The 57,671-nt window shown below is 71.0% G+C and carries 48 protein-coding genes (2 of these 48 running past the window's edge); 18 read left to right on the top strand and 30 right to left on the bottom strand.

Annotated elements, in window-relative coordinates; translation table 11 throughout:
- Positions 1 to 2,326 carry the 3' portion of a TM0106 family RecB-like putative nuclease gene (locus CLV68_RS17185; protein ID WP_121391882.1) on the top strand. Its footprint begins 1,046 nt before the window's first position, so only the last 2,326 of its 3,372 coding nucleotides appear in the window; its start codon lies beyond the left edge, outside the window; the stop codon is at positions 2,324 to 2,326.
- Here CLV68_RS17185 and CLV68_RS17180 read toward each other — a convergent pair.
- The 6 genes from CLV68_RS17180 to CLV68_RS17155 all read right to left on the bottom strand — a co-directional run bounded on the left by CLV68_RS17180 (position 2,323) and on the right by CLV68_RS17155 (position 8,363).
- Complete coding sequence (locus CLV68_RS17180) at positions 2,323 to 3,381, bottom strand: DUF4034 domain-containing protein (RefSeq protein ID WP_121391881.1); 1,059 nt, start codon at positions 3,379 to 3,381, stop codon at positions 2,323 to 2,325. The two genes, CLV68_RS17185 and CLV68_RS17180, sit on opposite strands and share 4 nt — an antisense overlap.
- A 17-nt stretch (positions 3,382 to 3,398) precedes the next feature.
- On the bottom strand, positions 3,399 to 4,922 hold the full coding sequence (locus CLV68_RS17175; RefSeq protein ID WP_121391880.1) for a M48 family metallopeptidase: 1,524 nt from the start codon (positions 4,920 to 4,922) through the stop codon (positions 3,399 to 3,401).
- A 102-nt stretch (positions 4,923 to 5,024) separates the two neighbouring features.
- Positions 5,025 to 5,669, bottom strand: a complete 645-nt coding sequence (locus CLV68_RS17170; protein ID WP_147460042.1) for a hypothetical protein — start codon at positions 5,667 to 5,669, stop codon at positions 5,025 to 5,027.
- On the bottom strand, positions 5,666 to 6,334 hold the full coding sequence (locus CLV68_RS17165; protein ID WP_121391878.1) for an ATP-binding protein: 669 nt from the start codon (positions 6,332 to 6,334) through the stop codon (positions 5,666 to 5,668). The genes CLV68_RS17170 and CLV68_RS17165 overlap by 4 nt, the downstream gene beginning before the upstream one ends.
- 20 nt (positions 6,335 to 6,354) lie before the next feature.
- On the bottom strand, positions 6,355 to 7,869 hold the full coding sequence (locus tag CLV68_RS17160) for a WXG100 family type VII secretion target (RefSeq protein WP_121391877.1): 1,515 nt from the start codon (positions 7,867 to 7,869) through the stop codon (positions 6,355 to 6,357).
- Positions 7,866 to 8,363, bottom strand: a complete 498-nt coding sequence (locus tag CLV68_RS17155) for a YbaB/EbfC family nucleoid-associated protein (RefSeq protein ID WP_121391876.1) — start codon at positions 8,361 to 8,363, stop codon at positions 7,866 to 7,868. Before CLV68_RS17155 ends, CLV68_RS17160 begins: the two co-directional genes overlap by 4 nt.
- A 332-nt stretch (positions 8,364 to 8,695) precedes the next feature.
- Between CLV68_RS17155 and CLV68_RS17150 the strand changes: the two genes are divergently transcribed.
- The 4 genes from CLV68_RS17150 to CLV68_RS17135 all read left to right on the top strand — a co-directional run bounded on the left by CLV68_RS17150 (position 8,696) and on the right by CLV68_RS17135 (position 14,121).
- Positions 8,696 to 11,329 (top strand): DEAD/DEAH box helicase, encoded by a 2,634-nt coding sequence (locus CLV68_RS17150; RefSeq protein WP_121392341.1) that lies wholly within the window; start codon positions 8,696 to 8,698, stop codon positions 11,327 to 11,329.
- Positions 11,326 to 12,366 (top strand): SWIM zinc finger family protein, encoded by a 1,041-nt coding sequence (locus CLV68_RS17145; RefSeq protein ID WP_121391875.1) that lies wholly within the window; start codon positions 11,326 to 11,328, stop codon positions 12,364 to 12,366. Before CLV68_RS17150 ends, CLV68_RS17145 begins: the two co-directional genes overlap by 4 nt.
- Positions 12,367 to 12,378: 12 nt before the next feature.
- Entirely contained in the window at positions 12,379 to 13,134 is a 756-nt protein-coding gene (locus CLV68_RS17140; protein WP_121391874.1) for a TetR/AcrR family transcriptional regulator C-terminal domain-containing protein, read from the top strand.
- Positions 13,135 to 13,221: 87 nt separating this feature from the next.
- A complete protein-coding gene (locus tag CLV68_RS17135; protein ID WP_121391873.1) occupies positions 13,222 to 14,121 on the top strand; it encodes a proteasome assembly chaperone family protein in 900 nt (299 codons plus the stop codon).
- A gap of 324 nt (positions 14,122 to 14,445) precedes the next feature.
- Here CLV68_RS17135 and CLV68_RS17130 read toward each other — a convergent pair whose 3' ends face one another.
- The 7 genes from CLV68_RS17130 to CLV68_RS17100 form a co-directional block, all read right to left on the bottom strand.
- A complete protein-coding gene (locus tag CLV68_RS17130; protein WP_246009923.1) occupies positions 14,446 to 15,891 on the bottom strand; it encodes an MFS transporter in 1,446 nt (481 codons plus the stop codon).
- Positions 15,888 to 16,547: an HAD family hydrolase gene (locus CLV68_RS17125; protein ID WP_121391872.1), complete on the bottom strand. Its 660-nt coding sequence runs from the start codon at positions 16,545 to 16,547 to the stop codon at positions 15,888 to 15,890. The genes CLV68_RS17130 and CLV68_RS17125 overlap by 4 nt, the downstream gene beginning before the upstream one ends.
- Positions 16,544 to 18,010 carry an amidase gene (locus CLV68_RS17120; protein ID WP_121391871.1) on the bottom strand — a complete coding sequence of 489 codons (1,467 nt, stop codon included), beginning with the start codon at positions 18,008 to 18,010 and terminating at the stop codon, positions 16,544 to 16,546. Before CLV68_RS17120 ends, CLV68_RS17125 begins: the two co-directional genes overlap by 4 nt.
- 173 nt (positions 18,011 to 18,183) lie before the next feature.
- Positions 18,184 to 19,446, bottom strand: a complete 1,263-nt coding sequence (locus tag CLV68_RS17115) for an ATP-grasp domain-containing protein (protein ID WP_121391870.1) — start codon at positions 19,444 to 19,446, stop codon at positions 18,184 to 18,186.
- Positions 19,431 to 19,796 carry a Rieske 2Fe-2S domain-containing protein gene (locus tag CLV68_RS17110; RefSeq protein WP_121391869.1) on the bottom strand — a complete coding sequence of 122 codons (366 nt, stop codon included), beginning with the start codon at positions 19,794 to 19,796 and terminating at the stop codon, positions 19,431 to 19,433. Before CLV68_RS17110 ends, CLV68_RS17115 begins: the two co-directional genes overlap by 16 nt.
- Positions 19,784 to 21,205, bottom strand: a complete 1,422-nt coding sequence (locus CLV68_RS17105) for an iron-containing redox enzyme family protein (RefSeq protein WP_121391868.1) — start codon at positions 21,203 to 21,205, stop codon at positions 19,784 to 19,786. The genes CLV68_RS17110 and CLV68_RS17105 overlap by 13 nt, the downstream gene beginning before the upstream one ends.
- A 37-nt stretch (positions 21,206 to 21,242) precedes the next feature.
- On the bottom strand, positions 21,243 to 22,295 hold the full coding sequence (locus CLV68_RS17100; protein WP_170224418.1) for a class I SAM-dependent methyltransferase: 1,053 nt from the start codon (positions 22,293 to 22,295) through the stop codon (positions 21,243 to 21,245).
- A gap of 430 nt (positions 22,296 to 22,725) precedes the next feature.
- Here CLV68_RS17100 and CLV68_RS17095 point away from each other — a divergent pair, with 430 nt between their 5' ends.
- Both CLV68_RS17095 and CLV68_RS17090 read left to right on the top strand, forming a co-directional pair.
- Positions 22,726 to 23,964 (top strand): MFS transporter, encoded by a 1,239-nt coding sequence (locus CLV68_RS17095; RefSeq protein WP_121391866.1) that lies wholly within the window; start codon positions 22,726 to 22,728, stop codon positions 23,962 to 23,964.
- A gap of 242 nt (positions 23,965 to 24,206) precedes the next feature.
- A complete protein-coding gene (locus CLV68_RS17090) occupies positions 24,207 to 24,947 on the top strand; it encodes a galactose-binding domain-containing protein (protein ID WP_121391865.1) in 741 nt (246 codons plus the stop codon).
- Positions 24,948 to 24,983: 36 nt separating this feature from the next.
- Here CLV68_RS17090 and CLV68_RS33995 read toward each other — a convergent pair whose 3' ends face one another.
- The 5 genes from CLV68_RS33995 to CLV68_RS17070 form a co-directional block, all read right to left on the bottom strand.
- A complete protein-coding gene (locus tag CLV68_RS33995) occupies positions 24,984 to 26,144 on the bottom strand; it encodes a hypothetical protein (RefSeq protein ID WP_170224417.1) in 1,161 nt (386 codons plus the stop codon).
- Positions 26,141 to 26,959 carry a hypothetical protein gene (locus tag CLV68_RS17085; RefSeq protein WP_147460041.1) on the bottom strand — a complete coding sequence of 273 codons (819 nt, stop codon included), beginning with the start codon at positions 26,957 to 26,959 and terminating at the stop codon, positions 26,141 to 26,143. Before CLV68_RS17085 ends, CLV68_RS33995 begins: the two co-directional genes overlap by 4 nt.
- 198 nt (positions 26,960 to 27,157) lie before the next feature.
- Positions 27,158 to 28,327: a winged helix DNA-binding domain-containing protein gene (locus CLV68_RS17080; protein ID WP_121392339.1), complete on the bottom strand. Its 1,170-nt coding sequence runs from the start codon at positions 28,325 to 28,327 to the stop codon at positions 27,158 to 27,160.
- A gap of 88 nt (positions 28,328 to 28,415) precedes the next feature.
- Positions 28,416 to 29,471: a hypothetical protein gene (locus CLV68_RS17075; protein ID WP_121391863.1), complete on the bottom strand. Its 1,056-nt coding sequence runs from the start codon at positions 29,469 to 29,471 to the stop codon at positions 28,416 to 28,418.
- Complete coding sequence (locus tag CLV68_RS17070) at positions 29,468 to 30,364, bottom strand: hypothetical protein (protein WP_147460040.1); 897 nt, start codon at positions 30,362 to 30,364, stop codon at positions 29,468 to 29,470. The genes CLV68_RS17075 and CLV68_RS17070 overlap by 4 nt, the downstream gene beginning before the upstream one ends.
- Before the next feature lie 58 nt (positions 30,365 to 30,422).
- On the opposite strand from CLV68_RS17070, the gene CLV68_RS17065 reads away from it, so the two are divergent.
- The gene (locus CLV68_RS17065) at positions 30,423 to 30,764 is read left to right on the top strand and encodes a hypothetical protein (RefSeq protein WP_147460039.1); all 342 of its coding nucleotides are present in this window, start codon (positions 30,423 to 30,425) and stop codon (positions 30,762 to 30,764) included.
- 26 nt (positions 30,765 to 30,790) lie between these two features.
- On the opposite strand, the gene CLV68_RS17060 is transcribed toward CLV68_RS17065, so the two are convergent.
- Positions 30,791 to 32,155: a lamin tail domain-containing protein gene (locus CLV68_RS17060; protein WP_121391860.1), complete on the bottom strand. Its 1,365-nt coding sequence runs from the start codon at positions 32,153 to 32,155 to the stop codon at positions 30,791 to 30,793.
- A gap of 155 nt (positions 32,156 to 32,310) precedes the next feature.
- Positions 32,311 to 32,616, bottom strand: coding sequence for a hypothetical protein (locus CLV68_RS33395; RefSeq protein WP_147460038.1), 306 nt, complete (start codon positions 32,614 to 32,616; stop codon positions 32,311 to 32,313).
- Between the two features lie 184 nt (positions 32,617 to 32,800).
- Here CLV68_RS33395 and CLV68_RS17055 point away from each other — a divergent pair, with 184 nt between their 5' ends.
- Both CLV68_RS17055 and CLV68_RS17050 read left to right on the top strand, forming a co-directional pair.
- Positions 32,801 to 33,319 (top strand): hypothetical protein, encoded by a 519-nt coding sequence (locus CLV68_RS17055; protein ID WP_121391859.1) that lies wholly within the window; start codon positions 32,801 to 32,803, stop codon positions 33,317 to 33,319.
- Positions 33,316 to 35,664 (top strand): M48 family metalloprotease, encoded by a 2,349-nt coding sequence (locus CLV68_RS17050; protein ID WP_147460037.1) that lies wholly within the window; start codon positions 33,316 to 33,318, stop codon positions 35,662 to 35,664. The genes CLV68_RS17055 and CLV68_RS17050 overlap by 4 nt, the downstream gene beginning before the upstream one ends.
- On the opposite strand, the gene CLV68_RS17045 is transcribed toward CLV68_RS17050, so the two are convergent.
- Entirely contained in the window at positions 35,665 to 36,135 is a 471-nt protein-coding gene (locus CLV68_RS17045; RefSeq protein ID WP_121391857.1) for a hypothetical protein, read from the bottom strand.
- A 337-nt stretch (positions 36,136 to 36,472) separates the two neighbouring features.
- Between CLV68_RS17045 and CLV68_RS17040 the strand changes: the two genes are divergently transcribed.
- Positions 36,473 to 39,793: a signal peptidase I gene (locus CLV68_RS17040; RefSeq protein WP_170224416.1), complete on the top strand. Its 3,321-nt coding sequence runs from the start codon at positions 36,473 to 36,475 to the stop codon at positions 39,791 to 39,793.
- Positions 39,794 to 39,809: 16 nt separating this feature from the next.
- On the opposite strand, the gene CLV68_RS17035 is transcribed toward CLV68_RS17040, so the two are convergent.
- Positions 39,810 to 40,634: a DUF6338 family protein gene (locus CLV68_RS17035; protein ID WP_121391855.1), complete on the bottom strand. Its 825-nt coding sequence runs from the start codon at positions 40,632 to 40,634 to the stop codon at positions 39,810 to 39,812.
- A gap of 6 nt (positions 40,635 to 40,640) precedes the next feature.
- Positions 40,641 to 40,799 (bottom strand): hypothetical protein, encoded by a 159-nt coding sequence (locus CLV68_RS33990; protein WP_170224415.1) that lies wholly within the window; start codon positions 40,797 to 40,799, stop codon positions 40,641 to 40,643.
- A 157-nt stretch (positions 40,800 to 40,956) separates the two neighbouring features.
- On the opposite strand from CLV68_RS33990, the gene CLV68_RS17030 reads away from it, so the two are divergent.
- Entirely contained in the window at positions 40,957 to 44,616 is a 3,660-nt protein-coding gene (locus CLV68_RS17030) for a caspase, EACC1-associated type (RefSeq protein ID WP_170224414.1), read from the top strand.
- Positions 44,617 to 44,686: 70 nt separating this feature from the next.
- Here the strand turns inward: CLV68_RS17030 and CLV68_RS17025 are convergent, their stop codons facing one another.
- Complete coding sequence (locus tag CLV68_RS17025) at positions 44,687 to 44,935, bottom strand: hypothetical protein (RefSeq protein ID WP_147460035.1); 249 nt, start codon at positions 44,933 to 44,935, stop codon at positions 44,687 to 44,689.
- Between the two features lie 382 nt (positions 44,936 to 45,317).
- Entirely contained in the window at positions 45,318 to 47,027 is a 1,710-nt protein-coding gene (locus CLV68_RS35680) for a choice-of-anchor P family protein (RefSeq protein ID WP_147460034.1), read from the bottom strand.
- 214 nt (positions 47,028 to 47,241) lie between these two features.
- Here CLV68_RS35680 and CLV68_RS17015 point away from each other — a divergent pair, with 214 nt between their 5' ends.
- Positions 47,242 to 48,795, top strand: a complete 1,554-nt coding sequence (locus tag CLV68_RS17015; protein ID WP_121391851.1) for a hypothetical protein — start codon at positions 47,242 to 47,244, stop codon at positions 48,793 to 48,795.
- Between the two features lie 153 nt (positions 48,796 to 48,948).
- On the opposite strand, the gene CLV68_RS17010 is transcribed toward CLV68_RS17015, so the two are convergent.
- A complete protein-coding gene (locus tag CLV68_RS17010; RefSeq protein WP_121391850.1) occupies positions 48,949 to 49,533 on the bottom strand; it encodes a TetR/AcrR family transcriptional regulator in 585 nt (194 codons plus the stop codon).
- Positions 49,534 to 49,624: 91 nt separating this feature from the next.
- Here CLV68_RS17010 and CLV68_RS17005 point away from each other — a divergent pair, with 91 nt between their 5' ends.
- Positions 49,625 to 49,993: an ester cyclase gene (locus CLV68_RS17005; protein ID WP_121391849.1), complete on the top strand. Its 369-nt coding sequence runs from the start codon at positions 49,625 to 49,627 to the stop codon at positions 49,991 to 49,993.
- A 69-nt stretch (positions 49,994 to 50,062) separates the two neighbouring features.
- Here CLV68_RS17005 and CLV68_RS17000 read toward each other — a convergent pair whose 3' ends face one another.
- The 4 genes from CLV68_RS17000 to CLV68_RS16985 form a co-directional block, all read right to left on the bottom strand.
- The gene (locus CLV68_RS17000) at positions 50,063 to 51,403 is read right to left on the bottom strand and encodes an FAD-dependent oxidoreductase (protein ID WP_121392338.1); all 1,341 of its coding nucleotides are present in this window, start codon (positions 51,401 to 51,403) and stop codon (positions 50,063 to 50,065) included.
- 116 nt (positions 51,404 to 51,519) lie between these two features.
- Positions 51,520 to 51,834 (bottom strand): class I SAM-dependent methyltransferase, encoded by a 315-nt coding sequence (locus CLV68_RS16995; RefSeq protein WP_246009922.1) that lies wholly within the window; start codon positions 51,832 to 51,834, stop codon positions 51,520 to 51,522.
- Between the two features lie 28 nt (positions 51,835 to 51,862).
- Positions 51,863 to 52,684, bottom strand: coding sequence for a YncE family protein (locus CLV68_RS16990; RefSeq protein ID WP_121391847.1), 822 nt, complete (start codon positions 52,682 to 52,684; stop codon positions 51,863 to 51,865).
- 11 nt (positions 52,685 to 52,695) lie between these two features.
- Positions 52,696 to 53,670 carry an ADP-ribosylglycohydrolase family protein gene (locus CLV68_RS16985; protein ID WP_121391846.1) on the bottom strand — a complete coding sequence of 325 codons (975 nt, stop codon included), beginning with the start codon at positions 53,668 to 53,670 and terminating at the stop codon, positions 52,696 to 52,698.
- 212 nt (positions 53,671 to 53,882) lie between these two features.
- On the opposite strand from CLV68_RS16985, the gene CLV68_RS16980 reads away from it, so the two are divergent.
- The 4 genes from CLV68_RS16980 to CLV68_RS16965 all read left to right on the top strand — a co-directional run.
- Positions 53,883 to 55,121 (top strand): ABC transporter substrate-binding protein, encoded by a 1,239-nt coding sequence (locus CLV68_RS16980; protein WP_121391845.1) that lies wholly within the window; start codon positions 53,883 to 53,885, stop codon positions 55,119 to 55,121.
- Positions 55,118 to 56,008 (top strand): carbohydrate ABC transporter permease, encoded by an 891-nt coding sequence (locus CLV68_RS16975; protein ID WP_121391844.1) that lies wholly within the window; start codon positions 55,118 to 55,120, stop codon positions 56,006 to 56,008. The genes CLV68_RS16980 and CLV68_RS16975 overlap by 4 nt, the downstream gene beginning before the upstream one ends.
- Entirely contained in the window at positions 56,005 to 56,763 is a 759-nt protein-coding gene (locus CLV68_RS16970) for a carbohydrate ABC transporter permease (RefSeq protein ID WP_121391843.1), read from the top strand. Before CLV68_RS16975 ends, CLV68_RS16970 begins: the two co-directional genes overlap by 4 nt.
- A 135-nt stretch (positions 56,764 to 56,898) precedes the next feature.
- Positions 56,899 to 57,671 carry the 5' portion of a fibronectin type III domain-containing protein gene (locus CLV68_RS16965; protein WP_147460033.1) on the top strand. 568 nt of this gene lie beyond the right edge of the window, so 773 of the gene's 1,341 nt are visible here — the first part of the coding sequence; it begins with the start codon at positions 56,899 to 56,901; its stop codon lies beyond the right edge, outside the window.

Raw genomic sequence — 57,671 nt, 5'->3', positions numbered from 1 at the left:
CGCCACCGGCAGGCTCGCCGAGCACCCGGACGCGCACATCTACCACTACGCGCCGTACGAGTCGTCCGCGCTCAAGCGGTTGGCCGCCCTGCACGGCACCCGTGAGGACGCCGTCGACACGTTGCTGCGCCGGGGCTCGCTGATCGACCTCTATGCGGTGGTACGCAAGGCGTTGCGCGTCTCACAGCGCTCGTACTCCATCAAGGCGCTCGAACCGCTCTACATGCCCGACGCCCGCGAGGGCGAGGTCAAGACGGCGGTGTCGAGCATCGAGGCGTACGAGGACTACCTGACGCTCACCACCGCGGGCGAGGTCGAGCGCGCGGCGGAGGTGTTGCAGGGCATCGCGGACTACAACGAGTACGACTGCGTCTCCACCCAGCGGCTGTTCGAGTTCCTGCACGAGATCCGGGCCAGGGAAGGCATCGAGTCCGTCGTCGAGGTGTACGAGTCCGAATTGGACGCCGGCCTGCGCGACGTCGAGGACGACGAACGCGCCAGGAAGGCCAGGGAACTGGCCGACCTCGTCGACACGCTGATCGAGGGACTCCCCGACGACCCGGCCGAGTTCACCCCCGACGAGCGGGCCAGGGCGCTGCTGGCCGCCTCGGTCGGCTACTACCGGCGCGAGTCCAACCCCGCGTGGTGGGAGTACTTCCGCCAACTCGCCGCACCGGTGCACGACCTGGAATCCGACTCGACCTGCACCGTGCCGGTCCGGGTGGAGACGGGGGAGTGGGAGCCGCCGAAACGGCGCAACGGCAGGCACAAGCGCGTGCTGCGCGTCGGGTGCGACCAGGACCAGCCGCACCCGTTCGGTGTCGGCGACCAGGTCCGGCTGCGGTACGGCGCCGAGAGCCACGACGGGAAGATCACCGAGGCGACGGCCGACCGCCTCGTCATCGACGAGAGCCGGGGCGCGGACAAGATCGGCCCGGGATCGCTGCAGGCCGTGCTGCCGGGCGAACCGGTGCGGCCCGCGCCCAAGGACGAGGCGGTCGTCGACCTCGCCAGGCAGGTGGCCGACACCCTCCCGGCGCTCCCCGGGCACCCCGGCATCGACCTGTTGCGCCGCACCCCACCCCGGTTGCGCACCGGTGCGACCCTGCCCGCACCGGGCGCGGACCTGGTGCACACGGTCATCGAGACCGTCGACGCGCTGGATGGATCGACCCTCGCGGTGCAAGGACCGCCCGGCGCGGGTAAGACGTACCTCGCGGGCAGGCTCATCGCGCACCTGGTCCGCTCCGGTCGCACCGTTGGCGTCACCTCGACCAGCCACAAGGCGGTGGAGAACGTGCTCACCGCCGCCCTGTCCGCCGCGCCGGACCTCCCGGTCGCCAAACGGCCACGGGGGACCGCCCCGGCTCCGGACGCCGCCTGGGAACAGCCGAAGAACTTCGCCGCGTTGGCCGGGTGGCGCCGTGAGCACGACACCGGCCACCTGGTCGGCGGCACCGCCTGGAACTTCGCCAACAAAGCGCTGCGCGAGGAGCCGTTCGACGTGCTGGTTGTCGACGAGGCAGGCCAGTTCGCGCTGGCCGACGCGCTCGCGGTGTCCACCTGCGCCCGCAACCTCGTGCTGCTCGGCGACCCCCGGCAGCTGCCGCAGGTGGTCCAGGGCACCCACCCGGCCGGTGCCGAGGCGTCCGCGCTGGGGCACCTGCTCGACACCGCCGACATCATCCCGCCCGACCTGGGGTTCTTCCTCGACCAGACCCGCCGCATGCACCCCGCCGTGTGCGCGCCGGTGTCGCGGCTGTCCTACGCGGGCAGGCTGCACGCGCACCCGAGCGCCGCCGAGCGGTCCATCGAGGGCGTCCCCGCCGGGCTGCACCTGGTCGAGGTCCAGCACCAGGGCAACACGACGCGGTCAACCGAGGAAGCCGCCGCCATCGTCGACATCGTCACCACCCTGCACGGCCGCGCTTTCCGCGACGGCGAGGACGCGCGCCCGATCACCGACCGCGACATCCTGGTCGTCGCCCCGTACAACCTGCAGGCCAGGGTGGTCACCCGAGCACTGGCCGCTGCGGGCCACGGCGACGTCCGGGTCGGCACGGTCGACCGCTTCCAGGGCCAGGAAGCCCCGGTCGTCATCGCCACCATGACCTCGTCCTCGGCCGCCGACCTGCCCCGCGGCCTCGACTTCCTGCTCTCCCGCAACCGCCTCAACGTCGCCCTGTCCCGCGCCCAGACCCTGGCCGTCCTGGTCTGCTCCCCGCACCTGGTCACCGCCGACATCCGCACCACCGTCCAGATGCGCCTCGTCTCCGGCATGATCGGCCTCCTCGACGACGCCACCCCCTGGCAGGGCGCGCGTTAGGGGCGGCGGGCGTTGGCGCAGGCAGTGGTCCTGGTCTGGAGGAACAGGAAGACGGGTGACTCGCTGAAGGACCACGGTTGGCCGTCCGCGCGGGTGCCTAGGGCCCGGAACTGGACGACGGCCTCGTCGTGGCGGTCGTTGGCCATGAGGGCGCTGATCGCCCAGCCGCGGTCGTCGCGGGTGTCGGGGGTGTCGTCGTCGGTGGGCAGGCGGGTCAGCAGGGTGTCCAGGGCGGCGACCACGTCCTGGTCGCGCCAGCGGTCGTCGTCGTGTTCGAAGGCGGCCTGGAGCGGGAGCACGGCCAGGGTGGGCGAGGTGGCGGCGGCGGTGGCGGCGAACTCGGTCATCAGGTCGTCCGAGCCGCGCCACTTGCGGCACCAGTACTGCAGGGCCTGCACGTGGGCGTGGCGGTGCAGCGGGTCCCTGGCGAGAAGTTCGGACCACAGCGCGAGGAACTCGTCGTGCTCGTAGCTCAGGCCGCGGGCGAGGTTGATGTGCGTCCACCACGGCGTCGGGTCATCGGGGGCCACCTCCGCCGCCGTGATGGCGGCCTGCCTGGCTTCCAGGAGCACGCGGCGGAACCCGACGAACTGCTCCCGGGTGGTGTCCACGCCCCGCTGCGCGCCCCGCACCTGCCAGGCGACGATGATCAGCATCCGCGCCAGCACCACCGCGTGCCCCGGGTCCTGCGGCCGCGCCGCGCGCCACGCCGAGAGCCAGGTGTCGTCGGCCGCGGCGGCGTCGCCGAGCGCCCGCACCACGTCGGCCCTGGCCGCCCAATCACCCCAGGTCGAGGCCAGCAGTTCGGCGGCGGGCAGCCACAAGCCCCCCGCGGCCGCGGCCACCGCGTTGGCCAGCGCCTGGTCGCGGTAGACCGTGTCCGCGCTGACCTCGTCGTTGGCGGGCAGGCCCCACCTGGCCATGTTGACCTTGGGCAGCATCAGCGTGGCGACCACGTCGGCAGGCAGGTCGTCGACGCGGACGCCGCGCCTGCGTGCCTCGCGCGACGCCCGGCGCAGCAGCAGGAAGGTCTTGGGGTTCAGCAGCGAGGCCACGTCGGGTCCGATCGGTGTCAGGCGTTGATCAGCGCGGGGATCGGCTGGAAGTCGAGGTCCACACCCGCGCGGACGAGCACGGCGCGCAGGTCGGTGCTGTCGCGGTCGTCGGCGAGGGCGGCGGCGAGCAGGTCGGGTAGGTCGTTGAGTCCGGTGTCGGTGAGCCGCAGGGTCGCGTTCCCGGTCCAGTCGACGTCCCAGCGGCCGTGCCCGGCGGCGACGAGCGCCAGGTTGACCAGCAGACCCAGCGCGTCGCCCACCGATGTCCTGGCCCGCTCGCGGCGCGCGCGGGGACCGCCGGTCTGCTCGTCCTCGTCGACCGGGGCGAGGTAGAGCAGCTTGCCCGCGTCGAGTGCGTCGAGCACGGCGCGCAGGGTCGGCTGCCCGCCCCGGACCCGGCCGGCGGCCTGGGCGAGCGGCCTCGTCGCCGCGATCATGTGCTGCTGGATGACCAGGTGCCCGTAGTTGGTCCAGTCCACCCGCTTGCGCTCGTCCACGCCGTTCATGGCCAGCAGCAGCGCCCGGTCGAGCAGTGGGACCGGGTCGTCGACCAGGGCGAGCGCGGGCCGGTCCGGCCAGTCCGCCGGGGTGGGCGCGGCGATCGCCTCGATGGCCGCGACCCTGCTCAGCGTCGGCGGGTGCGAGTCGTACGGGTCGGCGTCGCCGCCGGGCGGGTCCTGCGCCCGCAGGTCCGCCAGCACGGGCGCCAACTCCGGGGTCGCGCGCAGCTCGGTGAACCGGTCGAAGATCGACCGGGGCAGGTAGCCGACGGCCCAGCCGGTGGTGATGTGGCGCTTGAGGAACCAGGTCCAGCTGAAGTCGACCACGTGCAGCTCGCGCAGCGCGCTCGCCGCGGCAGCGGAACCCGCGATCCTGGCCGACACCGCGTCCGCGGCCAGTTCCTGGCGGCGGCAGATCGCACTGGACAGTCGCATGTAGACCTTGGCGTAGCTCGCGAACACGCCTGCGAGCGCGCCCTGCAGGTCGCTCGCGCCGCTCATCCCGGTCACCACCCGCCTGAGCGCGTCCCGGCCGGTGACGACCACTCCGGACAGTCGGGTGTCGCGGTTGGCGTAGTGCCCCAGCTCGTGCGCGAGCACCGATGCCATCTGCTGTTCACTCAACCCCGCCAGCAGCGGCGCCCCCACGTACAGCCTGCGGGAGGTCACGACCAGCCCGAGCAGCCGCGTGTTCTCCACCACCGCCGCGTTCACCGCCGCGACCACTCGGATCTCGTCCGGCGGCCGCGTGCCGACCCGGCTCGCCAACTCGGTGACCAGCGCCCACAAGCGCGGCTGCTGGCTCGGGGTGATCGCCACCCCGTCGACGATGTCGTCGCGGCGCCGCTCGATGGACACCAGCGCGACCAGGATCGCGAACACCGCGGGCACGACGAAGAACGCCAGCTTCAGCCCGAGGACCGGCGACTCGCGCAGCGCCACCACTTCCAGCACGACCAGTCCACCCGCGACTCCGAGCGCGAGCAGGTAGAAACCGGCCAACATCGCCACTGCCAGGGCAGCGCGCAACCCCACGAACATCGTTCTTGCACCTTCCCCAGTAGCCGACCCCCCGATGCGGCAGGAGGAGTGTGCACCACCAACTCCTCTTCTGCCAACACCGGGGACCGGGTGGGGGAAAGGTCAACTGTCCCTTATGAACGTGTGCGGAACCCAAGGCGTCGACAGGATGGAGCCGTCCCCGAACTCGACTCGTACCACGGTGTGAAACGGCACACTCCGCCCCGCGGTCGCCTTCCACCACCGCGCGACCCGGCCGCGGTCGACCTCCCACAGGGACACGACGACGTCCCGGAAGACCCACTTGTCCTGTTTGGTCCAGTCGTCCAGCGCTGAGGTGACCCGCTTCAGCACGCTCTTCTCCCGGGTCTCCGCTGCGAGGCGCGCGCGGGTGGCGGCGAGGAGCCGGTCGGGGAACACCACGGCGAACCGCCGGTCGGTGATGGCGATGCTGGCCTGACCGGAGCAGGCCGCGAGGTGGTCGGCGGCCACCACCGCGTCGTCGCCGTCCTGCTCCGCCTCCGCCCACCACCCGAGGCCGGGCTCCTCGATCCAGTCGTCGCCCTGCAGGTCGGGCGCGTGCACCGACAGCGTCGGGTAGTCGATCGCGATCGGCACCGGCTCCGGACCGCCAGGGGCGGGCGGGTGCGGCACCCGCACCTGATCGCCGACGCGGGACCCGATGTCGAGGCCCTTGGGGGATATCCCCAGCAGCAGGCGTTCCCCCGGCAGGCACCAGTCCCGTTCCAGGTCCTTGCGCACGCTCATCCGACCACGCCGTTCGTCAGGGCGGCCAGTCGCCGGTAGGGGGCTTCGTCGTCGTCCCGTGTGAACCGGAAGTCCAACTGGGATCCGTCGTCGAGTGTCATGCGCAGGCACGGCGTGCTGGCGATCACCCCAGCTGACGTCTTGGCCGCCTCGAAGCCCCGGATGTGCGCACGGGGAACGGTGAACAGCGGGTCGATCCGGTCCACAAAGGTCTGGGGCCGCCGCGTCACCGGCCCCGCGATGACCTGTTTGACAGAGGTGAGGAACCCGACCGGTGGCGGCTCAGGTTCGGGTTCCGGTGTGACCACTTTCCCCGCGTGCAATCCCGTGCCGGTCAACGCCCACAACACCCAGTCGTCCGGCACGGCCTCGAACAACGACCACGCCCGGCCCCGCCCCGGCTCACTGCGCAGGATGAGTCCCGCCGCCACCTTGACGGGTCCCTTGCTGGACCCGCCGCCAGTGCCCTCGGCGAACGAGTCGAACACCTCGTCGACCACATCGGCGACCACACCGGAGATCCATCGCCCCGGATCGCGGGGGTCGGGGTTGCGCGCTTTCGCGTCGTACCCGCGCCTGATGGTGGTGCCTGCCCAGAGCAGGTGCTCGTCCGGGAGCCAGACCCGGGCGTGGATGGCGAACCCCGCGGTTCTCCGATGGGTCATGGCAGTCCTCTCCGCGACCGCTAGTCGACCGTGAAGCCGCGGTCCTCGGCGGCCCTGCGCTCGTCCGATGTGGACGGATCTTCGACGTGGTCCTCCGCGCGTTTGAGGCCCCATTCGACGGCGGCGCCGGGGACGTTCTCCAGGACGCCGTGCATCGTGACCCTGCCGATGTCGGTGGTGCCGCTGAGCCCGAGGTAGCCGAGGCTCGTGGTGACCACGCGCTGCGCGAGTGCCTTCTCCCCGGACAGTGCGACGGGCTTTCCGTCCGCGCCGCGGATGACCTCGCCCATCTCGGTGAAGGTGCGCTTGCCGATGATGTTGTTCGGTGTCGTCGTCGCGAGGTCGTCGGTGTGGTTGCGGAGGTAGCCGAGCGCGGGGTTCGCCCGGTCCAGCTTGCGGCCGATGATGTCACCGGCCCAGGGGATGTCGGTGACCTTGCCGACCTTCTTGAGCGCCGCTTCGACGATCTTGTTCGACCTGATCCGCACGAGGGCGTCCTCGAGGTGGGTGATCAGCGGCTTGAGCCGGTGCAGGTGATCGGCGACCTTGGTGCCGAGCCGGGTCTTGGTGACGGCGACCTGCGCGGCGGTCAGCCCCGTCTGCACCGCGATCGAGGAGCCCGCGGTGATCCAGGACGCCGCCAGCGCGGCCAGCCACTCGACGATCAGCCCGAGCACGAACTCCTCGATGATGTCGATGACGACCTGGACGAACGTGTCGAAGATGTCGGCCGCGGTCTCCAGGACGGTCGTCAGCGTGGCGATGTCACCGCCGAGCGCGCGGGCACCTTCGGCGAACTCGGCCATCTCGGCGCGGAACGCGTCACCGGCCTCGCCCTGCCAGCCGGACGAGGTGGCCGCCGCGCGCTCCTGCTCGCGCACGGCGACCTGCTCCAGCCAGTCGCTGACCTTCTCCCAGCCCTTGGCGGTGCTGCGCATCTGCTCCGGGTCGCCGACCGCGGGCTCCAGGACGAACTCGACCAGCGGGCTGATCGCCAGCGAGATCAGGAACCCCAGACCGTTGTCGACGAGTGCCTGGCCGGGGCTCGCGATCGCGGCCAACTGCTCCATGCGCGCGTTGACGAGCGCGAAGCCCGCCTCGGCCGGGCTGCCCGCGTCCTGGAGCTTGTCGCCCGCGTCGGCCCACGTGCTGCCGCGGTTGCCGACCTGGTCGAGGTAGTCGTCCCGGTTGGCGTCACCCGCGCTGTTGAGATCGCCGAAGGAGCCGACGCCTTGCCCCGCTGACCTGAGGCCGGACGCGTTGTCGGTGTCGGTCGCCCCGTAGGCCGCCGCGGACTCGTCGAGCGCTTCCGCGATCTGCGTGAGGTAAGCCGACGCCTTGCCCGCCATGTCCTGGCACTCGCTCAGCGACGTGAAGTAGGTGGCGGCCATCGGCCTGCCCAGCGGGCCGAAGCACTCGTCGTGCACCCGCGCCTGTTCCAGCAACCGGGCGAGGCCGGTGAAGTTCTCCGCCTGGCCGCGTGAACCGACCGCGTGTGCGCGGAGGGTGTCGCCCGCGATGTTCATGCCGGTCATGAGCGGTCCCGGTAGATGCTCTCGTCGGTGAAGTCGCCGTCGTCGTCCGGTGGGGCCTGGGTACGCGGCCTGCGGGTAGGCGCCACCGGCATGGTGGACGGGGGCGCTGGGAGGGCGGAAAGTGGTGGCGGGGCGGTGGGGCCGAGGGGTTCCACGGCGGGGGACTGGGCGCGGAAGGCCGCTTGGAAGCGGTCGTACTGGGCGTCACCGACCAGGGGGCGGACGGTGTCCGCCATCCGGGCGGCGGCTTCCTGCTGGGCGGCGCGGATGGTGGCGAGGATGTCCTGGGTGAGCTGGGTGTGCGACCGGTTCATCGCCGCAGGTGCCAACTGGAGCCCGAGGACCGCGCCGGACGGGGCGACGGTGACGGTCACGGATCCGTCTGTGCTGCGGGCGCTGCCCTTGAGCTGCGCGATGCTGTCCTTGAGCCGTGCCGCGTTCGCCGCCTGCTCGGCGAAGCGCCGCTGTGTCTCGTCGTACCTGGCCTGGTCCACGGTTGCCGCCCCCAATCAGGCCGCGATGCTAGTGGCCGGGAAACCCGGTGGTGGGCGGTTTCGGGGAAGATCATCAGCTTCGTGTGGCGATGCTCACCTGCCCGTAACGTCCACAGTGGACTAGTCGCGGTCGGCGGGCCGCGCTGGTGCGACCCGGGGCCCGGGTCGGGGTCGTGGCTGACCGGAACGTCGTACGGTATGCTGTATCGCACGACTGGGGAGGCGTGGTTGTGGAGTTGGTGTTCGAACGGGGTGACCCGGCGCGGGCGGGGGCGTTCCTGATCTACGGGAGTGGACGCCTGCCCGAACTCGGTGCACCCGCCGAGGTCGTCATGGCGTTGCCGGACGAGACGGGCGCGATTGTTGCCCGGGCCGTGTCGGTGCGGCGGGTGCCGGTTGGTGCGATGGTGCCGGTTCTGTTGGGCGACCAGACCGGAGCCTCGCCTTCCGTTGCGTTCTATGGCGCGATCGTGCGCAACGCGCTGCACCTGATCGCACGCGGTCGGTTGTTGCCCGGCGTCTCGCCCGGTGGTGTCGACGCGTGGCGGGTCGGTCCGTACGACGTGGCTGACGTCGAACGGGTGCGCGCCTTGGCATCGGCGATGCCCGCCGCCGCCAGAGCGGTCCCGGCTGCGGAGGGCAGGCTGCCGGACGCGCGGGAGTTGGTGAGGGCGGTGTACGACGCCGTCGCGGACACGATGCCCCGTACGCCGGGTGCGTCCTGGCTGACCGGTGACCCCCGGTTCGCCGACCTGGGGACCTCGGCCGACCACACCCAGGACGCCATCGACCTGGGGGAGTGGGCCAGGCAGGTCGCGGCCGGGGTCGATGTCGGGCTGCGGGTGGCGTTGCGCCTGGAGAGCAGGGGCGACCCGGCCAGGTTCACCGCCGTCGTGCGGCTGCGGGACCTGGCCGACCCGACCAGGATCACCGACGCCGAGGCCCTGTGGACCGGCGCGGAGACCGGGTTCGGCGAGCGCGCCACCTTCGAGGCCATGGTCGCCGTGCGCCGGGCGGCCGCGGTCTGGTCCCCGCTGGAGAGCCTGCTGGCCGACGCCGAACCGACCGAGTTGGACCTGGTCGACGCCGACGTGGCCGACCTCCTCGACGGCGCGGAGACCCGGCTCGCCGAGGCCGGGGTGGCGATCGAGTGGCCGGACGAGGTGTCCCGCGACCTCGGGGCCAGGATCGTCGTCCACGCCCCGGGCGCCCGTCCGGACAACGTTGCCGCGCACCTCCGCGACTCACCACCGTTGCCGACACGCTGGCAGTTGCTGCTCGCAGGCATTCCGTTGACGGACACCGAGACAGCTGCCGTCGCATCGTTGCGGCCCATCGTTGCGCTGCGCGGCCAGTCGGCGCTGGTCCCGCCCGACCTCGCGCGCAAAGCCAGCGAACCCAACCTCCCCCCGCTCCCCGCTTTCGCCGGGTTCACCGCCGCCGTGATCGGCAGTGCCGAGATCGCGGGCACGCTGGTCGAGACCGTCGCCGACGGCTGGCTCGGCGACGTCGTCGCTCTGGTCACCGACGCTGAGGGCGGCCCGGAACCCCTGGTCAGCCCACCCGGGCTCAAGGCGTCCCTGCGCGACTACCAGTCCCGGGGCGTCCGCTGGCTGCACCGGATGACCACGCTCGGGTTCGGCGGCTGCCTGGCCGACGACATGGGCCTGGGCAAGACCATCACGCTGATCGCCCTGCACCTTGCGCGCGCCGCGACCGAGCCGACGCTGGTGGTCTGCCCCGCATCGTTGCTCGGCAACTGGGAGAACGAGATCACCAGGTTCGCCCCGGGAACACCGGTGCGCCGCTTCCACGGCGAGTCCCGCTCCCTTGCCGATGTCGAGGGCGTCGTGCTCACCACCTACGCGACGATGCGCGTCGACGCCGCCGCGCTCGCCGGGGTGCGCTGGGGGCTGGTGGTCGCCGACGAGGCGCAGAACGTGAAGAACCGGCTCAGCGACACGGCCAAGGCACTGCGCGCCATCCCCGCCGCGACCAGGGTCGCCCTCACCGGCACCCCCGTGGAGAACAGCCTCGTCGACCTGTGGGCGCTGCTCGACTGGACGACCCCCGGCCTGCTCGGGACCGCGAGCGCGTTCCGCTCCACCTGGGGCCGCGCCATCGAGGTCGACCGGGACAACCGCGTGGCGGGCCGGTTCGGCGCGTTGGTCCGCCCGTTCGTGCTGCGCAGGCGCAAGAGCGACCCCGGCATCGCCGCCGAGCTGCCGCCCAAGATCGAGACCGACCACCCGGTGTCGCTGACCGACGAGCAAGCGGTGCTCTACCAGCGCGTGGTCGATGAGGTGATGGCCGAGATCCGGGCCAGCGAGACCCCCATCGCCCGGCGCGGGCTGGTGCTCAAGCTGCTCGTCGCGCTCAAGCAGGTCTGCAACCATCCCGCGCACTACCTCAGGGAGACCGGCACTCCGGCCCGGTCCCGCTCCGAGAAGCTCCAGTTGCTCGACGAGTTGGTCAGCACCATTGCGGCTGAGGGCGGCGCGGTGCTGGTGTTCACCCAGTACGTCAGGCTGGCGCGACTGCTCGAACTGCACTTCGCGGCGATGAGCGTGCCGACCCTGCTGCTGCACGGCGGCACACCGGTGCGCGCGAGAGAGGAGATGGTGCGCCGGTTCCAGGCTGGGGACGCACCGGTGTTCCTGCTCTCGCTCAAGGCCGCGGGCACCGGCCTGACGCTGACCAGGGCCGACCACGTCGTGCACTTCGACCGGTGGTGGAATCCCGCCGTCGAAGCCCAGGCCACCGACCGCGCGCACCGCATCGGCCAGACGAAGTCCGTGCAGGTCCACCGGTTCACCACCGCGGGGACGCTGGAAGAGCGCGTCGCCACCCTGCTGGAGTCCAAAAAGGAGCTCGCGGACGCGGTGCTGGGCGGCGGGGAGGCCGCGCTCAGCGAACTGAGCGACGCCGAGCTGCTCCGCCTCGTCTCCCTGGGGAGCACGCAGTGAACGACGACGACGAGTACCTCGCTGCCCTGTTCGCCGACGAGGACGACGACGAGGTCGACGAGGACGAGACCCCGGTGCACGCGGTCACCTTCCCCGCGTTCGAGCCGCATCGGCGTTACGGCAAGAAGTTCGCCGACACCTGGTGGGGCAACGCGTGGACGGAGTCCATGGAGGACACCGCCCTCGACCGCGAACAACTGCGCCGCGGCCGCGCGCACGCCCTCGCCGGGTACGTCGGTCCGATCACGGTCAGCCAGGGGCGCGTCTCGGCGACCGTGCACGACGGCGACCACACGCACCCGTTCACCACCGTGGTCCGGGTCGCCGAGCTGACCGAGGTGGGATGGGACCGCTTCCTGGACCAGACCGCGCGCCGCGCCGGGCACGTCGCCGCCCTGCTCGACCGCGACATGCCGCGTGAGCTGGTCAGTGCGGCGGCCGACGCGGGAGTGCGGCTGCTGCCCGACTTCGACGACCTGGAGCCGGAGTGCACGTGTCCTGAGTGGAACAGCCCGTGCGGGCATGCCGCCGCGTTGGCCTACCAGGTGTCCTGGCTGCTCGACCGCGACCCGTTCGTGCTGCTGCTCGTGCGCGGCCGGGACGAGACCGACCTCATGGCGCAACTGCACCGGCGCAACTCCCGGGCAGGGGCGGCGCGGGCGGCAACGGTGCCGGTCGGGGTCTGCGCGGTCGAGGCATGGGCTGCTGAACCGGCATCGTTGCCCGAACCGCCGGGTCCGTTGCTCGCCCCCGCTCGGCCGTTGGCGCCGTTGCTGGCAGACGTCGAGATGGTGTCGCCGGTCGTCGACGACGCCCTCGTGGTGCTCGCCGCGGACGCCGCCTGCCGCGCGGCGGACCTGCTCGCGGGTGGGGCATGGGAGGTTGCCGATCACTGGTCGGACGCGGTCCGGCTCGCTGCCCGCGCCCGGGACGTGCTCGACGAGGCGGCCGCTGCGGCATTGGTCGAATCCGCCGCGGCGGCTTCGGGTAGGCCGGACGAGTTCACGGCAGCGGTATCGTATTCAGTACGACAGTAGGGTGTGCGCAGCATGGCCAGAGACCGCGGCAAGCCAGCCGACCCCACCCGCAGCCTCGCGCTGCTGTGGCGGACCAGGGAACCCGCGTCCCGCGACGGGCGCGCGGACCTGAGCGTCGACAAGATCGTCCGGGTGGCGACGGGGGTCGCCGACACCGAGGGCGTCGCCGCGCTGACCATGCGCCGGGTGAGCGAGGCGCTCGGCGTGGGCACCATGTCGACCTACACCTACGTCCAGGGCAAGCCGGAACTGCTCGACCTCATGGTCGACACCGCCTACGGCGAACTGGCCGCGCTCGACCCGTCCGGTACCTGGCGCGACCGGCTCGACCGGGTGGCGATGGCCAACTGGGCGCTGTACCTGGCGCACCCGTGGCTCGCGCACGTCGAGACCAGCAGGCCGGTGCTCGGGCCCAACGCCATCGCCAAGTACGAGCGCGAGCTGACCGCGCTGGCGGGCACCGGCCTCGACGACGTCGAGCTGGACTCGGTGCTGGCGCTGGTGCTCGGGCACGTCCGCACCGCGGCCCGCGCCTCGGTCGAGGCCGAGGACCTGCGCCGCGACACCGGGCTGACCGACGAGCAGTGGTGGCGGATCCAGGCGCCGTGGCTGGCCAGGCACACCACGGCGGACGAGCACCCCACCGCGAGCCGCGTCGGGACCGCCGCCGGTACCGAGCACCGCGCGGCGTCCAGCCCCGAGCACATCCTGCGGTTCGGGCTGGACCGGCTGCTCGACGGCATCGCGGTGCTGGTCGACGGCCGCTGATCACTGTGTCCTGCCCCTCACCGGGAATAACCGGGCGGCCCGCGGGCGCTGAACGGGGGAAACGGTGGATCGACTGGGAGGTACGCGGTGGCGGTGGACCCGGAGGAGCTGTTCGAGGTCGACTCGGACGTCCCGGACCTGGCCGGGAGCGTGCTGCTGCACCACTTCAGCGGGTTCGTCGACGCGGGCGCGGCCGGGTCGACCCTGGTCGAGCACCTGCTGGAGCTGCACGAGCACCGGGTGATCGCGCGCTTCGACATCGACGACCTGATCGACTACCGCGCCCGGCGCCCGGTGATGACCTACGACACCGACCGCTGGGAGGACTACGACACCCCCGAACTGGTCGTCCACCTGCTGCACGACGCCACCGGCACCCCGTTCCTGCTGCTCACCGGCCCCGAGCCGGACCGGCGCTGGGAGGCCGTCGTCGTCGCGGTCCAGGCGCTGATCGAGCGGTGGGGCGTGCGGCTGGCCGTCGGCGCGCACGGCATCCCGATGGGGGTCCCGCACACCCGCGACCTGACCGTCATCTCGCACGCGACCAGGCCGGAACTGGTGACCGAGAAGTCCCCGTTCAACCGCGTCCAGGTCCCGGGCAACCTCTCGGCGCTGCTGGAGTTCCGACTGGGCCAGGCGGGCCACGACGCCATGGGCTTCGCCGCCTACGTCCCGCACTACCTCGCGCAGAGCACCTACCCGACCGCCGCGCTGAGCCTGCTCGAGTCGGTCATCTCCGCCACCGACCTGGTCATCCGCACCGACGGCCTGCGCGAGACCGCCCGCCGCGCCGACACCGAGATCGCCCGCCAGGTAGCCGAGTCCACCGAGGTCAGCGAGGTCGTCGCCGCCCTGGAACGCCAGTACGACGCCTACGCCGAAAACACCCAGAGCCTCCTCATCCCCGACGGCGACCCCCTCCCCAGCGCCGACGAACTCGGCGCCGAACTCGAACGCTTCCTCGCCGAACAACCCCGCGACCAGTAGCTCCTCAGCCGACGGCACCCCGACGCTCAGTGGACGGACTCGCTGGCAGTCGGGTCGCCGGCACGAGCGCGGGTGGCCAGAAGGGACACGCCTGCGGAGGGCGTCAGTGCCATGATCGCCGACAGTCGGTGGGTGCTCGCTGCTGCTCAAGGCCGAAGATGTCGCGATCGCACCAGGTGCCTCGGCGACTGGGACGACGGCCGAGCGGTGGAGAACGGTCGTCGGAACGAGCCGCGGGCCTCGACGGTGAAGCTGGTCGCTAGCTGAGCGCCGCGACCACGCGCCCGCGATCACCTCGCGCCTGGCTCAAGCGGTGCCGGGGGTTCACGATCGGTCGCTGCGTTGGCGGCCGGGGCGCTGAACGGCTTGTCCGCTCGATGGTGGTTCTGGGCTGGGTGCGGCGCGGGTGGCCAGGAGCGACGCACCCGCCGCGGCCAAGGCTAGGGCGCTGAAGGCGGCGGTGATCACGGTGAAGGCGGTGGTGGCCTGGGATGGGGTTTGGGCCAGCGACAGGTACGCGGTTCCGGCGGCGGCCACGCCGATGGCGCCCCAGAGTTGGGCGTTGGTGCTGATGAGGCCGCTGAGGTCGGGGGCGTGGTCGGTGGGGGTGGCGGTGGTCAGGTGGGTGATGAGGGCGGCGGAGCTCAGGCCGAGGCCGAAGCCGCCGATGGCCAGGACGCCCAGGAGGACGGGGCCGGAGGCGTGGCCGGTCGCCGCGGTGAGGGTGGTGGCGAGGTAGCCGAGGGCGAGGATCGCGCAGCCCAGGGCGGGCATCAGGTGGGACAGCCGGGAAGGCAGCCGCGGCAGCAGGGGCCCCGCGATGCCGAAAGCGGCTACCCAGGTCACCAAGGCGAAACCCGAGTACGCGGGACTCAGCCCGAGCCCCCGCTGCAAGTACACCGCCAGCACGAACAACAGCGCCAGGTACGTCAACGTGCTGGCACCGTGCGCGATCAGTCCCCACCGGACCGCGGGCCGCCGGACCAGCGACAGGTTGACCAGCGGGTTCGCCGTCCGCCGCTGCGTCGCCACGAACCAGCCCAGCACGGGGACGCTCGCCGCCAGCGACACCCAGGTCCACAGTGGCCACCCCGCTTCGCGCCCGAACACCAGCGGTACCACCGCGAGCAGCAACGCCAGGGACAGCACCGCCACCCCGCGCAGGTCGAGCGGTTCACGGCGCCGGGCCCCGTCATCGCGCGGCAGGTACCGGAAGCCTGCCGCGAGCAGCACGGCGCCGAGCGGCACGTTGATCAGGAAGATCGGCCGCCACCCCGTGCCGAACAGGTCCGCCGACACCAACACCCCACCCAGCAGCTGCCCCAGCACCGCGCCACCGGACAGAGCCAGGCTGTAGTAACCGATCGCCGCCGTGCGGGCCGTGCCGGAGAAAGTCAGCTGGATGCCGCTGAGCACCTGCGGCACCATCAGCGCCGCCGCCGCGCCCTGGGCGACCCTGGCCGCGATCAGCCACCCGGTCCCCGGAGCCAGCCCGCACGCCAGGGACGCCAGCACGAACCCGACCAGTCCACAGAGGAACAGCCGCCGGTAGCCGTGGATCGCGCCCAGCCGCGCGCCGGTGATCAGCAGCACCGCGTACGCCAGGATGTAGCCGGACACCACCAGTTCCAGCTCGCCGTCGCCCGCGCGCAGGGTGTGCTGGATCGACGGCGCGGCCGTGTTGACGATCGCCAGGTCCACGTTGACCATCAGCTGGCCGCTGAGCAGCACCACCAGCGGCCAGCGCGTGCCATCGGGCAGACCGCTCACGGACGCGCGCCCACCGACGGCGGCCAGGTCATCCCCACGAAGTCCGCCACCACCAGGTCCGCGGCGGCGAGCTGCTCGTGCGGCCGGGTCGTGGTCACCGCGACGCACACCGCGCCCGCCGCCTTGGCCGCGGCCACCCCCGCGGGGGCGTCCTCGAACACCACCACGTCCTCCGCTGACACCCCGAGCCGGGTGCACGCGGTCAGGAACCCCTCGGGGTGCGGCTTGCCCTCGGTCACGTCCTCGGCCGCGACCACCACCGCGAAGAACTCGCCCAACCCCAGCTCGGCCAACAGCCCGTGCACGTCCGCGCGCCGACCCGACGACACGATCGCCGCGGGCACCCCGGCCGCGTGCACCGCCCGAACGAGCTCCGGCGCCCCCGGGACCGCCACCGCGCTCGGCACGTCCGCCACGGCCCAATACCCCATGGCCTCGTCGAACAGCCCGTCGACGGTGGTGTCGGCCGGGAACAGGTGCGTCCGCTCGGCCAGCACGTCCTGGCCCCGCCGACCGGAGAACGTCTTGAGCTCCACGTCGTCGAGCGCCAGCCCGTAGGTCCGGAACAGCTTGCGCCACGCCCACCTGCTGCGCGGCTCGCTGTCGGCGAGCGTGCCGTCCATGTCGAACAGGGCGGCCTTGAACGCGAGGGTCATCCGCGGTTCTCCAATGCGAGGTACGTGTCCTGCCAGGGTGCGACCCGCTCGAACGCCGCGCTCGCCGCGGCCACCGCCACGTCGTTGCCGCGCCTGGCCGCGATCTGCAACCCGACCGGCACCCCATTGCTCGCCACGCCCGCTGGCACGCTGGCCGCCGGGCTGCCGATGAAGTTGTACGGGCTGGTCATCGACCACCCCACCTGCGCGTCGACCGGCTGACCGGCCACAGTGGACGGACCTTTGGTGGTGCGGGTCGCGTCGTTGGCGATGCCGGTCACGCAGTTGACCGGGCTGACGATCAGGTCGTACTGGTCGAACAGGTCCTCGAAGGCGTCCAGGACCCGGGTGCGCGCGATGTCGTCCATCTTCGTGTCCACCGCCGAGGGCAGCGCGCCCAGTTCGGCGCTCTCGATGAACTCCGGCGAGATCCGGTCCCGCCACTCGCCCAGCAGGTCGAGCCCGAGCCGCCGCGAGTACTCGACGGACTCCGCGTGCGCCACCTTCAGGTACCGGCGCCACACCGCGGTCAACTCGTCGTAGGGCAGCGGAAGGCTGAACTCGACCTCGTCGACCTGCGCCCCCGCCTGCTTGAACGCGGGCACCGCCGCGCGGACGACGGCCTCCACCTCCGACTCGACCGGGTACCCGCCGAGCGTGGGCAGGTACGCGACGCGCACCCCGTCCAGCGACTCGTCGAGGTGGTCGCCGACCCGGTCCGGCACCGGGAACGAGTACGGGTCCCGCGGGTGCGGCCCGGACATCAGGTCCAGCACCAGCGCCGAGTCCTCGACCGTGCGGGTCAGCGCGCCGAAGCACACCATCGGGTTGAGCCTGCGGAACGCGTTGGGCCGCGCGGGAACCGCGACCCGGCCGAACGTGCTCATCAGCGTGTACACCCCGCAGAACGAGGCGGGCACCCGCAACGACCCACCCGCGTCGGACCCCTGCGCGATGGGCACCATGCCCGCCGCGACCGCGGCCGCGCTGCCACCGGAGGACCCGCCCGCGTTCATCGCCAGGTTGAACGGCGTGCTGGTCGGCCCGAACAGGCTGCTGTCCGTGGTCGCCTTGTGCCCGAACTCCGGGGTGTTCGTCTTGCCGACCACGATCGCCCCGGCCCGCACCAACCGCGCCACGCACTCGACAGTCTCCGTCGGCACCAGGTCGGCGTACACCGCCGAACCCCTGGTCATCCGCACCCCGGCCACCGGGTCCAGGTCTTTCACCCCGATCGGCACCCCGTGCAGCGGCCCCAGCGGCGAACCGGACACCACCGCCCGCTCCGCCTCCTGGGCGGCGTCGAGCGCGGCCTCCGGGCACAGCGTGACGAACGCGTTCACCTCCGGGTCCAGCCGCTCGATCCGCTCCAGACTGCTCTTGACCACTTCCACCGGCGACACTTCCCGGCGCCTGATCATGTCCGCCAGCCTGGTGGCCGACAACTGGCTGAAGTTGTCCATACCTTCCAGAACACCGCCCGTACTCGTCGCGTTGCAGCCCGTTCTCGAACTGCTCTTCCTCGATCGGGTGAAAACTAGATCGCCGTGCCTTCACGCCCCACGTGCTCGACAGCCGCCCTTCCACACCAACCTGCTCGATGGGGCGAACTCGTACTGCGCGGAGTGGCACCCATTCACTCCACAGTGGACCGACCGCACCCCCGATCGCCGATGACCTCCAGTCCCGCCTCCGCCTTGCGCACCGCCGCCTCATCCGCCAGCACCTGCTCCGGATCATCGTGCGCCAGCACCACGAACCCCACGTCGAACGTGGCGAACAGGTCGTCGGTCACCTCGATCCGGTCCCCGGCGCGCACGGTGATCACCGACTCGTGGTGCGAGGCCAACTCCGGGATGGCCGCGAGCGAGTCGGTCCCGCGCACCACCCCCGCGGTGCGGCTCATCAGGAACACCACCCGCATGTGCTTGCGCAGCGCGTACCCCTCCGGCACCTCGCCCTGCCCGGTGAAGTGCCGGACCGCGCGGTCGACCTGGCTGTCCCCGGTGGCGACCCGGCAGTACCGGGGGTGCCCGCCGCCGTGCGGCCGGATCCCGACCTCGACCAGCCGCGGTCCGTGGTCGGTGAGGATCAGTTCGACGTGCGCGGTGCCGTAGCGCAGTCCCACCGCGTCGAGCACGTGCTTGGCGTGCTCGGTGAGCACCGGCACCACCGGGTCGTCCGGCGCCAGCCACGCCAGGCTCTCGTACACCGCCATGTGCCGCCCGTTGTCGACTTTGCCGTAGCGGCACACGTCGGCGACGGTGTGGTCGCCGCCGTGGCTGAACAGGTCGACCACGTACTCCGTGCCGACCGCGTGCTGCTGCACCAACACCTGGTCGTTCACCAGCCCGAGCCGGTTGCGCTGCCCCAGTCGCGCGTCGAACACCTCCCGCCACCCGTGCCCGCCCGCGACCTTGGTCACCCCGTCGGTTCCCGCGCTCTTGGGCGGCTTGACCACCAGGTCCTTGCCCGCGAGCCCGTACTTGGCGATCCAGGCGGTCACCTCGTCCGGATCCGCCGTGCAGACCTGCGGGATGATCGGCAACCCGGCCAGTGCCACCGCCTCGGCCATCGCGCCCTTGTGCCTGCGCGCCGGGGTCAGTTCCGGCACGTTGGCCCACTCGGGGAACACCTCGGCGGTGAGCGTGTCGGCCAGCTCGACCCCCGACTCGCACCCGGGCAGCAGGCACACCGGGTCCAGCTCGCGCAACCGCCGCTGGGTCTGACCACTGTGGACGATGATCTCGGCGTAGTCCTCCGGCCGGAACGACGCCGCGTACACCTCGGGCGGCGCGGGGCTGGACAGCAGGGCGACGACGGGGATCCCGGCCTGGTGGAAGGCGGGCGCGAACAACGCCCCCGAGGTGTACGGGTCGACGATCACCGCTGGGCGCATGGCCGCTCCTCCGGGTGGGTGCCCCCGAGATCGGGGGACAGCGGAAGGTGGGTCAGCTCGTGCGGGGTCCCCGGCGGGTGCGGGAACACCGCGGTCGCCCGGTTCCCGTTGCGCACCACGGGCACGCCCGCGGTGATCGCCCTGGTCACCGAGCTGGCCCGCTCGTGCCACGGGCACACCAGACGTGGCCGGTCCGGTTCGAACACCCCCAGGTGCAGCGGTCCGCCGCGGTGCGGGCACCGCGCGGGCAGCACGAAGGAGCCGAACCGGGACCGGGCGTAGACGTACGGGGCGCCCGCGACGCGCACGCAGTTGCCCGCGCCGCTGACCGCGAAGGTCAGGACAAGCATTTCTCGTAGTCCCCGACGGAGTGGATCTCGTAGACGCACTCGTCGGACTCGATGATGGCCCCGTGCAAGCGGTTGCCGTTGATCACCGTGCCCTCGCCAGCCTCCAGGATCTGGTGGGAGTCGAAGCCGCTGACGAACTTCATCGTGCCGGACACGATGTGGCACAGCTCGTCGCCGTTGTGGCAGTGGGTGTTCGACAGCTCGCCCCTGGGTTCCACGATGTGCGCGACCGGCGCGCTCACCCGGCCTGCGCGGATCGCGTCCCACACCGGCGCGTGCAGCTGCTTGTTGCGCGGCCCGGCGTCCATCCACGCGATCTGCCGCGCGAAGTCCTCGTCGGCGATCCCGGCGACGACCTGGAACTCCTCGAACCCGCGCACGATCTCGGGGATCACCCGTGGCCCGCAGGCGTCCACCAGCGGCAGGATGATCTTCTCGAGCGCCATCCGGCCGTGGTGGGTGTCGATGTGCACGTGCTCGGTGAAGTACCGGGTGTCCACAGTGTCCCCGAACACCGACCGCAGCAGTGCGTCGGCGCGGCGGCAGAAGTCCACCAGGGTCGTCTCGGTGTAGTAGAGGGCGCCGAGGTAGCGGAAGAACAGCTCGTGGTTCTTGCCGAGGTAGTGGAAGTAGTTGTTGGCCATCAGGCTGCTGGACAGGTAGTACTGCCAGTAGTGGTGCAGGTCGGTGCGCAGGCCCACGGAGGTCAGGGTGTCCTCGAACAGCTTGCTGTGCTTGGTGTCGTGCACCCCGTAGCCGTACTCGTCGATCACCACCTTGAACCACTCCGACTGCGCGGGGCCGTAGTAGCCGAGCACGTTGCGGATCATCGGCGACGCCTCGGACAGGAAGTCCGGGGCGTACTGGATCAGCCACATGCGCGCGGCCCGCTCGGGGTCGCTGGAGCCGCTGATCGCCCGCTCCGACAGCGACGGCTCCTGGGGCTTGTCCTCGACGGCCCGCAGGTACGCCTCCAGCGAGTCGCGGGTCCAGTCGCCCGCGACCTCGACCTCGTCGTCGAGGAAGCCGAAGGAGTGGCGCTCCAGCGCGGGTCGGATCGTCTCGCCGAGCACGCGGTTGGACGAGCTGTAGAAAGCGGTGAAGTCCGACCACTTCTGCTCGTCGGCGAGACCGGACTTGGGGAAGAACACCAGGTCGTTCTCGTAGATCGTGGTCAGGATCCGGTGCGCGGCGAGGTTCTCGTAGTCGAGGATCTCGCCGCGGCTGAGCACCCGGTCGAAGTCGAGGTGGTCCACGACCTGCGGGCGCAACTGCCTGCGGTACGGGTTGTCGTCGTTCTCCCACTCCTCGTTGTCGAGGTAGAGGGGGTTGCTGGTGTAGCGCTTGATCGCGTCCCTCAGGTCGGCGCCGCCCAGCTCGAACGGGCGGTGTGGTCCGACATCGCTCATTGGTTCTCCCCGGTTGGATCGTTGAGCCACTGCGGTTCTAGTCCACTGACGCGAAGAGCTGTGTTTCCTGCCAACGGATCTCGACGTCCACGGCGTGGTGCGCGCGGACCGCGACGGGTTCGTCGAACGGGAGGAACGCCTGCATCCAGTGTGATCCCACGTTGTCCGGCGAGTTGCGCAGCACGACCCCGGCGCCCAGGTCCATCTCGAACCAGGCCACCACCCCGTGCGCGGTGCCGTCGGTCTCCGGGTGCAACGTCGTGCGCCGCGTGCCGTCGTCCAGGTCGCCGTGCTGGACGTCGAAGTCCACCAGCGGCTCGTAGGCGCTGAGCACGCGGTGCGGCCAGGTGTTGAGCCGCACCGGGAAGTGCCCGATCGTCGCGGTGACGTTGAACGCGCTGACGTCGAAGCCCGCCGCCTCCGTGACCCGGTTGAACCCGGCCACCACCTCGCTCTCCAGCAACGCGCCGTGCAGCCTGCCCGATGGCGGGAGCACGCGGCCGCCGGGGGCCAGCAGGTGCGTTCTCGCGTGGCGCATCGTGGGCAGCAGGCCCTCGCCGATCAACCCGCAGTCCACGATCTCCGAGACGATCACGTCCGCCGGTCGCGGCAGGTCCCTGCCGACGACGAGGTCGGTGGACATCGCGGACACCACCTCGACCCGGTCCGCCATCCCGTGCGCGGCCACCACCTGCCTGGCGATCTCGGCCAGGATCGGGTTCGCCTCGCACGAGGTCACCCGCGCCGCCCCGGCCTGGGCCGCCATCAGCGCGAGCAGCCCGCTGCCGGACCCGATGTCCAGCACGTGCATGCCGGGCCGAACCTGCCGCTCGACGGCCACCGCCAGCGCGTCGTTGCGCTCGGCGTCGTTGAGCATCGCGAAGTGCCACCGCGGGATGGACCGTTGCGCGACCCGCGCGATCGCTGATCTGCCACCGTTCTCCGACTGCAACGCCGCCACCGCGTCCCGGTTCAGCTCCATCGCCTGCACCGCCCGCTGGTGGCTCGCCTTGGCCGCCGCGACCACGAGTCTGTCCTCGGCGCCGACCAGTGCGCGGTCCTCGACTGGCACACGTGCGCTCTCGCTCACCGTCATCCCTTGAGCCCCCGCCAAAAGGTGTTGTCGCGTTCCGCCGGGCCGTTGTCGACCCGCCGCGGTTCACCGCCGATCGCGTTCGCCTTGCCGCGATTCCCGGCTCCGGACTAATTCCGGTCCTGGCCGCAACGGCCATCTTCCCCATCGTCCCAAACCCACGACGCATGTCAATGGTCCAAACCAATCGAGGCCCGGTTGGCCCAGTCCGACCGGCGCCGACTCCGGTGCGTGACTCCCATTGCGCGTTCTGCGGAGTCGGACGGGCGGGAGTACGATTGCCTCCCGCGGACGGTTGATCCGGCGATGTCGGCGAATTCTGGACATACCGGTGGGCGCTTTCCGAGAATCGAGCGGCGGGGAATGGCCTGTCATTACCCGGGGCCGCGTGTTGACCGGGGCGGGTCGAGGGGTTGACTGTCGCCCCGTGGGCACGCGGGCGTTGGGTCGGGGGTTCGGGTGGCTGTGGGCGGCCTACTCGGTGAGCACGTTCGGCACCTGGCTGGCGTTCAACGCGTTCCCGCTGATCGCCGTCCTGGTGCTGCAGGCGGGGGCCGCGGCGGTGTCGCTGCTGGCGGCCGCGGGTCAGGCGGTGGGGGCCGCGGTCGCGGTGCCGCTGGGGTCGTGGGTCGAGTTCCGGCGCAAGCGGGCGGTGATGGTCGGGATGGACCTCACCCGGTTCGCGGCGTTGCTGAGCGTGCCCGCCGCCTTCGCCATCGGCCTGCTCACCTTCGCCCACCTGCTGGTGGTCTCGGTGGTCGTCGCCGCGGCCGACATCGTTTTCCGGGCCGCGGCCGGGGCGTGCGTGAAATCGCTCGTGGGGCCGGAGGACCTGCTTGTCGCGAATAGCCGGTTCGAGACGACGACGTGGTTGGCGACCGCGGTCGGTCCGCCGATCGGCACGGCGGCGATCGGATTCCTCGGCCCGGTGGTGACCGTTGTCGCCGACGCGGTCAGCTACCTGTTCTCGGCGTTCGGGATCCGCGCCATCGGCCGCGCGGAACCCGCTCCCGCGCCGCGCTCCGCCGAGAGCGCTGGCGTGCTCGAGGGGTGGCGCTATCTGCGCGCCAGCCCGGAACTGCGGCCGCTGCTGGTCAACACCGTCCTGGTGAACGGGCTGATCATGGCCACGGCGCCGCTGCTGACGGTCATGATGCTCGTCGACCTCGGGTTCGAGCCGTGGCAGTACGGCCTGGTCTTCACGCTGCCCTGCCTCGGCGGGCTCATCGGCGCGCGGGTGGTCGGGCGGCTCGTCGAGCGGTTCGGGCAGCGGGAGGTCCTGCTCGCCGCCGGGGTGCTGCGGGTGTGCTGGCCGGTCGGGTTGGCGTTCGTCGGTCCTGGCCTCGCCGGACTGCTGCTCGTCGTCGTGGTCGAGTTCGGGCTGATCGCCTGCGTCGGCGTGTTCACCCCGCTGGCGGCGACCTACCGGCTGCGGCGCATCCCGGCCGACCGGGTCACCCGCGCGCTGGCGGCCTGGTCGGTCACCACCAAGGCGGGCACGGCGGCCCTCACCGCGCTGTGGGGGGTGTTGGCGGGCGTCACCGGTCCCCGGGTGGCGATCGCGGTCGCCGGGGTGTTGCTGCTGGCGACCCCGCTGCTGTTCCTCGGCTGGGAAACGGCACCGGACCCCATTTCCGCGCGCGCTGGGAATGACATACCCCAGTAGGGTGACGACGGTTTTCCGGCCGTTTCGGAATGGTCCGACAAGGACGATCGACAGTTCACCCGGCGAACTTTTCGATGATCGCCGGGATTCCAGCGAATGGTCGCACCGGTGCCGCTGCCGTTCCCTTTGCTGATTCTTTTCGCTAACTTGGGGGCGTAGTCCCGATTCTCTCCGCGACTCGCCGCGGCCGTCCTACCGCCGAGGTCCGCGGGTTTCCCCACCCCGACCGAGAGGAAACGCCGGTGTCCCTGATCGCCCGCAAGAACATCCCGGCCGCGCTCGCGCTGCTCACCGCCACCGTCCTGGGGATCGTCGTCCCGACCGCCACCGCCACGCCGAACCCCGAGGGCGCCGCCGCCCCGCTCACCTCCGCGCCGGGGTCGGTCAAGCTGTCGCCGGTCCCGTCCACGTCGAGCCAGCCGGTGCCGTGCGACGTGCACACCTCACCGACCACGACGACCACCACGCCGTCCACCCCCCGCCCGACCTACACCCCGGCCCCGGCCGGGCTGACCACCTTCCCGCCGTCGAGCTCCACCCCGCCGCTGCCGGGCGAGAACTTCGCCCGCACCGGCTACGCGACGGCCTCGTCCACCTTCACGGGCTACAACGCCTACCGGGTCAACGACGGCGACACCAGCGCCGAGGTCGGCTGCGACCACAGCTGGTCCAGCGCGAAGGACCGCTCGCCGACCACCACCCCCGAGTGGGTCCAGGTCCGCTGGTCCACCCTGCGCAGCGTCAGCCACATCGTCGTGTTCACCAGCGACGGCTACCAACTGCGCGACTTCGACGTCCAGGTCCTGCACGGCAACGAGGGCTGGTGGGACACCGTCGCCACCTACAACTACAACACCAACACCAAGGTCAACGTCTGGTTCGGCGCCCGGAACACCCGCGGCGTCCGCATCCTGGCCAAGGTGGGCCCCTCCCACCAACCCCTCTACGTCCGCGTCAACGAGATCCAGGCGTTCGCGTACTGAGTCCCGCGGGGGCGGCCCGCCCGGGCCGCCCCCTGGTCACACCGGCTCCGCGAACAGCGATGCGGTCGCGGTGCTCTTGTAGGGAAGTCGGAAAACGGCGGCGGCCTCGTCGATGTCGGTGATAGAGACGAGGACTCGTTCCACCTCGCCGATCGCGCCGGGGGGATGTTCCTGGGCGTAGGTGGACAGCGGGGCGAAGTTGAGCGTGGTGAGGTTGTGCCAGGCGGTAGCGGTGTCCGCGTGGTCAAGCGTCTCTACTTTCGGGCTGGCGCCTACGAATCCGGCATTGCGTTCGGGTGGGGAGACCGTGTTGGCGGCGAGTTCGGCCAACACGCTAGGCACAGGTTGTTCTCCCGCCAGCGATACGCGGGTGAGGAAGGCTTGGTCGGTGTAGCGGCGCACAGCGTCAGCGACCAAGGGCAGTGCGGCGGCGGCGAACTCGTCCGGTGGGCGGTAGGCGCTCCACACGCCGGTGGGTGGTGGACCTACCTGCGCGAGTCGGCTGAACTCCGTGGCGCGAGCGGCGAGGTGTGACCGAAGTCCGGGGCCGATGGTGAAGGGCGCGAGACCGACCGACAGCATCGTGCGGAACGGGAGCCCCGCCATCGCGGACCACAGCGGCTCCCACGGTTGCCGCCGGTACGTGAACGGCGTCACCGCGGCCAGCCACGGACTCGACGCGTCGTCCCGGCTGGTCCGGTGCGCCGTCAGCCGCTTGCGGACCTCGACCACGCCGCCCCGGGGCTCGAACGGCGCCAGGACCTCGCGCGTCCGCGCCTCATCCCTGACCGGCACCGAGATCACCTGCCCCGGCATGGTCCCCAGGCAGACCCGCAGCCGTACGACCTGCTGCTCGACCTCGTCCCGGTCCGCGCCCTCGGCCCGTACCACCAGGAAGCCCTCCACCCGCCCCGCGCGGGCGACGTACCGCATCTCCATCACCGCGCCCGCCAGGTACGCCCACGCCGACCGCAGCCACGCCGAGTGGTCTGGCGCCAACGCCTCTCCCGAGTACAGGTGCACCCCGCCCGCCACGTTGCCGACCTGGACCACGGTGCTCGCGGACCCGGAGTGCTCGTTGTGAGTCGGCGCCGCGACCATCGCGGCCTCCTCCGATCGCCCCGCGGCAGGCACGACCCGCGACGCCGCCCACGCCCACCAGTGGTCGCCCCGACCCACGACCACGACCCCCGTCACGTCGACGGGGGCACGACAGCGGGCGCGCTCCCGTACGGCAACCCCTCGATCGGGGGCATGCCCGAAGGGAAGCCGTACCCCTCGGCGACCTTCACGTCCCGGATCGCGGTGTGCAACGCCTCCCGGCACACGGCGTGCACCGCCTCGCGCATCGCCTTGAGCCGGTCCAGGTTCAGGACCCGGCCCATGTAATCGCGGTAGTCCGCTCTGGTCTCGTTCAACGACATCTGGTAGAGGTCCGCGCCACTGCGGATCCGCCACATGCTCCACCCGAGGTACAGGCTCGTCCCGTACCGGAACACCGACACGTACACGACGTGGTTGCCGTCGACGAGGACCAGCCGGTTGCCGGTCGTGTTGTACCGGGTGGGCACCCGTTTGGCGACGTAGTCCTGCACGGGGAGTTGCCGGTCCCGCAGCCGCCCCGCGATGTGGCTGAACACCGATTCCGCCGCTTCGGCCCTGTCGGGCAGCAGGGTGTACCACTCGCTGATGGCCTCCGCCTTCTTCGTGCGTCGGGCGAAGACCTGCCACCGCACCATCGCCACCAGCGGCATGGCCACGATTCCCGCCACGAACCAGTAGCTCGCGTCGTCGCCGTGGTAGGTGCGGTCGAACGCCCTGCTGTTCACGTAAGCCATCACCAGGCAGAAGGCGAGTGCCACCGCGCCCAACCGCCATGCTTGCCGCTGGGCGTGGCGCACCAGCTCGATCCCGGTGGAGTCGTTGAGCAGCAGGTCGGTCGGCTCGTGGCGGAGGGTGTTGGCCAGGTAGACGGCGTCCCCGTCGAAGTGGGTGCTGGGCGGATCGGTCATCCTCGACACCTCCATTGGCTCGCCACCGTGGTGCGGGGCCCGAAGTTACCGTGCAACGCCATACGGATGGGTGAACAGATCACGATCTGCCCAGCTACTGTCCTGCGCGCGCCGGGGTTGTCGCGTCAGTGGTTCGGGAGTGGTCGGTGGCACCGGGGACCCGGTCGTCGGGGGAGGTGACCCCACTGCGCTGTGGTCCTAAAGGGACTGTCGGGCCGCCTTGGCCGCCGGGGCGACGTAGCCGGACTCGACGCGGCCGCCGAGCCAGGATGTGAGGCGGGCCGCCTCGTCGTCGAGGGCGCGGCGGGCCGTGGCGGAGACCGGTTCCAGCAGGAGGACCGACACGACCCCGGCGGCGTCCTGGAGCCAGCAGCCGACGACCCGGCCGTCCACCCAGGCCGTCGTCCCGGCGTTGCCGCGGCTGTCGAAGATCTGGTCGCGGTGCGGGCCGAGGTGGAAGTCGCGGCCCTGCCAGCCCATCACGGTCGGGTCCAGCACCGGCAGCAGCGCCACCCACGGGCCGGGGTCCGGGGCCTCGGCCAGGTCGTCCGGCAGCAGCCAGCCCGTGCCGCCGCCGTCGAGGGACACCGGGACGGCGGCGAGGTCGGCGAGGGCGGTCCGCACGGCCGCCTTGGTCGAGCCGAGCCACCAGACGAGGTCGGACTCCGTCCCGGGGCCGAACGCGCGCAACCACCGGCGCACCAACTCCCGGTACCCCTCGGCGGCGCCCAGCGGCGGGGGGACGTCGCCGAGCCAGTGCCGCGTCAGGGTCCACCGGGGTCGCGACGAGTTCCAGCGGCCGGTGTTCACGCCGCGGACGATGTCGGCCGTGGCGCCGAGGTGGGTGAGCACCCGCGGCGCCGACCACGTCTCACCCGGCCCGCCCGCGACCTTCACCCCGATCATCGGCACCGCCTCGCGGATCTCCAGCGCGGTCCGCCCGCCCGGCGCGTCGGCGAGCACCGCCAGCACCTCGGCACGAGCCCGGTCCAGCCACGCGTCGCCGTCCTCGGCCACCCCGGCCCGCACGACGTCCTTGGCCATCCGCGCGCGTTCCGCCCCCGCCACCCGCGCCGACGCACTCGGCCACACCGCGGGCAACAGGTCCCTCGGGAACACGAACAACGTCCGCCGCATGGCCAGTTGCTTCACCAGCCCGCGCTCCTCGTAGAGCGCCCGGTCGACATCACCGACCCCCACCGACTCCACCCGCGCCCAACAAGACAGATAAACCGTCGCGGGCTCCGTCGCGTGCAACACCCCCACCCCCCGAGCCGCCTCCTCCGGCGACCCCACCCGCGCCCCGGGCGCGATCGCGTGCCGGACCCCCAACCGAGCCCGCCGCTCCTCATCCGACACGTGCCGCATCACGCCATCATCCCAGGTCCCGAAGACGCGAGCCCCACCCCAACGGGTGCGACCGGGGAGCTTTGGCGTGAGCTCACGAAGGGCGCAGCTACCCAGGCCACGCGAGGGACGCGGGTGTGCGGCTGGGTAGGTTGGTGAGGATCGAGGCACCGCCCGCGAGGGCGCGGGTGGTGCCGCCGTCGGAGATCTCCAGGTCGTTCATCGGGTTGCTCACGTGCACCAGCTTCCCGCCGGGGAGAGCCCGCAACTGGGCGGTGAACGTGTCCGCTCCGGGGTGCCACTGGTCGCCCCGGAGTTCGGACACCGTGCTCGGGAGGTCCTCGACGCAGGTCGTGTCGGTACGCGCGGTCACCCACGAGACCACGACCAGGTCGGGGCCGTTCCACGACAGGTCTCTGACCGAGCTGAGCACAGTCGGGTCGACCGGCAGGTCGGGCGTGGGGATCACCTGACCTGAGGCGAGGTCCAGCAGGACGGGGCGCGACTCCATGTCGCGGCAGCCTTCTCCCCAGCCCGATGCCGAGGCAAGAACGGTGCCCGTCGGGTCGACCGTGAAGTTCAGGACTGTTCTTTCGCCCGCGAAGGCGTGCTCCCAGCGCACGGAGCCTCCCGAGTCCATCGCGTAGAGCGCGTCGCTGGTCGTCGGCTCGGCAGCCCGGTACCTGAGAACCGTGAGTTCGGGAGTCGCCGCGACCACCTCTTGCGGAGCCACGACGGGTTGCTGCTCAAGGCGCGGCGGAGGAGCCAGGACCGTGCCGAGGAACCTGCCGTCCCAACGGTTGAATCGCCGGATGTAGTTCCCTTCGTCGTCCGCTGTCCGAACCTCGTCGCCCGCGATGACCGCGCCAATGCACGCACCGCACGGGACCCGCCGCTCAGTGCCGTTCGTCGACCACACGACCAGTTCGGCATCGGTGCCCAGACTGTTGTCGCTGACCACCGCCGCACCCGTCGCGCCGTCGGGGGCGATCGCGACCTCACCGACCGGGTAGGAGCCGAGCCGGTGCGGCTTGTCGCCGTCGAGGGCGAACACGCCGTCGTTGTCGTGCCACACCAGCCAGGTGCGCGGAGTGTCCGGTGGTTCACCGGAAGCCGTGCAACTCGCGAGCAACAGCAAGGCCACCAGGGCGATCGAGCGCGTCATCCGACCCTCTCCAGCGCGATCTTGGCGGGGCCGTCGACCGGGAGGACGACGAAGTACCCGCCGCGGTACGGCCAGGTGGGGTCCCAGGCCGACGTGGTGAACGCGGGACCGGTCTCGGTGCCGTCCGCGCGGACCCGCAGCGTCTGCTCGGGTCGCTCGCCGTAGGCGAGGGTGAGCTCCAGTTCCCACTCGCAGTGCGACGCCCCGACCGCGGCGGTCAACTGGAGCACGATGTCATCGCCCCTGGGCAGCGAGATCGCCTTGGTCTCGAGGTAGGGCCGCTCGGCGGCGCCCGGCCCCTGCTGCACCCGCACGGCCCCGTCCGGGTCGTCCAGGTCGGTGACGACCCGGCGGACGTCGTGCTCGGCCTGCGGCGGGTGCCCGACCAGTGTCCCGTCCCACGGCGGCGTGCGGCGCAGCACCCTGGTGCGGATCCCGATCAACCGGACCGGCTCGTCGCGGTTGCCGACCAGCGAGATCTGGTGCGAGTTGGCGGACTTCTCCACCCCGCCGACCGCCGTCTTCACGTAGCCGCTCGGCACCCCGCCCAACGCCAGGAACCCAGCGTCCCGCTCGGCGCTGACGCTGGTCAACGCCACGCGCGCCAGATCGTCCTCGGCGACCGGGCCCGGCAACACCCACGCCCAGATCGGATCGGACACCGGTCGGACCCGGACCAGCAGCGCGGGCCCGGACTCCGGCACGAGCGACCACACCACCAGCCCGGCCGCCACCACAGCGACGACGACGCCAACGACCCACAGCCGCACGAACCTGTGGACGTGTACCCCACCGGTGATGACGGTGCCCGCCTGCACCAGAGCCCCACCGACGGTCCCGTCCACCGCGTTGTGCACGTCGGACCCGGTGTGACCCCGCTGCTCGTCACGCACAAGTCCCAGTCTGGCATGGGGTTCCGGTCGCTGGGGCGGCAAATCGGCGTTGTGCGGGATGGCGGTGTTCGCGCCGGTGATGGTGCTCGGGCCGGTCATCGTGGGCAGCCCAGCCGCGTGGGCGGGCGTGTTGGTCGCGCTGGGGGCCGGAGCGGTGGTGGGGGGAGTCGTGGTCGCTTGGGTGCGTCCACAGCGCTACCTGGTGTGGGTGGTGTCAGGGGCGTTGTTACTGCTGCCTTTGCCTGTCCTGCTGGCCTTCCACGCGCCGCTGCCGTTGCTGGTCGTGGGGGCGTTCGTGTTCGGTGTGGAGCAGTCAGCCCACTGGGCTGGAGCCGCGCTAGTGCTTGCCGTCGCTCTAGCCCTTCTGGCGAGCCCCGACGTGAACTCCCCCGGGCGATAGAGGCTGCCCGGGGGAGTGGGGGTTGGTCAGCAGTTGATGGTGCCTCGGCGGAGGGCGTGGCTGCTGGTGTTGCTGTCATCGGCCCAGTAGACCGGCTTGCTGCCCGCGGTGCAGGTGGGCGAGATCGCGAAGCCCTCGTTGTTCAGGTTGGACATGCCGGAGGGGCGGTCGTACACGGCGGTGGTGGCGAAGACGCCGGAGGAGTTGACGCGGAAGGTGCGGTGCTCGCCGTCGCAGGTGTCGTCGCAGACGACCCAGAGGCGGGTGGCCGCGGGGTCCCACTGCAGTTCCATGACGCCCGCCAGCCCGCTGCTGATGGTGGCGACGCGGGTGAACGAGCCGGAGTCCAGGAGCACGTAGCCGTAGACCGCCGCGGTGCCTTCGACGCCGACGAAGAACACGCCGCCGGTGTGCGCGCCGTACTGCGAGGGCACGTACGCCACGCCGGTCGACTCGTCGCGGAAGCCCGCAGCGGTCAACGCGGAGTCGGGGACCCAGGTGATCGCCTCTAGGCCCAGGTTCGCCCCTACCGACGGCAACCCGGCGGTCAGGTTCCACTCCTTCGTAGCGGTGAGCGTGCTACCCGACCCGCTTACGTCATACCGCAGCACCGACAGGCGGCTGCTACCTGATCCGTTGCGCTCACTGGCGACGAACACACCACCCGCCGACCCCGCACCGGTGACCGTCACACCCTCGCTGTCAGGGGCGCCAGTCCCACCCGGGAACCGCAGGGTCTTACCCGAGGTCCACCCCGTGTCCGGCTGCCAACCGCCCGTGCCGTTGGGGACCAGCCGCCACAGCTTCCCGGAGTTCTGCGCGCCCCACAGCACGTTCCCCTCCTGGTGGAGGCCGCTGAGGTCGGACCCGAAGACGTTGGCCGCGTCGGCGTTCGCCACGGAACCGCCACCGGGCCACGCGGTCGCCGCCACGCAGTCGTTGAGCCCCCCGAGGGTCACCGAGGCCGCGCGCAGGGCGCCCGTCCCGTCGGCGCACCGCGACCAGGACGGGTCCGAGTGCTCGTCCCAGCTGACGCTGTCGACCAGGGTGGTCCCGTTGGCCAGGTAGAGCCGCGCGTCGTCACTGGACCCGAGCCCGAACTTGTCGTGCACGTCGAACGCCCGCGCCGCCCCCGGGGTCAGCGTGGTCCCGTTGGCGATCTTGTACGACGAGCTGTCGTTGTCGTCCTTGAGCACCCACCCCGAGATGTCGACCGCGACCGCGCCCTTGTTGTAGAGCTCGATCGAGTCGTTGACGCCCCCCGTCGTCACCACCTCGTTGATCCGCACGTCATCAGCGGGCGCCGCAACCGCCCGCGGCACCACCACCGCCCCCAACACCACCGCCGACGCCACGACCAGACAACCCCGCCCGACCCGCGATCCACCCATGACGCCCACCCTCATGATCGCCCAACCAGCCGTCCCGACCCTCCCCACCCACCCCGAACACCCGAGCTCCACCACGTGATCACGGCGTGAACGCTCCACGAACCCGCGGCGTGAACCGCGGCGGCGAGACCCCTATGCCAGCACCTCCGCGAGAATTACGCGGCGGTGCGGAATTCCTTTGTTTCGTTCGCGGTCGAGGTTCTCGAATTCCATTCCTGCCTCGACCGGCGGCGTTTTCCGGTAGCTTCCGGGGCAACGCCTTGAGTGCCGTTCGATCTTCCCGACAGAAAGCCGACGGCGATGTTCGCGTGTTCTCCCCGGATTCGCCGCCGCGTGCGGCGGCCGGTGATCGTCCTGCTCGCCTGCGCCGTGATCGGCGGATGCGGCCGGATGCCGACCGTGACCGAGTACCCGACGAGCGCTCCACGATCCAGCCCCGCCCCCACCATGCCTGGTCGCACGCCCAGTCCTGGCGCCGCAACGGTTCCGGCTCCGCCGACAGGTCGGGCCGGGACGTCGTTGACCGTTCCCCCGTCCCGCGTGCCCAGTAGGTCCACGGCCCCGGCACCCCGACCGTCCCAGCCGCCCGCGGTTCGAGAACCCTACGAGCCACCGGTGCTCCCCCCAGCACCCCCTTTCGTCCCAGTGGAGCAAGATCTCCGGGCCGCCTTGCTGGTCGCCGATGACCTGCCGACCGGGTTCAAGGCAAGCGAGGTACCGGGGCTCGATGATGGTTCGCTCGCCGGTTGTCCACTCCTGGCCAACGACCCACCGGGCACGACCGCCACGTCCAGCGCCGTGTTCGTCCACACGGTCGGGACCACGGTCAGCGAGTCGCTGCTGCACGTCGGCGACCGAAGCGGCGAGGCGATGGCCGCGTTCGACACCTTGGCCCAGGTGTGCGCGCGGTTCGAGGGGACCTTGTTCGACACGACGCTGGAGTTCACCACCACCAGGGCCGCACCACCCGCGGTCGGTGACGCTGCCGTGGCCGTCCGCATCGCCATCTCGCTGCCGGGCGGTCCCACCCTGATCACCCAGGACGTGGTCGTCGTGTCGCACGGCGGCACCGTCATCGTCGTGTCGGTGCTGCTGGCGCCGGACGACGGGTTCCTGCCCTCCGTGGTCACCCGCGCCGTGCAGAAGGTCGCCGCCCGGTGGTGACGACCGAGCCGCCGCTGACCGGTGACCGGTGCCGCGCCATGCTCGGCGACAGGTCGGTGCTGCCGACCGGGCTCTCGCTGCGGTTCGCCGTGCTGGTGCTGGTGATCACCGCGACCTCGGCGACCGTGTACGGCCACCTGGCCCTGCTGCTCGCACCGGACGCCGAGTCGGCGGCGCGGTCGTGCTACGGCCAGGGCCGCTCGGTCCCGGCGGCGGGCGACGCGATGGTGCTGCCCGCGGCGGTGCGCGACATCGTGTGCTCACGCCCGTTCGCGGGGACCGTCACGGTCGCGTCCGTGCTGGGCGTCGTGCTCGTCGGTGTGGTGACCGTGCTGCTCTACCTCGTGCAGCCGTGGTTCCTCTCCCGCGCGTGGTCGTGGACCGGCTGGCGCCGTCTCGACGAGGTGACCGACCCGGTCTACCTCGGACGGCTGGCGAACGTCGTCCGGCAGCTCGACCTCGACGTGGCGCCGCGGTTCCTCCAGTACCCGGACCAGAAGCGCGCCACGGCAAGGGTCATCGGTACGCACCGCCGGGTGTCGGTGCGGGTCGGCACGGGTCTGCTGGTGACCGGGAGCCGGTCCGACAGCCGGTTCGCCGGGGTGCTGCTGCACGAACTCGCGCACGTCCGCAACCGTGACAGCGGTCCCACCTACCTGACGATCGCCGCGTGGCGGACCTTCGTCGCCCTGGTCGTCGTTCCGTACGTCGCGTCGTTGGTGTTGCCCGGCCTGTTCGGCTCGTCGTCGACCGTCGCACCGCAGAGCGTGCACCAGGTGGTCTCCGTCGCCGTGCTCTTCGTGCTCGTCTACCTGACCAGGGCATCGGTCCTGCGCGCTCGCGAGACCCTCGCCGACGCCACCGCGGACCGGTACGACCAGGAAGGCGCGCTCGAGTCGACGATCCGGGCGGCGGGCGAACAGCGGCGCCGCCTGCTGGCCATCCACCCCGGCAACGCGCGCAGGCTCGCCGCGCTCCGCGACCCGGCGCACCTCGTCGCGACCGACGCCTTCGCGTTGTTCGCGGTCGGTGTCGGTGTCGCGTTGATCGCCATGGCCACCACGATCACCTACTCGTGGGCGCTGCTGGCGGCGGACGCGATCTCCCCCCGGTTCCTCCTCAGCCTGGTTGGCGAGAACCTCGACAACGGGATGCTCGGCCTGGTCGTGATCCTCGCGGGTTTCGGCCCCGCGACGGTGGTCGCGCTCGTGGTCCTCGCGGGGTTCGCCGGTGTCGTCGGTTGGCGCGACGCCATCCTGGCCCGCCACACCGGCAGGCGGGTCGCGGCGTGGCGGCGGGCGCTGCCGGTGGTGGCAGGCTTCATGGTCGGTGAACCGCTGTCGGCGGCGTACGCCAACGCGGGGACCCTCGGGGTGTTCGACATCGGCGCCTGGGTGCTGCTCGACCTCGGCCTGACGGTCCTCGGCCTCGCGGTGATGCTGATCGCCCTGCTCCGGTGGGTCGGGGAGGCCGCGACCGCCTGGCTCGCGGTCGGGCGGGAGTCGTTGCGGCGGCTGTGCTTGACGACCGTCGTGCTCGGCGTCGTCGGGTGGTTCCCCTTCATGCTGGTGTGGTTGACCGTGCACAACAACATGGCCATCCGCTACCTCTCGTTCGCCTACGAGGCATCCGGACCACTGGTCTCGTGGCCCGCGGTCGACCTGGTCCTGTCCCAGTACGGGCCGGTGCTGGTCATCAGCATCTGGCCCACCACCGCCTTGCTGGTCGTGGTGGCCGCCCTGTGGCCCTCGCGTGCCGCGATGGCGAGTCGGGGTCCCACCGCGTTCCGCTCGGCCGTGGTTCGGGGACCCATCGGTGCCTGCGTCGTGGTGCTGCTGCTCGGCGGACTGGCGTGGGTGGTCAACAACCACAGCGGTGTGGACTTGTTCAGCATCGAGGCCACGGTGCCCAACGCGTCGTTGTACCTGCTCACCACGCTCATGATCGTCGTGGCTGTCGGCTCGACGGCGACCGGTGTCTGGTCGTCGTGGCGCGCGGGGGAGTCCACCCTGTCGGTGGGTGTGGTCGGGACGGTCGTCTGCGCGGCGCTCGCCGCGCCGGTGGTGCCGGTGCTCTACTACGTCGCCACCTGCGGCCCGTCCGCGTTCACCTGCGTCGGGAACAGGTGGTCGTACTTCGGCACGTTGTTCATGGGCGCCGCCGTGTTGGGCACCGGGCTGTCGGTCGTGGTCGGGGTGCCGGTCTTGCTCATCACGACCGCTTGGCGGCGCCGGGCAGGCAGCGGCGCTTGGCCGCGCTTCGGCACTCCCGTGCTCGTGGTCACCATCGTCGTGCTGCTGGCAGGACTCGTCGTGTACACGCACGTGTTCGCGCGCTGGTGGTGATCAGCCGTCCCCGCGGTCCCGCAGCCCGGTCAGCATGGCCTCGACCAGGGCCTCGGCCTGCGGACGGGGGATACCCGCCTGCGTGCCCGCGAGAAGGCCGCTCAGCCGCAGGATCTCCCACTCCTGCTCGTCGACCGTTGCCGCGAGTTCGTCGACGGTGGTCGGTCCGGGATCCGGCCGCCCGCGCAGCTTCCTGACCCAGGTGCCGATCCGCGTGCCCGCCGAGTCGGCGACCCGGTCGGTCAAGGCCCCGATCATCGCCGCGGCGACGTAGAGAGCGCCGTCGGTGATCGACTCGACGACGATCTCCAGCCCGGACCCCAGGACGTCCTGGCCGCGCCGCCGCGTCGTGCGCAACCGCCCGGACGAGGTCAACCGCGCGCGGGCGACCGAGTCGAAGACCGGCGCTTCCTCCGGCGCGACCGCCGCGATGGCGGGCCTGGCCAACTCGATGACCAACTCTCGGGTCACGCGACCGCACCTCCCCGCTCTCGCCTCGTTGATCCAATCGCGGCCGCGCCCAGGACGTTAGGGCCGAACAGGCCATCGGTGGTCAACCACGCCACAACCGGGGTGCTCCCGTGTCACACCCGGGTGCTTGCTCCTGTAGTCCCGGTCACGTCCGATTCACCGGGTTATAAGCCGGACCGGATGAGGTGACCTGATGCCTACGACAACTACCCGACGCGCTCGAGTGGGCGTTGGTCGTGGAGCGCTGAGCTCCTGACGGGCGGCTGCCCGTGTGGAGTTGAGTGACGCGGCGGTGGTGACCGTGACGAGGACGCGAAGGACGTGGGGTGGCAGGGCCGTGTCGGTCTTGAGCTACGTCGCGGGTTCCGTGCTGTCCGGGTTGTTCTGGCTGGTCGCGTGGTGCGTTCTCCCCATCGTCCTGTCCTGGCACTCTTACGTCGTCCTGTCCGGCTCCATGAGCCCGGCGATCCGCACCGGTGACGTGGTCGTAGTCGGCGACCTTCTCACCGACCACCCCGCGCCGGGCGCTGTAGTCGCATTCGACGACCCCACGCGCCCTGACCACGTCCTGATGCACCGCGTCCTTAAGGTCAACGACGACGCCACCCTCGTCACGAAAGGTGACGCTAACGCCGACGCCGACAGCACACCGGTAACCGAGCAGATGGTGCACGGCCAGGGCAGGCTCCGTGTGCCGTGGGTAGGGCTACCTGCCTACTGGGTCCGCATTGGCGACTGGATGTCGCTCCTAGCGGCCATCGCCGTGTTGGCAGGCTTGGCCGTGCTCGCGTGGCGACGCCCCGGGAAACCGACACAGCGGCCGCCGGGCATCGGCCCCCCTCGACGCGCCCACAGGCGTCCCACCACTACCACGCGGCGAGTTCTCCTCGTCGCGGTTGTCGGCGTTCTGCTGTTCGCTTCGATGAACGGCGGCTTCGCCGCGTGGACGGCCACCTCGGCCAACGCGGGCAACGCGCTCGGCTCGTCGGCCACCTTCCCCACGTACTCGGCGTCCGTCACCGGCGACAGCCCGCTGTTCTACCACCGCCAGGAAGAGGCGCAGTCCTCCTCGGCGACCAGCACGGCGGCGGACTCCTCGACCAACAACCGGCCGGGGCAGTTCAACATGCCCACGAACGGCCCGTACACGCACTGGCGGTTCGACGAGGGCACCGGCACCAACACCGGCGACAACTCGGGATCGGTGGACACCGGCGTCCTCACCAACGGCCCCACCTGGGGGACCGGCGTGCTGGGCGGCGCCGTGGTGTTCGACGGGGTGAACGACCGGGTGATCGGCGCGACCAACCCGATCGCCACCGACACCAGCTTCAGCGTGTCGATCTGGGTCAAGACCACCTCGGCCAGCGGTACGGCGGTAGCGATAACGCACCAAGGTGCCAACACCGGTGCCTGGTACCTCTACCAGCAGGGCGGTAAGTGGCGCTTCGGCATGCCCCGCACCGATAGCTCCAGCGGCACCGAGGACTACGCGCAGTCCACCACCTCAACCGCCGCCAGCACCTGGGTGCACCTGGTCGGCGTCTACGACGACCCCAACAACGCGATCCGGATCTACGTCAACGGCAGCCTGGAGACCTCCCAGGCCCGCGCGGACGCCTACGAGTGGAAGGCGACCGGCTCCCTGGTCGCGGGCGGCATCCTAAGGGGCGGCAGTTGGCTCTACCCGTGGTCAGGTTCGCTTGACGATGCCCGTGTGTACCAACGGGTTCTTGGCGCGAGTGAGATCAGCGGCATCTATGACGCTGCCACCGCACCGAACGCCCAGTACAACCTGGAGCAGAGCGGCACGTCGGCCACCGACAGCGGCCCTTACGGCTACACCGGCACACTCCAGAACGGCGCCGCGTGGAACACCACTGGTCGTACCGGCCGTTCGGTGACCTTCGACGGCATCGACGACTACATCAGCGCCTCCACGTTCACCGTGCGCACCGACACCAGCTTCACGGCGGCCGCGTGGGTCTACATCAGCAGCGCCGGTGGTGTGGACCGGACATTCCTGGCCAAGGACGGCCTCAACGTCAACTCGTTCGCGCTGTCCTACATCCCCGCCACGACGAAGTACGCGTTCACCATGCCCGCCTCCGACACCACCGGCGCGTCCACGGTGCGCGTCTCGTCCAGTTCGAGCGCCATCGCCAACGCGTGGACGTACGTGGTCGGGGTGTGGGACTCGGTCAACAACCAGATGAAGATCTACCTCAACGGCGTGCTGGAGGGCACGACCAGCCGCAGCGGCGGCTGGAACGCGACCGGGGCGCTGTCCATCGGCCGTGGCTACAACGGCAGCGCGGGCGTGCAGAACTGGCCGGGCCGCATCGACGAGGTGCAGCTCTACAACCGGGTCCTGACCGCGGCCGAGGTCGACGACATCTACACCCGGCCCAGCATGGATTGGCAGTACGACGACAACCTGGCCACGACCGTGTCCGACTCTTCCGGCAACAGCAACTACGGCACGATGAACAACGTGCAGTGGTCGGACACCTCGGTCGCGGGCACCTCTGGCTACTTCGACGGCTCTTCGAGTTGGACCGTGAGCCAGGCCGCGTCACTGCGCACCGACGAGAGTTTTACCGTGTCCGGGTGGGCCTACCTGACGACTCCCAACGGGGACCGCAGCATCGTCGCGCAGCAAGGCAGCGTTGGTAGCGGCTACCTGCTGGGCGCTGACATCGCCTCGACGCGGTGGTGCTTCCGCATCCCGCGCACCGACGCCAACTCTCCTACCTACGACGCGGTCTACAGCTCCGCCATCGCGCAGCAGAACGGCTGGTACCACATCGTCGGCGTGTACCAGTCGGGTACGGAGATCATCCGCCTCTACGTCAACGGCGTCCTCCAGGACACCGCCTCGCGCGGCGGTACGCCGTGGAACGCCACCGGGACCGTCCAGGCGGGCCGAGCCCTGCGCAGCGGCTCCCAGATGGACTACTTCTACGGCTACCTCGACAAGGTCCGCACCATCCAGGCCGCGCTGTCCACGTCCCAGGTCCAGGACCTCTACAACGAGGGTTCCCCCGCGCCGCCTGCGCTACCTGTCGCGGGCGCGCTATCGCCGATGACCGCGGGGCAGGTCGGTGCGCTGCAAGGGGCTCAGCAGGGGCAGACCGCGAGCACCGCCGTGGCGTTCAACGGCACCGCCAACGCGAGCAACCTGACCAGCTTCGCCAACCCGTCGACGTTCACGATCGAGACCTGGTTCAAGACCTCCAGCCCGTGGGGCGGCCTGATCGCGGGCTTCTACAACACGACCAGCGCCAGCAGCACCAGCCGCGACCGGGTGATCTACCTGGACAAGAACGGCAAACTCGTCTTCGCCGTCAACCCGTCCACCATCAAGTCGATCACCTCGGCCACCACCTACACCGACGGCACCTGGCACCACGTCTCCGCCAGCCTCGGCGCCGCGGGCATGAAGCTCTACGTGGACGGCAACCTCGTGGCCCAGGACGCCACCACCACGACCGCCCAGAACTTCACCGGCTACTGGCGCTGGGGCGGCGGCGGCCTCCCCAACTACCCCAACCGCCCCTCCAGCGACTACCTGGTCGGCACCCTCGACGAGTTCGCCGTCTACGGAACACAACTCACCGACGCCCAGGTCCGCCGCCACTACCACGCCAACCACTGACCCGCGCCGCGGAATCTCACCGCACGAACCCGATCACCGCCGGAATCGCGAGTTGCGCGAACAGAAGCAGCCAGAGTCCGCGGCGGTCCGTGGTCAGGAACCTCGCCACCTTGGTCACCCGCGGCGTGCCGCGCACAGTGCCGCCACCGCCCGTGTCGCCGGAACTCGCTGTGGTGGTGAATAGCACGCGTATCGCACTCACCCGAGTGTTGCTGATGATCACGTGCTGCCACTTCGCGTCCAACGGCTGTGCGTCACCCTTGGCGTCGACGCGGAGCAGGGGTCTGGTCAGCACGATCTCGCGGTTGTCCTGCGGCACGTCCGCCGAGTACGACTCCCGCGTGCCGATGTAGGCGGTTCCGTCCTCCAAGTCCACCTGGACCTGCGTGACCAGACGCTTGCCCACGAGCTGATCGGCGTTCGCGACCGCCACCTGGTTGGCCCATCGGGCGAACACGGTGACCCAGGCACTCTCCGGGACGATTCCGGCGTGCAGGCCGGGATAGGCGGTCGAGTAGTGGTACAGCGCTGCGAGGGTGGTCGAGACGGACAGGAACAACTCGGTCGACCCGCCCACCAGCCACAGGTTGTCGACGACATAGGCCGGGCGAAGCACCAGTGCACGCGGATCGACCAGTGGCGCGCCCGCCGCGGTCCGCAGGAGACCCAGCGCGACGAGGCTGACGCCGCTCACCGCGACACCGCCCAGGAGCACTCTGCTCGTCTCGACGAAGACGCTCTCGTGACGACCGGGGCGTGTCCGCTGGCGGAGCAGTTCGAGTACGACCCCGGGGACCGCCACGAGCAGGAAGATCGCCACCGCGATCGGGGTCGCGGGCATCGCGCTCTAGGAGTCCTCGGACGGCGCCTGCGGCTCCTGCGGTGCGGTGGGCACGGGCGGCGGCGAGGCCGTCACCGGCTCTGACAGGCCCATGGGGTGTGACACGTCGAGCACGATCCCCTTCTCCTCGAGCGACCCGCCACCCTCTTGCTGTGGGACTCCCATGACCGGATACCCCTTCCCGTCCTCTTCGGCGCGAGCAACAGTACGTGATCGCTGGTTCGTTCGGGTGATCAGCCGCCGATCCCCGGACATCGGGCGCGCCCTTCGCCAAGATGCTCGACTGGAGCCTTGTGTCACCATTTCCCAGGGGGGACAGCACTTGACGCGGTTGACCAAGCGTGCGTTGTTGATCGGCACCGAGAACTACGCCGAGCAGCGATTCGGTTCGCTACCCTGCACGCGCGCCGACACGGAGTTGTTCGCCCAGGTGCTGCGCCACCCGTCGATCGGCGCGTTCGACCTCGTCGAGGTCCTGCAGGACGCCGACGCGAACACCGTGCGCGGGACCATCGCCGACTTCCTCGCGGCCTCGCTGCACGACGAGCAGGTGGTGCTGTACCTGAGCGGGCACGGGACCTCATCGGCCGCCGCCGACGGCAGGTTCTTCTTCCTCGCGGCCGACACCACCGCCGAGCGGTTCGAGGACACCGCCGTCAGCGCGGACTTCGTGAACGAGAGGCTCGAGCAGTGCGCGGCCGCGCAGAAGATCGCCGTGCTCGACTGCTGCCAGAGCGGCGGGTTCACCCGGGGTTTCGCCACCAGCAAGAAGCCGCGCAAGGAGGTCGTGGACGCGGGGCCCCTGCTGCGCAGCCGCGGGGTGTACGTGCTGTCCTCTTCCAGCGCCGACGAGGCGTCCTTCGGTGGCGGCGTGGACCAGGACGGGAGTCCGGCACCGTCGCTGTTCACCGGTGAGATCGTGCGGGCGCTGCTGACCGGTGTGGCGGACCGCGACGGGGATGGCCGCATCGGTGTGGACGAGCTGTTCCAGCACGTGTCGGAGCAGGTTCGCAGGCAACAAGCGGGCCAGACGCCGGAGAAGTCGTCGTTGGGCGTGAACGACGAGATCATCGTGGCGAATGCCTGGCGCGGCTCCGCGCTGCGGCTCGACCCGGTGACTCCCGCGTCCAGGCAACCTCCCGCGCTGCCCACCGAGGTTGCCCAGGGCGCGGTGCCCGGCGGGGATCCTTGGCAGGACCTCCTTGAGTACTACCACGGCTGCCTGCGTTCCGACGAGGCCCGGCCCGAGCTCATGTTCGCGGGCCAGGCAGGAGACGCGTTCGTCTGCGTCGGCGGGCACGAACGGATCCTGTCCGGCGACCTCGGGCCGAGCGGGCAGTGTGAGGTTCCGCCCGGAGCCGAGCACCTGGTCGACCTGGTTCTCGAGGAGGACGCCGAACTCTGGTACGGCTACCCGGCGGTCGCGTTCCTCAGTGACGTGAACCGGAAAGCGAACCGGAACACCAGGATCGCGCCGATGTTCGTCCGCCGTGTGGCCGTCGTGCGGACGCCGGGAGGAGTTGTGCTCGAACCCTTCGGGCCGGTCGAACCGCACCGCGCGTTCGCGAGCACCTTCCTCAGCGAGGAGGAGGCAGCGGAGTTCATGGACACCTACACGCCGTCGTGGCACACGGGATCGCACAGCCAGCTCGTCAAGGACGTCAACCACCACTTGCGTGAGTTGTTCGGGATGCGTGACGTGCAGAGGTTGGACCCCTCGGCGATGGCAGCGGACCTCGACCTCAGCACACCCGTCAGCGGTGCCCGGAACACGGCCCTGCTCTTCACCACCACGCGCGAGGTCAGGGCAACCGACGGCCTGCTGAAGGACTTGGCCTACATCGACGGCAAACGTGGCACCATCGCCGAGACCGCACTCGGTGCCCTGCTCCCGCACACGCGCAGGGACGCGCGTGCGCGGGAGTGGCAACCGGTCACCCCTCTGCAGGCCAATGAGGCACAACACCGGGTGATCGCGGCCGCGATGACGAATGTGCTCACCGTGGCCACCGGCCCGCCGGGCACCGGGAAGAGCCAGCTCGTCGGCAACCTGGTCGCCACCGCGGTTGCCAACGGCCAGACCGTGCTCGTCGCCTCGACCAACAACCAGGCCGTCGACGAGGTCGCTGACCGCTGCAACCGGATCGTGCCGGGCTCTGTCGTCCGCACCGGTAGCAAGGACAAGCGGCAGGTGGAGGCCGACACCCTGGCAGTTCTGATGGGGTCACCGCCGCCCGCGGTCAACTCCACGACCGCGCAGGTGCGCGCGCGGCTCGCGATCGAGCACCAGGCAGCCGTCACCGCGGAGTTCGAGGCCAAGGCGAGGGCTGAGGCGGAGCTGCTGGAGTCCAGCGGCACGAGGAGCCGCGCGAGGTCGCGGTGGAAGCAGGCAGGCGGTCCCGATCAGCTGCCTGACGAGCGGGAGTGGGCCGCTTGGGAGGCCCGTTCGCGGAAGGTGGTCACCGCTTGGTTCTTCGGCAGGCGCCGCCGCCGGGCGCTGCTGCGCGGGCTCGGCTGGCTGGAGGGCGACGCGCCGCAGACGTGCGCGCTGGTCGCCGACCGCTTCGCGGCCGAGCGCGCGTGGCGCACGCTGCACCGCCGCGCCGAGTCGCTGCCGACCGACGCCGAACTCGACACCCGGGCCGCGGACGCCGACCGGCAGGTGCGCGACGCGGCAGCGGAGCGCTTGCGGGTCGCGGTCGCAGAGGGAGGGCGCTCGGGCATCCGCTCGGTGAACGAACTGCTCCAGGCGGATGGTCGTGACTGGAACGAGGTCCGCCGCGTGCTGCCGCACGTGCGCGGGTGGGCGGTCACGAGTCTCAGTGCTCGACGCTTCCCCACCGCTGCCGCGCTGTTCGACCTGGTGATCATCGACGAGGCCAGCCAATGCCTGGTGCCGCACAGCCTGCCGCTGCTGTTCCGGGCGAGGCGGGCGTTGATCATCGGTGATCCCATGCAGCTGCCGCCGGTGCGCAAGCTCGGCCACGAGGACGAACGGCGGATCAGGTCTCGCATCGGGGTGAGTGCTGCCTGGCTGGAGGGCTTGCGCGCCACCTACCACCGGCATTCCACCTTCCACGCCTTCGAAGCCGCGGCAGGTCGCAGTTTCCTGCTGGACGAACACTTCCGCTGCCATCCCGAGATCATCGCGCTGCCGAACCAGCGGTTCTACGGTGGCGAGTTGACCGTGCTCACCGACGTGCACGCGCAGCGCGGGGCCGCACTCCCCGCCGTCTCGTGGGTCGACGTCCCAGGTGCGGCCGTTCGACCACCCGGCGGGTCGTGGCGCAACGACGCCGAGGTCGACGAGGTGGCCCAGCGGGTGGACCAGCTGATCGGCCTGCTCCCCACCGACGCGACGATCGGTGTTGTCACCCCGTTCGCCGGGCAGAAGGACCTGCTGGCGCGCAAGTTCGCAGGCGTCGAGCGGGTCAGGGTCGGTACGGTGCACACCTTCCAAGGCGGGGAGTGCGACGCGATCGTGTTCTCCCTCGTCGTGTCCGCGACCATGCCGGGTTCGACCATCGGGTGGGTGCAGCGTCAGACCTACCTGTGGAACGTGGCCATCACGAGGGCGAGGGCGCACCTCGTCGTCGTGGGCGACAGGGACCTGTGGGCATCACTCGGGGGCGTCGGCGCCGCGCTGGTCGCCGCCGCCGGGGCGCCACCAGAACCGACACCGGACGGCTCCGCTGACGACCTCTTGCCGCGTCTGTACGAAGCACTGTCCGCACTGGGCACCGGTAGTGTCTCGTTGAACACCCACTTGGACGGCTACGTCGCCGACGGTGTGCTGGACACGGGCACCCGAAAGCTCGCCGTCCGCCTCGACCTCGCGGCGGACGACGAGCAGGCACGCCACCTCCGCCTCGCGCTCGCGAAGACCAAGCTCCTCGCCAGCCCTGCCGAGAACCGTTCCGCGACAAGGGTTCCCGCGTGGCGCTTGTACGACGATGCCCCGGTGAACACCTGGCTGCGCTGATCGGAGGCATCTAGGGGCCCGCGGCGCGAATGACGGTGGGCCCCGCTCGACACGTGCGCGAGCTTGCCACTCACCGCGGGATGACTTGTGCGCGCCGCTCAAGCCGGATCGCGGCCGCGGTGCAGATTGCGGCGATGGCCGCGCAGGCGAATACGGTGGGGTTGAGCCAAGCCGGGATTTCGGCGTAGGTGGTGCCGTTGGCGAAGACGCAGGTGTTTTCCAGGGGTAGCAGGCTGGTTCGCATGTCCTGGAGGTGGGAGTCGGAGGCCAAGCCTTTGGCGCACCATTCCTCGGTCTCACCGATCAACAGCACGAACACCCCCGCCCCGTAGGCGAAGAGCCCTAGGACGAAGGCCAGAACAGCCCCCACCCAGAGCCTCGTACGCCCCGCACTCGTCGACACCATGCCCCGTCGTGCCCCTCTTACGGCCCCTCGCACCCGGCTTCGCGCGCGCACGCCAGTCCTGCCCCAGCCCCCACCCTCTCCGGGGGGCGTCCCAGTGCCAGTCTATCGGTACCCCCCGACAGGCGATCTTGGAACAGGGGTCCGCAAGATCCAGATGTGGATAACTTCTGTCGCTGAACCGGGTGAAAGGCGATGCGGCGGAATGGGCGGTAGGCGGGTGGTGTCGATTTCGTGCAATGGGTTTGGGGCAGGGGGGAGGCGGCGCGCGTCGGGGAAGGGCGCGCGCCGCCTCGGGTCAGGGGGTGCAGGGGGATGTGGGGGTGGAGAGGGAGGCTCGGGTGTGGCCGATCACGATGTCGGTGCCGAGGAGGAGTTTGACGTGGATGGCGTTGACGGTGATCCCGTTGGGGCGGGGGAGTTGTTCGTCGGTGGTGATGGTGCCGACCAGGGGGATGGTGATGCGCAGGTTGGGGGTGGGCAGGATTCGCCTGCCCGCGACGCGGAGGTTGGACAGGGTGCTGGTGCCCGAGGTGGTGATGGCGCCGGTGGGGGTGCTGGACACGACGGATTCGGCGCGGAGTTCGTCGGCGGTGATGAGGCCGTTGAGGAGGTTGAGGGCCGAGGTGTGCGCGGTGGCGCGGGCGGTGCGCAGGCCGTTGGCGTCGACGGTGCCCGTGGCCTCGTCCGCGATGACGGCCGCGGTGCCGACGAGGGGGATCGGGGTGTCGGCGAGGGTCGATCCGACGGTCCCGGGGGCGGTGGTGCAGGTCAGGTCGGCGGGTGCCAGCGGCGGGAGCAGGGCGAGCGGGGTGGACAGCAGGGCGCCGTGGGCGTGGGCGTCGAAGGCGAGGGTCGGGCCGACGACGGCGAGGGTGGTGCAGCCCGGCGGGTCGAGGCCGACCAGCGGTGTGACGTCGTCCGCGCAGGTGCGGTGGGTGCCGACGAGCGAGGCGCGGACCGGGACGGTGATGGTGCACGACGCCGCGCCAGCGGGCAGGGTGCCGGTGGCGGCGAAGTCGGCGGCGCCGGTCGTCGAGAAGACCATGTCCGCGCAGGTCGTCGCGCTCGGCGGGTTGACGGCGGTCAGACCGGGCGGCACGGCGAACCGGAACGACCACCCCGACTTGGCGCTGAGCTCGCTGGTGTTGGTCACCGTGAAGGTCAGCTCTGAGGTCTGGCCGACCTCGATCGTGCCCGGCGCGTAGCCGATGTCCAGCCGCGGCGTCACGTCCAGCAGCCGGATGTTGTCGAACGCGCTGTCGTTGCCGTTGCCGCTGGCCTGCTGGTTCACCAGTCGCAGGCCGACCGACGTCCCGGTGAACAGCGCGGGCGCGTCGCTGTGGAACGTGCCGACCGAGGTCCCGTTGACGACGGTCGTCGCGTCCTCGCACGGGGTGATCGGCCGCTGGAACGTCGGGACCGCGGTCGCACCGTCGAGCAGGTAGAAGGCGTAGCGGGCGTGCTGGGCGTAGCAGTTCTGCTCGGCGATGTCGACGGAGAACGACACGAAGCGGTTGACCGCGGCCAGCGGGATCGGGGTGACGCTCTGCAGCTGCGTCCGGCCCGCCCCGGGATCCGCGTGCGTGTAGGCGGTGACGGCGTGGTTGGTCGGGCCGGTGCCGTTCGACCAGTCGCCGAGCACCCTGGCCAGGTCCTTCACCCGCGGCCACCACCCGCCGCAGCCCGCGCCGGGCGGGTCGGCCGCCTGGTTGAGCGCGGAGGCGACGATGCCGTTGCACGACCTCAGCCAGACCGGGTCCGCGGTGTAGGTCTGACCGAGCGGTCCCGGCCCCGCGTAGTCGTCGACCCAGGTCACCGCGGCGCCCTGGCCCTGTTCGAAGTCCTCGGTGAAGATCACGACCGGCGCCCCGGGTTCACCCGGCGCGGCTGCCCGCGCGGCACTGGCGGGCGCGGAGACGCCCACCACGGCGGGTACCGCCATCAGGACCGCGGCCACCAGGGCGCCCCATCGGGGACGGCGGCGCGGTGCGGGGAAGACGTCCACGGCGGAACCTCCACTGGCATCAGGGTCGGCACGATCCACCTCGCTTCATCGCGCCGCGCCCGTCGCCGGTTGCGGTCGCCGGGGACGCTCACCCCACAGTGGCGGACGTTCACCCGAGCCCGATTCACGTGCGCACCGCGCGCGATCCGGGTTGCGCTGTTCGAGGGCGCCGTCACCCGATGACGTGACTGGTCCGGCCGTGGGACAGTGCGGTGTGCCAGCCGAACTCCCCGCCGTGGCAGCAGGTCCGACGATCCACGACCACCTCCGACGCAACCTGGACGAGTCGGGCAGGCTCACCGATCCCAGCCTGCCCGATGACGCCGCGGTGCAAGCCCGATCCCGACTGCCGTGGGCACCGGGCGCGCAGGACGGCGTGTTCGTCCACCACGCCAGTGGCTCCGGCGGGGAGGACCACGCGGCAGACCTCACCGCGCTCTTGGTCGCCGCCGCTGTCGAGCCGTCTCCGCAGCGGTTGCGCGACCTGTACGAGCACGCCGTGCGGGTCGAGGTGCTCCACGCCATCGACGACGTGATCGATCGGCTGAAGGACGCCGGTGCGAACCCGGGAGCCATCCACGCGCTGGCGCGCTGGCTGGTCACCACGGCCGCTGACCGTGGCCCGGTCAAGGTCGGCATCGCCCTGCTCGGCGCCACCGGGCTGGGCGATCTCCTGGACGTGGTGCGCACGCTCGGTGCCCACGACGAGTTCACGCTGTACGCCGCGGTGGCCGTGTCGAACGCCCTGCCCGATCCGGAGCGCGAGCTCTGGGCGCTGGCCAAGGCGGTCGACGGCTGGGGACGCGTCCACTGCGTGGAGCGGCTGCGGGACACGACCGATCCGGCCATCCGCGGCTGGATCCTGCGGGAAGGCTTCCGCACCAGCGTGATGGACCAGTACCTGGCGCACATCGCCGCCACGACCGGCGGGTTGCTGGAAGCACTGCGCTCCCCTCAGGTCTACCGCGAGGTGTTGACCGCGGCGGGCGCGATCTTCCAGGCCCTGTTCGACATCGGTGGACCGGCTCAGGACATCAGCCACTACACCGACGCCGCCGCGGCGATCGAGGCGTACCTGACCCACATGGCGCTCCAGGCGACATCACTCACCGACCTCGTCGCCCTCGCCGACATCCACTCCTTCCTGACCGACGACTACTGGTGGGACGACCCCCACGCCAACGGCTGGACCCCGCGGCGCCGCCAGGCATGCCTGGACAGGGCCACCGAGCTCATCGCCGATCCCCGCTGGACCCGCCCCGTCGAGGACGGCCTCGACTCCCTCGACCCGGACGAGTTCTCCCTGGCCGACAAAGCCGCCCGCGCCAGGGAGATCGACACCTTCACCCAGCACCTGCGCTGGATCGAGCGCGACCCCTTCGGCGCCTGGTGGTACACCGCCTGGCTCCAGGCAGACCCCACCCGCGCCGAGCAGCTCATCACCCTCGCCGGAAACCTCCTCCCACTAGACGACATCGGAACCGGCCCGGCCGACGAACTGGGCCTGGGACAACAGTGGCGTGCGCACAACGCTCTACAGTGGACGATTCAGGCCCTTCAAGGCCACCCCGGCCACGGCGCGGACCTGCTCATCACCGCCCTGCGCGGCCCGGTCGTCGGCAACCGCACCAGCGCACTGTCCACAGTGGCCACCTGGCCGCCCGACACCTGGTCGGACGACCTCCGCGCCGAACTCGCCACCGTGGCCGCCACCGACCCCAGCGACACCCTCCGCGAGAAAGCAACCACCCTGCTCGCCACCACCTGAACCACCCCAATCACTCCGGGTCCGGACCCCGGAGTGAGGTCCCATCGACGAATCTATCGAGGCTGGCGGCCTGCCCAGAGGGGCAACCGAAATCTGTGGACAACTCAGGGCCATGTGGACAACAGGCCATGTGGACAACGGGGAGCGTGGAGCTCAGCGGCGGCGCAACCCGTCGAAGATGATCTGCGCGAGGTGCGCGGAGCGTTCCTGATCCGCCTCCGCGTGCCGTATGGCGGCGAATGCTCCCGCGACCAGCGCCATGACCTCGTCGACGGTGACATCGGGCCGCACGACACCGGCCGCGTGCGCGCGGTCGAGCAAGGACGCGACCTCGCGGGTGATGTCCGCCGCGACCTCCGGCGCCGCCGTGCGCACGTCGAACTCGGCCGCCACCAGCGCGCTCTTCACGGCCACGTTCTCCGCCCCCATGGCCACCATCCGGGACAGCTGGGTGAACAGGGCGGCGGGATCGTCGCCCGCCGCGAGCGCCCTCGCCTCCGCCGCCAGCCGTTCGAGCTCGTCGATGGCCACGGCCAGGTACAGGGCTTCCTTGGTCGGGAAGTGCCGGTGGACGGTGCCGGGCCCGACGCCGGCGCGCCGGGCGATCTCGTCGAGCGGGACCCCGAGGCCGTCCCGGGCGAACAGGCGTTGCGCGGTGCGCAGGACCTGCTGGCGGTTGCGGCGCGCGTCGGCCCGCGGTTCCCCGTCGCGGGCGCGCTTGGGCGGTGTGCTCGTCATGGCGACCCCAGGGTAACCGGGGCGGCGCACCGTATAGTCCGGAACCACAAACGGGGCGACGACCCGTTTAGGCCACGAGGAGCGCACGCCGATGACCACACCCGACGCCGGTGCCCTGGTTCGACGGATGCAGGAGTGCTTCAACACCCGCAAGTTCGACCAGGCCGACGACCTGCACACCCCCGACTTCTTCAGCCACCCGCTCGGCGCCGGGTTCGAGGCGGGCAAGGCGGCCTGGCGGCGCCTCGTCGCCCACTTCCCCGACTACCGCGTCGTGGCGCAGGACGTCCTGGTCGACCGCGACCGGGTCGCCGTCCGCTCCTCCATCGAGGGGATCCCGACCCCGGCCGACGGCACGCCACCGATGCTGATCGAGATCTTCCGCGTCGAGGACGGCCGCTTCGCCGAGGCGTGGGGAGTCGGCCAGGGGCTGCCGCTGGAGGTCATCCTCGCGGGCTGACGCGACGAAAAGGGACAGGCGGCGCGGGTCCTCCCGGCCCGCGCCGCCTGCCGGGTGTGGGCCAGATCCCTACGCGAACCGGTCCACAGGCATGCGCGCGGACGCTCTGATCATCTCGGTGCGGTCGACGACCTTGATCCGCTCACGGCCGTGCGGGGCGCCCAGGGCTCGTTCGTACGCGTCGAGGTTCTTCCAGCCCTGCCAGGTGGTGAACTCGATGCCGCGGTCGTTGAGGAAGCGGACGACGGCGTTGGGCTCGGGGTGGACGGCGGGACGCAGGGTGGGGGCGTCGGCGAGCAGCGAGGCGACCGTCTCCGACGAGCAGCCCTTGGTGTGCCCGATCAGGCCGATCGGACCGCGCTTGATCCAGCCCGACACGTACGCGCCGGGGACCAGGGCGTCGTCCATGTCGAGGACGCGGCCCTGGGCGTGCGGGACGGTGCCGGAGACGTGGTCGAACGGCAGGTCCGCCAGGTGCGACGACAGGTACCCGACCGCGCGGTACACCGCCTGGACGTCCCAGTCGTGGAAGGCGCCGGTGCCGCGGACGGTGCCGTCGCCGGTCAGCTCCGTGCGTTCGGTGCGCAGGCCGGTGACGTGGCCGTCGGCGCCGAGGACCGCCGTGGGGGAGTGGAAGAAGTGCAGGTGCAGCCTGCGCGGCCGGGTGCCGACATCGCGGATCGCCCACTCCTGCAGGGTCTTGACCACCATGTCGACCTGCTTCGACGCCCGGATCGCGGCGATCGAGCCCTCGTCGAACTCGATGTCCTCGGGGTCGACGATCACCTCGACGGTCGGCGAGTGGTCCAACTCCCGCAGCTCCAGTGGGGTGAACTTGGCCTGCGCGGGCCCACGCCTGCCGAACACGTGCACATCGGTGACGGCGCTCGCGGCCAGCCCCGCGTGCACGGTGTCCGGGATCTCGGTGACCAGCAGCTCCTCGGCCGACTTCGCCAGCACCCTGGCCACGTCGAGCGCCACGTTCCCCGCGCCGAGCACCGCCACCGACCGCGCGGTCAACGGCCAGGAGCGCGCCACGTCCGGGTGCCCGTCGTACCAGGACACGAAGTCCGCCGCGCCGTGGTTGCCGACCAGGTCGACACCGGGGATGTCGAGCGGGCGGTCGGCGACGGCGCCGGTGGCGAACACGACCGCGTCGTAGAACTGGCGCAGCTCGTCGAGCTTCACGTCGCTGCCGTAGTCGATGTTGCCGAACAGCCGCACCCCCGGCTTGTCCAGCACCCGGTGCAGCGCGTCCACGATGCCCTTGATCCGCGGGTGGTCCGGCGCGACCCCGTACCGGATGAGCCCGAACGGCGCGGGCATCCGCTCGAAGAGGTCCACGCTGACCTCGGCGCCGGACTTGATGAGCGCGTCCACGGTGTAGATCCCGGCCGGACCGGCACCCACCACGGCGACTCGCAACGGACGGCCCACCACACGCTCCTGACTTCCCGGCAACGGCATACCCACCAAGACTAAGGTAAGCCTTACCTAAGAGGGGTCGGGGTTGCCGGTGGCGTCCGTCACGCGTCGCTGACCAGCACGTACCGCTCGTCCTCGATCGGGTGACCCCAGAGCGCGGGGTCGTCGAGCCCGCGCACGGTGGCCTCTTGGCGCCGACCCAGCACGTGCCGCGCCAGGACCACGTCACACGACGCCGGGTCGAACGGCGGGTCGGCGGCGTCCCCGCGGGTGAACTCCACGCGCCCGGGCGCCTTGGCCTCCACGACGGCGAGCATCCCCGGCGACAGGTCCAGCCCACACACGTGGTGCCCGGCGTCCGCGAGCAGCACCGAGAGGGTCGCCGCTTGCCGGTCCCAGAACTCCTGTTCTGTCACGGCCGCGACTCTCCTGCCGCGCGGTTGGTCAGGGCAGCCAAGTGTGGAGGTCGCGGTCCGCGAGGGCACCGGTGGTCGGGTTCTGGGCTATGGGGCGGAATCCGTCGACCAGGCCGAGGCGTTCGGTGGGGGACCAGATTTCCAGTCCGTGTTGTGCGGCGATGAACAAGCGGCCGTTGTGGGACCACAGCCTGCCTGGCGGTGCCGCGATGGTTCCCCTGGTCTCGCCGCTGGGGATGGCGACCAGCGTGACGCCGTCCTGGCCCTGGACGGCGATCGTCTCGTCGTCGAGCCAGGCCGTGGGCCGGTTCCAGTCGTCGGGGTACGGGCCGACCTCGGTGGCGTCGTGGTCGCCCGCCCGCCACGCGTCGAGGTCGACCAGCAGCTGCGCGCCCACCGGCTGCCAGATCCAGCCGTCGATGATCAGCCACTTCCCGGACGGGCACACGGTCAGGCCGCCGTGGAAGAAGTCGATGTCGTCGCCGTGGGTGGCCTTCCGCGTCCCGGTTGCCGCGTCGAACAGGCCGAGCTGGTTCCAGTCGGTCGCCGCGACGAACTCCCCGGTGCCGAGGAACGCCACCGGGAAGTCGGTCAACGTCGAGCCGTAGTCGCCCCGGTCGAGTTCCGCGGTGACGGTCCCACTTGCCAGATCCACGACCACGCCGCGCGATCCCCGATCGACCACCACGGCCGCGTACCGCCCGTCGACCGAGGTGTGCAGCCTGTTCCCGCCTGTGGTCCCAACCTCCCAGCGCGGGCCGCCTGTGCTGACCAACTCCCCGTCGACCAGCGCGATCCACCCCGACGGCAACGCGGCCAGACACCCGTCCGCGATGGGACCACTGTCCACTAGCGACATGATCAGGCCAGCGCCCCGATCTGGTCGGTGTACTCGATCCGGTCGACCCACTCACTCGGCCACCCCGCGAGACCGTGCACGGCACCGACGAAGGCCCCGGTCAACGCCGCGATCGAATCCGAGTCGCCACTGGTGCGGGCCGCCCGGGTGAGCGCGCGAACCGGGTCGTCGGCGTGCCGGACAGCGCAGTAGAGCCCCGTACCCAATGCCTCCTCGGCGATCCAGCCCGCGCCGGTGGCAAGGCAGGCGTCCTCGCCGTCGTCCGGGCGCCCGAGTGCGCTGATCACGAGATCCACGGCGGCGGCGCACTCGTCCCAACCGCGGGCGATGAACGCCTCGGGCGTGGTCGCGCCCGGACCCTCCCACAGCGTTCCCAACCAGTCGGCCCGGTACACGGTTCGCTGCTCCGCGCACCTGTCCCGCAACGCTCCGGCGACCTCGGCGAGCGGCAGTCCGTCCACCAGCAGTCGGGTGGCGTGGGCGGTGAGTTCGGAGGCGGCCAGCGCGGTCGGGTGCCCGTGCGTCATCGCCGCCTGGAGTTGGGAGATGCCCGCGAGGAGGTCCAGGTCGAGCCCGGGCAGCAACCCGACCGGGGTGACGCGCATGTTCGCCCCGCACCCCTTGGACCCCGTGACGGTCGCCTCGACCCACGGCGTGCCCGCTTCCAGCGCCTCGCACGCCCGCAGGCAGGTCATCCCGGGCGCGCGGTTGTTGTCGGGGCTGTTCAGCCAGGTCACGAACCGCTCCCGCAACCTCGGTTCCAGTGCCTCCGCGCTGTACCGGTCGGCATCCCGCAACGCCCACGCCACCGCGAGCGCCATCTGCGTGTCATCGGTCACCAGCGCGGGATCGCCGACCAACTCGTCCGGTCCGTCCCCGAACCGCCGGTCGATCTCGGCGACGTCGAGGAACTCGGTGGGACGCGCCAGCGCGTCACCGAAGGCCAACCCGTAGAACGATCCACCGACACGGTCCATGCGCGACACTCTACTGCGGCGGACAACCGAGTTGGGCCGGACAGTCCCTTGTGGACGACGACCCGAGCCGTCGTCCGCGGTGATCACGGGGTGTAGTCGGTGCGGTGGCGCACGCTCGTTCGGCCGAGTGCGGGTGTTCTCCTGGTGGGAGGATTCGACAGATGATCACGGGGGTTCGACAATTCCTCTCACGTCGAGTTGGGGAGGTCGGGATGGGTGCCGAGCTGAGCCGTCGGTCGTTCGGGGTGGTCGCGGGGTTGTTGGGGCTCGCGGCGTGTGGGTCGAACACGGGGCGGGGTGGGGGTGCGGCGGGGACCTTGCGGCACTGGTACCACGCTTATGGCGAGGACGGGGTGCAGGACGCGGTGCGCGGGTATGCCGCCGCGTACCCGGGGGCGAGGGTCGAGGTGCAGTGGAACCCGGGGGACTACGACTCCAAGGTGTTGACGGCGTTGCAGACCAGCGGGGTGCCGGATGTGTTCGAGGCGCAGGTCAAGGTCGACTGGGTGCGGCAGAAGCAGGTTGTGCCGCTCGACGACCTGCTCGGCGACACCAAGGGTGACTTCGTGCGGACGCTCCTGGAGTCCCAGACGGTCGACGGGAAGCTCTACGGCATCCCCCAGGCGATCGACACCCAGGTCCTCTACTACCGCAAGAGTCTGCTCGACAAGGCAGGTGTGACCCCGCCGCGGACCGTGGACGAGCTGATCGATTCCGCCAAACGGCTCAACACCGGTTCGGTGCGGGGGCTCTTCGCGGGTAACGACGGCGGGGTCGGCGTGCTCACCGCGCCGTTGCTGTGGTCGGCCGGCCTGGACTTCCTCTCCCAGGACGGCAAGGCTCCCGGGTTCGACGACCCGCGCGCCGCCACCGTGTTCGGCAAGTTGCGGGACCTGAACCAGGCCCTGCTCCTCGGTTCCCCGACCGACTGGTCCGATCCCGGCGCGTTCGTCGACGGGCGGGTCGCGATGCAGTGGACCGGTCTGTGGAACCTGCCGAAGATCACCGCCGCGCTCGGCGACGACATCGGCGTCCTGCCGTTCCCGCGCCTGGACGCCGCGGGCGCGGAGTCGGTGCCGGTGGGGGCGTACAGCGCGATGGTGAACGCCCGCGGCGCCGACGTCGAGGCGGCCAAGGCGTACGTGAAGTGGCTGTGGGTCGAGAAGGCCGAGTACCAGACCGAGTTCGCCACCGCGTTCGGCGCGCACCTGCCCGCCAGGGAGAGCCTCGCCGCGAGCGCCCAACCGCTGCGGGCCGGGCCGGGCAAGGACATCGTCGGGTTCGTCACCCGCGGCGGCCGCGTCGCCAGCCCGGCCCGTTGGTCCGCCCGCGCCAACACCGCCCTGTCGGACGCGGTCGCGCGGATCGCCAGGCAGGGCGCCGATCCCACGGCCGAACTGCGCGCGGCCCTGGACGTGGCGAAGGACGAGATCGCGCGGCTGGACCGGTGAGGTCGCGGACCACGCGGACGTTCTGGCTGTTCGTCGGGCCGTTCGCGGTCGGGCTGCTGCTCTTCACGTACCTGCCGATCGCCTGGAGCGCGTACCTCAGCTTCTTCGACGCGCGCAACACCGTGACCCCGACCGAGTTCGTCGGCTTCGGCAACTACGTGGACATCCTCACCGACCGCGCCTTCCTCGACAGCATCGGCACGTTCACCGTGTTCGCCGCGTTCATCGTCCCCACGACGGTCGTGCTGTCGCTGGCGCTCGCCCTGCTGGTCAACCAGATCCGGGTCGCGCGGGCCTTCTTCCGGTCGGTGTTCTTCCTGCCGTTCGCGTGCTCCTACGTGGTGGCGTCGCTGGTGTGGAAGATGTCGCTGTTCTCCGGTGTGGACAGTGGGGTCGCCAACACCGTGCTCGGCTGGTTCGGTGCCGATCCGCAGGCGTGGGTCGGCACCGTGGACCCGCCGCTGTACTGGGTCGTGCTCGTCACCGCCCGGTTGTGGTTGCAGCTGGGCTTCTACATGATCCTGTTCATCGCCGCGCTGCACCGGATCCCCACCCACCTGTACGAGGCGGCCTGGATCGACGGCGCCGCACCGGGCTGGCAGACCTTCCGGCACATCACCCTGCCCGGTCTGCGCGGCGCGCTGGTCGCGGTGCTGACCCTCAACCTCATCAACGCCTACCAGGCTTTCGACGAGTTCTACAACATCCTCGGCGACTCCCGCGGCTACCCGCCGTTCGCGCGCCCACCGTTGGTGTACCTGTACTACACCTCCCTCGGCTCCGGCGGCCAGGACCTGGGCCGGGGGAGCGCGGGCGCGGTCGTGCTGGCGTTGGTGATCGCGCTGGTGACGTTGCTGTCCGGCCGAGTCCTGCGGAGGCAGGCATGATGCGACTCCTGCGCCTGCTGGCGTTGATCCCCGTGACGGTGCTGTTCCTGGTGCCGTTCGTGGCCTTGGGTGTGCGGGCATGGCCTGCGCTGGGGGAGGTGTTCTCCTACAAAGAGATCCCCTTCGCGCGCAGCCTGGTGAACTCGACGGTGGTCGCGGTGCTCCAGACCGTCGGCCAGGTGGTGCTGTGCTCGTTGGCGGGCTACGGCCTGGCGAGAATCCCTTACCGGCACGCCCCGAAAGTCCTGTACGCGGTCGTGGCGACGCTGATGGTGCCGACCGCCGTGACGTTCGTCCCCAGCTTCGTCGTGGTGTCGAGCCTCGGTTGGCTGTCGGACCTGCGCGGACTGGTGGTCCCCGGGCTGTTCAGCGCGGTGAACGTCTTCCTGTTCCGCCAGTACTTCCTGGACTTCCCGGTCCCGCTGGAGGAGGCGGGGCGCCTGGACGGCCTGTCCCGGTGGGGCGTCTTCTGGCGGGTCGTCGTGCCGAACTCGGCGGGCATCCTCGCCGCCATCGCGGTCATCGACTTCATCGGCAGCTGGAACCAGTTCCTCTGGCCGCTGGTCATCGCCCAGGACTCGTCGACCTGGACCGTGCAGGTCGCCCTGTCGAGCCTGCTCACCGCCCAGAACCCGAGGACCACCCTGCTCTTCGCCGCCGCCACCGTGTCCGTCCTGCCGATCATCGGGGTCTTCACCCTCTTGCAGCGCTACCTTCTCCGCGGTGTCGCGGAGACCGGCCTCACCGGGCAGTGAGGGCCGGATTGCCTTCCCGGGCAAGTGTTTCGAGTGCGGAGGCATCGGCCTGCGTTCGGCGCAACGTCGTTGGTTCGCGGGGGTGGCCGGCCATACGATGCCGGTGTCCCTGTTCCCCTTCCGAATGGAAACCCTGTGCGTACCAGGAGAATCGCGGGCGCGGTGTTGGGCGCCGTCGCTGTCGTCGGGTTGACCGCGGTGCCCGCGGCGGCCCAGGTGATGTCGGTCGACGTGACCGGCCAGTGCGCCGATCCGCTGGTGGGGTCGGTGCGGGTGGCGGTCGCGGTCGACGTGGAGAACCCGGCGTACCTCAGCCCGGCCGCCGAGGCGCGGCGGATCACCGGGACCGTCACCCTGCCCGTCACGGCGGTCGACGCCCTGGTGGCCAAGGGCGCCGCCACGGTCGAGGGGCAGGTGACCCTCCAGGTGGCCATCAGCGGGACCTACACCGCCCGGGCCGACAACACCCTGGCCCTCGCCTCGACCCCGATCACCCCCGGCCGCGAGCTTGTCGTCCCGGTGATCGGCTACACCGCGCCGGTCTACTCCAGCTACCTGACCGGCACCAACTACGTTGACGTGACTGGCATCGGTGTCGGCCTGCGGCCTCGGCGCGCCGACACCTCACCCGCCGTGCGCGGCGGGATCAGCACCCCGTGCACCGTCGTGGAGCCCAAGCGGTGGATGACGATCCGGACCGACAGCATCATCTCCGAGAACCACCCGGCGCCGCGGAACCTGAGGTTCGGCACCATCACCACCGACAGCATCACCGTGTCGTGGGACCCCACCCGCGGGCTCATGGGCCCGCCCCTGGGCTACGACATCCTGGTCGACGAGGTGCCCACCGTCCGACTGATCGGCGCGGGCACCACGACCGGGACCGTCACCGGCCTCAAGCCCAACAC

The organism is Actinokineospora cianjurensis, assembly GCF_003663795.1.
Lineage (GTDB): Bacteria > Actinomycetota > Actinomycetes > Mycobacteriales > Pseudonocardiaceae > Actinokineospora > Actinokineospora terrae.
This window is presented reverse-complemented; position numbering and strand designations above follow the sequence as displayed.

Excerpts from the sequence above, each read along its gene's own strand:
- CLV68_RS17120 (WP_121391871.1), bottom strand. The coding sequence starts at position 18,010 with ATGGACAACTTCAGCCAGTTGTCGGCCACCAGGCTGGCGGACATGATC.
- CLV68_RS33990 (WP_170224415.1), bottom strand. The coding sequence starts at position 40,799 with ATGGGAGTCCCACAGCAAGAGGGTGGCGGGTCGCTCGAGGAGAAGGGG.
- CLV68_RS17075 (WP_121391863.1), bottom strand. The coding sequence starts at position 29,471 with ATGACGCGCTCGATCGCCCTGGTGGCCTTGCTGTTGCTCGCGAGTTGC.
- CLV68_RS17035 (WP_121391855.1), bottom strand. The coding sequence starts at position 40,634 with ATGCCCGCGACCCCGATCGCGGTGGCGATCTTCCTGCTCGTGGCGGTC.
- CLV68_RS17140 (WP_121391874.1), top strand. The coding sequence starts at position 12,379 with ATGGCCAGAGACCGCGGCAAGCCAGCCGACCCCACCCGCAGCCTCGCG.
- CLV68_RS17010 (WP_121391850.1), bottom strand. The coding sequence starts at position 49,533 with ATGACGAGCACACCGCCCAAGCGCGCCCGCGACGGGGAACCGCGGGCC.
- CLV68_RS17080 (WP_121392339.1), bottom strand. The coding sequence starts at position 28,327 with ATGCGGCACGTGTCGGATGAGGAGCGGCGGGCTCGGTTGGGGGTCCGG.
- CLV68_RS17165 (WP_121391878.1), bottom strand. The coding sequence starts at position 6,334 with ATGACCCATCGGAGAACCGCGGGGTTCGCCATCCACGCCCGGGTCTGG.
- CLV68_RS17160 (WP_121391877.1), bottom strand. The coding sequence starts at position 7,869 with ATGACCGGCATGAACATCGCGGGCGACACCCTCCGCGCACACGCGGTC.
- CLV68_RS16985 (WP_121391846.1), bottom strand. The coding sequence starts at position 53,670 with ATGGACCGTGTCGGTGGATCGTTCTACGGGTTGGCCTTCGGTGACGCG.
- CLV68_RS17115 (WP_121391870.1), bottom strand. The coding sequence starts at position 19,446 with ATGCGCCCAGCGGTGATCGTCGACCCGTACACCTCGGGGGCGTTGTTC.
- CLV68_RS17110 (WP_121391869.1), bottom strand. The coding sequence starts at position 19,796 with ATGCTTGTCCTGACCTTCGCGGTCAGCGGCGCGGGCAACTGCGTGCGC.
- CLV68_RS16970 (WP_121391843.1), top strand. The coding sequence starts at position 56,005 with ATGATGCGACTCCTGCGCCTGCTGGCGTTGATCCCCGTGACGGTGCTG.
- CLV68_RS16980 (WP_121391845.1), top strand. The coding sequence starts at position 53,883 with ATGGGTGCCGAGCTGAGCCGTCGGTCGTTCGGGGTGGTCGCGGGGTTG.
- CLV68_RS17005 (WP_121391849.1), top strand. The coding sequence starts at position 49,625 with ATGACCACACCCGACGCCGGTGCCCTGGTTCGACGGATGCAGGAGTGC.
- CLV68_RS17175 (WP_121391880.1), bottom strand. The coding sequence starts at position 4,922 with ATGTTCGTGGGGTTGCGCGCTGCCCTGGCAGTGGCGATGTTGGCCGGT.
- CLV68_RS17170 (WP_147460042.1), bottom strand. The coding sequence starts at position 5,669 with ATGAGCGTGCGCAAGGACCTGGAACGGGACTGGTGCCTGCCGGGGGAA.
- CLV68_RS17150 (WP_121392341.1), top strand. The coding sequence starts at position 8,696 with ATGGCGTTGCCGGACGAGACGGGCGCGATTGTTGCCCGGGCCGTGTCG.
- CLV68_RS17085 (WP_147460041.1), bottom strand. The coding sequence starts at position 26,959 with ATGACCGATCCGCCCAGCACCCACTTCGACGGGGACGCCGTCTACCTG.
- CLV68_RS17065 (WP_147460039.1), top strand. The coding sequence starts at position 30,423 with ATGGCGGTGTTCGCGCCGGTGATGGTGCTCGGGCCGGTCATCGTGGGC.
- CLV68_RS17060 (WP_121391860.1), bottom strand. The coding sequence starts at position 32,155 with ATGGGTGGATCGCGGGTCGGGCGGGGTTGTCTGGTCGTGGCGTCGGCG.
- CLV68_RS17105 (WP_121391868.1), bottom strand. The coding sequence starts at position 21,205 with ATGAGCGATGTCGGACCACACCGCCCGTTCGAGCTGGGCGGCGCCGAC.
- CLV68_RS17125 (WP_121391872.1), bottom strand. The coding sequence starts at position 16,547 with ATGACCCTCGCGTTCAAGGCCGCCCTGTTCGACATGGACGGCACGCTC.